This is a genomic window from Pseudomonas sp. NFACC24-1 (assembly GCF_900115235.1).
In the GTDB taxonomy this organism is placed as follows: Bacteria; Pseudomonadota; Gammaproteobacteria; order Pseudomonadales; family Pseudomonadaceae; genus Aquipseudomonas; species Aquipseudomonas fluorescens_AA.
On record NZ_FOVS01000029.1, the window covers coordinates 1 to 57,671 of the forward strand.

The 57,671-nt window shown below is 61.1% G+C and carries 39 protein-coding genes and 1 rRNA gene (1 of these 40 running past the window's edge); 28 read left to right on the top strand and 12 right to left on the bottom strand.

Annotation, left to right across the window (positions count from 1 at the left end; genetic code table 11):
- The first annotated feature begins 205 nt into the window (after nucleotides 1–205).
- The 7 genes from rrf to BM317_RS22900 all read left to right on the top strand — a co-directional run bounded on the left by rrf (nucleotide 206) and on the right by BM317_RS22900 (nucleotide 12,194).
- Nucleotides 206–321, top strand: a 5S ribosomal RNA gene (rrf, locus tag BM317_RS22870).
- A 155-nt stretch (nucleotides 322–476) separates the two neighbouring features.
- On the top strand, nucleotides 477–3,929 hold the full coding sequence (recC, locus tag BM317_RS22875) for an exodeoxyribonuclease V subunit gamma (RefSeq protein WP_092173863.1): 3,453 nt from the start codon (nucleotides 477–479) through the stop codon (nucleotides 3,927–3,929).
- Nucleotides 3,926–7,615 (top strand): exodeoxyribonuclease V subunit beta, encoded by a 3,690-nt coding sequence (recB, locus tag BM317_RS22880; protein ID WP_092476374.1) that lies wholly within the window; start codon nucleotides 3,926–3,928, stop codon nucleotides 7,613–7,615. The genes recC and recB overlap by 4 nt, the downstream gene beginning before the upstream one ends.
- Complete coding sequence (gene recD, locus BM317_RS22885; protein ID WP_092476376.1) at nucleotides 7,612–9,708, top strand: exodeoxyribonuclease V subunit alpha; 2,097 nt, start codon at nucleotides 7,612–7,614, stop codon at nucleotides 9,706–9,708. Before recB ends, recD begins: the two co-directional genes overlap by 4 nt.
- Before the next feature lie 138 nt (nucleotides 9,709–9,846).
- A complete protein-coding gene (locus BM317_RS22890) occupies nucleotides 9,847–10,422 on the top strand; it encodes a regulatory sequestration protein YfiR (RefSeq protein WP_092476378.1) in 576 nt (191 codons plus the stop codon).
- Entirely contained in the window at nucleotides 10,419–11,687 is a 1,269-nt protein-coding gene (locus tag BM317_RS22895) for a diguanylate cyclase DgcN/YfiN (protein ID WP_092173846.1), read from the top strand. The genes BM317_RS22890 and BM317_RS22895 overlap by 4 nt, the downstream gene beginning before the upstream one ends.
- Nucleotides 11,688–11,690: 3 nt before the next feature.
- Nucleotides 11,691–12,194 (top strand): outer membrane lipoprotein YfiB, encoded by a 504-nt coding sequence (locus tag BM317_RS22900; RefSeq protein ID WP_092173841.1) that lies wholly within the window; start codon nucleotides 11,691–11,693, stop codon nucleotides 12,192–12,194.
- On the opposite strand, the gene BM317_RS22905 is transcribed toward BM317_RS22900, so the two are convergent.
- Nucleotides 12,191–13,138 (bottom strand): LysR family transcriptional regulator, encoded by a 948-nt coding sequence (locus tag BM317_RS22905; protein ID WP_060739294.1) that lies wholly within the window; start codon nucleotides 13,136–13,138, stop codon nucleotides 12,191–12,193. The genes BM317_RS22900 and BM317_RS22905 overlap by 4 nt on opposite strands.
- A 139-nt stretch (nucleotides 13,139–13,277) precedes the next feature.
- Here BM317_RS22905 and BM317_RS22910 point away from each other — a divergent pair, with 139 nt between their 5' ends.
- From BM317_RS22910 to gntB, 8 genes are all read left to right on the top strand, one after another.
- Entirely contained in the window at nucleotides 13,278–14,804 is a 1,527-nt protein-coding gene (locus BM317_RS22910) for a CoA-acylating methylmalonate-semialdehyde dehydrogenase (protein WP_092173837.1), read from the top strand.
- 10 nt (nucleotides 14,805–14,814) lie between these two features.
- Nucleotides 14,815–15,702, top strand: coding sequence for a 3-hydroxyisobutyrate dehydrogenase (gene mmsB, locus BM317_RS22915; protein WP_092476379.1), 888 nt, complete (start codon nucleotides 14,815–14,817; stop codon nucleotides 15,700–15,702).
- Nucleotides 15,703–15,976: 274 nt separating this feature from the next.
- On the top strand, nucleotides 15,977–16,939 hold the full coding sequence (locus tag BM317_RS22920) for a proline dehydrogenase family protein (RefSeq protein ID WP_092476381.1): 963 nt from the start codon (nucleotides 15,977–15,979) through the stop codon (nucleotides 16,937–16,939).
- Between the two features lie 11 nt (nucleotides 16,940–16,950).
- Nucleotides 16,951–18,012, top strand: a complete 1,062-nt coding sequence (locus tag BM317_RS22925) for a threonine aldolase family protein (RefSeq protein ID WP_092173830.1) — start codon at nucleotides 16,951–16,953, stop codon at nucleotides 18,010–18,012.
- Nucleotides 18,009–19,313 (top strand): hypothetical protein, encoded by a 1,305-nt coding sequence (locus BM317_RS22930; protein WP_092173826.1) that lies wholly within the window; start codon nucleotides 18,009–18,011, stop codon nucleotides 19,311–19,313. The genes BM317_RS22925 and BM317_RS22930 overlap by 4 nt, the downstream gene beginning before the upstream one ends.
- Complete coding sequence (locus BM317_RS22935; RefSeq protein ID WP_092476382.1) at nucleotides 19,310–20,518, top strand: MFS transporter; 1,209 nt, start codon at nucleotides 19,310–19,312, stop codon at nucleotides 20,516–20,518. Before BM317_RS22930 ends, BM317_RS22935 begins: the two co-directional genes overlap by 4 nt.
- 3 nt (nucleotides 20,519–20,521) lie before the next feature.
- A complete protein-coding gene (locus BM317_RS22940; protein ID WP_139236059.1) occupies nucleotides 20,522–21,637 on the top strand; it encodes an aminotransferase class V-fold PLP-dependent enzyme in 1,116 nt (371 codons plus the stop codon).
- 201 nt (nucleotides 21,638–21,838) lie between these two features.
- A complete protein-coding gene (gntB, locus tag BM317_RS22945) occupies nucleotides 21,839–22,825 on the top strand; it encodes a guanitoxin biosynthesis L-arginine gamma (S) hydroxylase (RefSeq protein WP_092173814.1) in 987 nt (328 codons plus the stop codon).
- 67 nt (nucleotides 22,826–22,892) lie between these two features.
- Here the strand turns inward: gntB and BM317_RS22950 are convergent, their stop codons facing one another.
- Nucleotides 22,893–23,237 carry a cupin domain-containing protein gene (locus tag BM317_RS22950; RefSeq protein ID WP_060739285.1) on the bottom strand — a complete coding sequence of 115 codons (345 nt, stop codon included), beginning with the start codon at nucleotides 23,235–23,237 and terminating at the stop codon, nucleotides 22,893–22,895.
- A 96-nt stretch (nucleotides 23,238–23,333) separates the two neighbouring features.
- A complete protein-coding gene (locus tag BM317_RS22955) occupies nucleotides 23,334–24,215 on the bottom strand; it encodes a LysR substrate-binding domain-containing protein (RefSeq protein ID WP_092476385.1) in 882 nt (293 codons plus the stop codon).
- A gap of 217 nt (nucleotides 24,216–24,432) precedes the next feature.
- Between BM317_RS22955 and BM317_RS22960 the strand changes: the two genes are divergently transcribed.
- Nucleotides 24,433–25,197, top strand: coding sequence for a sulfite exporter TauE/SafE family protein (locus tag BM317_RS22960; RefSeq protein WP_092476387.1), 765 nt, complete (start codon nucleotides 24,433–24,435; stop codon nucleotides 25,195–25,197).
- Here BM317_RS22960 and BM317_RS22965 read toward each other — a convergent pair.
- Complete coding sequence (locus BM317_RS22965; protein ID WP_092173801.1) at nucleotides 25,187–25,501, bottom strand: putative quinol monooxygenase; 315 nt, start codon at nucleotides 25,499–25,501, stop codon at nucleotides 25,187–25,189. The genes BM317_RS22960 and BM317_RS22965 overlap by 11 nt on opposite strands.
- A 201-nt stretch (nucleotides 25,502–25,702) precedes the next feature.
- On the opposite strand from BM317_RS22965, the gene BM317_RS22970 reads away from it, so the two are divergent.
- From BM317_RS22970 to BM317_RS22980, 3 genes are all read left to right on the top strand, one after another.
- On the top strand, nucleotides 25,703–26,293 hold the full coding sequence (locus BM317_RS22970; protein WP_092201997.1) for an NADPH:quinone oxidoreductase MdaB: 591 nt from the start codon (nucleotides 25,703–25,705) through the stop codon (nucleotides 26,291–26,293).
- A gap of 208 nt (nucleotides 26,294–26,501) precedes the next feature.
- A complete protein-coding gene (locus tag BM317_RS22975) occupies nucleotides 26,502–27,413 on the top strand; it encodes a LysR family transcriptional regulator (protein WP_092476389.1) in 912 nt (303 codons plus the stop codon).
- Between the two features lie 102 nt (nucleotides 27,414–27,515).
- Nucleotides 27,516–28,409 (top strand): NAD-dependent epimerase/dehydratase family protein, encoded by an 894-nt coding sequence (locus tag BM317_RS22980; protein ID WP_092476390.1) that lies wholly within the window; start codon nucleotides 27,516–27,518, stop codon nucleotides 28,407–28,409.
- A 148-nt stretch (nucleotides 28,410–28,557) separates the two neighbouring features.
- Here the strand turns inward: BM317_RS22980 and BM317_RS22990 are convergent, their stop codons facing one another.
- The gene (locus tag BM317_RS22990; RefSeq protein ID WP_092476394.1) at nucleotides 28,558–30,003 is read right to left on the bottom strand and encodes a SulP family inorganic anion transporter; all 1,446 of its coding nucleotides are present in this window, start codon (nucleotides 30,001–30,003) and stop codon (nucleotides 28,558–28,560) included.
- A 409-nt stretch (nucleotides 30,004–30,412) separates the two neighbouring features.
- On the opposite strand from BM317_RS22990, the gene BM317_RS22995 reads away from it, so the two are divergent.
- The 4 genes from BM317_RS22995 to BM317_RS23010 all read left to right on the top strand — a co-directional run bounded on the left by BM317_RS22995 (nucleotide 30,413) and on the right by BM317_RS23010 (nucleotide 34,616).
- A complete protein-coding gene (locus BM317_RS22995) occupies nucleotides 30,413–31,762 on the top strand; it encodes a GntT/GntP/DsdX family permease (protein WP_092476396.1) in 1,350 nt (449 codons plus the stop codon).
- Nucleotides 31,763–31,789: 27 nt separating this feature from the next.
- Nucleotides 31,790–32,650: a MurR/RpiR family transcriptional regulator gene (locus BM317_RS23000; protein WP_092476398.1), complete on the top strand. Its 861-nt coding sequence runs from the start codon at nucleotides 31,790–31,792 to the stop codon at nucleotides 32,648–32,650.
- A gap of 1 nt (nucleotide 32,651) precedes the next feature.
- Nucleotides 32,652–34,124 carry an N-acyl-D-amino-acid deacylase family protein gene (locus BM317_RS23005; RefSeq protein ID WP_092476400.1) on the top strand — a complete coding sequence of 491 codons (1,473 nt, stop codon included), beginning with the start codon at nucleotides 32,652–32,654 and terminating at the stop codon, nucleotides 34,122–34,124.
- Between the two features lie 123 nt (nucleotides 34,125–34,247).
- Nucleotides 34,248–34,616 carry a glyoxalase superfamily protein gene (locus tag BM317_RS23010; protein WP_092173777.1) on the top strand — a complete coding sequence of 123 codons (369 nt, stop codon included), beginning with the start codon at nucleotides 34,248–34,250 and terminating at the stop codon, nucleotides 34,614–34,616.
- A gap of 67 nt (nucleotides 34,617–34,683) precedes the next feature.
- On the opposite strand, the gene BM317_RS23015 is transcribed toward BM317_RS23010, so the two are convergent.
- Genes BM317_RS23015 through BM317_RS23030 form a run of 4 tightly spaced genes read right to left on the bottom strand, consistent with a single transcriptional unit; the run spans nucleotide 34,684 to nucleotide 49,117 of the window.
- Entirely contained in the window at nucleotides 34,684–37,482 is a 2,799-nt protein-coding gene (locus BM317_RS23015; RefSeq protein WP_092476402.1) for an RHS repeat-associated core domain-containing protein, read from the bottom strand.
- Nucleotides 37,479–41,966 (bottom strand): SpvB/TcaC N-terminal domain-containing protein, encoded by a 4,488-nt coding sequence (locus BM317_RS23020; protein WP_092476405.1) that lies wholly within the window; start codon nucleotides 41,964–41,966, stop codon nucleotides 37,479–37,481. The genes BM317_RS23015 and BM317_RS23020 overlap by 4 nt, the downstream gene beginning before the upstream one ends.
- A complete protein-coding gene (locus BM317_RS23025) occupies nucleotides 41,963–46,537 on the bottom strand; it encodes a Tc toxin subunit A-related protein (RefSeq protein ID WP_092476408.1) in 4,575 nt (1,524 codons plus the stop codon). Before BM317_RS23025 ends, BM317_RS23020 begins: the two co-directional genes overlap by 4 nt.
- Nucleotides 46,538–46,567: 30 nt before the next feature.
- Nucleotides 46,568–49,117 (bottom strand): Tc toxin subunit A, encoded by a 2,550-nt coding sequence (locus BM317_RS23030; protein WP_092476409.1) that lies wholly within the window; start codon nucleotides 49,115–49,117, stop codon nucleotides 46,568–46,570.
- 224 nt (nucleotides 49,118–49,341) lie between these two features.
- Here BM317_RS23030 and BM317_RS23035 point away from each other — a divergent pair, with 224 nt between their 5' ends.
- Both BM317_RS23035 and BM317_RS23040 read left to right on the top strand, forming a co-directional pair.
- Entirely contained in the window at nucleotides 49,342–49,587 is a 246-nt protein-coding gene (locus BM317_RS23035) for a FitA-like ribbon-helix-helix domain-containing protein (protein WP_092173759.1), read from the top strand.
- Nucleotides 49,584–50,003, top strand: coding sequence for a type II toxin-antitoxin system VapC family toxin (locus BM317_RS23040; RefSeq protein ID WP_092476411.1), 420 nt, complete (start codon nucleotides 49,584–49,586; stop codon nucleotides 50,001–50,003). Before BM317_RS23035 ends, BM317_RS23040 begins: the two co-directional genes overlap by 4 nt.
- A 53-nt stretch (nucleotides 50,004–50,056) precedes the next feature.
- Here BM317_RS23040 and BM317_RS23045 read toward each other — a convergent pair whose 3' ends face one another.
- Nucleotides 50,057–51,976, bottom strand: coding sequence for a HAMP domain-containing methyl-accepting chemotaxis protein (locus BM317_RS23045; protein WP_092173751.1), 1,920 nt, complete (start codon nucleotides 51,974–51,976; stop codon nucleotides 50,057–50,059).
- Nucleotides 51,977–52,188: 212 nt separating this feature from the next.
- On the opposite strand from BM317_RS23045, the gene BM317_RS23050 reads away from it, so the two are divergent.
- Together BM317_RS23050 and BM317_RS23055 are read left to right on the top strand one after the other, a co-directional pair.
- A complete protein-coding gene (locus tag BM317_RS23050) occupies nucleotides 52,189–52,860 on the top strand; it encodes a lipopolysaccharide core heptose(II)-phosphate phosphatase PmrG (protein ID WP_092476426.1) in 672 nt (223 codons plus the stop codon).
- Between the two features lie 24 nt (nucleotides 52,861–52,884).
- Entirely contained in the window at nucleotides 52,885–53,745 is an 861-nt protein-coding gene (locus BM317_RS23055) for a phosphatase PAP2 family protein (RefSeq protein ID WP_092173748.1), read from the top strand.
- Between the two features lie 97 nt (nucleotides 53,746–53,842).
- Here BM317_RS23055 and katG read toward each other — a convergent pair whose 3' ends face one another.
- The gene (katG, locus tag BM317_RS23060; RefSeq protein WP_092476413.1) at nucleotides 53,843–56,107 is read right to left on the bottom strand and encodes a catalase/peroxidase HPI; all 2,265 of its coding nucleotides are present in this window, start codon (nucleotides 56,105–56,107) and stop codon (nucleotides 53,843–53,845) included.
- Between the two features lie 359 nt (nucleotides 56,108–56,466).
- On the opposite strand from katG, the gene BM317_RS23065 reads away from it, so the two are divergent.
- Nucleotides 56,467–57,057 carry a hypothetical protein gene (locus BM317_RS23065; protein WP_092476414.1) on the top strand — a complete coding sequence of 197 codons (591 nt, stop codon included), beginning with the start codon at nucleotides 56,467–56,469 and terminating at the stop codon, nucleotides 57,055–57,057.
- 50 nt (nucleotides 57,058–57,107) lie between these two features.
- On the opposite strand, the gene BM317_RS23070 is transcribed toward BM317_RS23065, so the two are convergent.
- On the bottom strand, nucleotides 57,108–57,671 hold the final stretch of the coding sequence (locus tag BM317_RS23070) for an ABC transporter substrate-binding protein (RefSeq protein ID WP_092173737.1). The gene runs 951 nt beyond the window's last position; only the last 564 of its 1,515 coding nucleotides appear in the window; its start codon lies off the right edge, out of view; its stop codon occupies nucleotides 57,108–57,110.

Here is a 57,671-nt window from a genome sequence, read left to right on the forward strand (position 1 = left end):
CTAACCTGTACTAATTGCCCGTGAGGCTTGACCATATAACACCCAAGCAATTTGAATGCTCCAGGCCCCAGGGCGAAAGAGACCAGATTGCGGTGTGTGAAGACGAAACGAACCGAAAGTTCGCGACGCTCAACCGCAACACACAAACTATCGCATACCCATTCGCTGAAACGTGACCGCAAGGCACGCGCTGGCTACCGAATTTCTTGACGACCATAGAGCATTGGAACCACCTGATCCCATCCCGAACTCAGAAGTGAAACGATGCATCGCCGATGGTAGTGTGGGGTTTCCCCATGTGAGAGTAGGTCATCGTCAAGATTAAATTCCGAAACCCCTATCTGCTGATGCAGGTAGGGGTTTTGTTTTGCCCGCCGGAAAGTTCTTACAACAAGCGCGGACAGCTTCCGGCTGTCACAACCCCCCGACAGTGCTAAGGTTCTGCCCTAGCTTTTGCATTTTCAAGGATGCCTTTCATGCCGGACGCAACGTCCCTTAGCCCAGCTTTCATGGTGGTTCACGGGAATCGCCTTGATGAATTGCGCAGCCTGGTGATCAGCTTGATGCGGCGCTACCCGCTGGCTCCCCTTGAAAATGAAATCGCCTTGGTACAGAGCAACGGTATTGCCCAATGGCTCAAGCTCGCACTGGCTGAAGACCCGGAAGATGATGACTCCGGCGGCTGCGGTATTGCGGCGGCCATTGATGTGCAATTGCCGGGCAGTTTCATGTGGCAGCTGTATCGAACAGTCCTGGGGCGGGACGAGATTCCGGCCAAGTCCCTATTGGACAAGGCTCCGCTGACCTGGCGCCTGATGCGCCTGCTGCCGCAGTTGATCGAGCAGCCTCATTTCGAACCTTTGCGACGATTCCTCACCCACGACACCGACCTGCGCAAGCGCTATCAACTGTCCGAGCGCCTTGCCGATCTGTTCGACCAGTACCAGGTGTATCGGGCCGACTGGCTCGAGGATTGGGCTGAAGGTCGACACCAGACACGAAATGTCCGAGGCGAAATCAAGCCGCTCGCACCGGCGAATTGCTGGCAAGCGGAACTGTGGCGTGCTCTGTTGCTGGATGTGGGTGAACAAGGCATGGCGCAAAGCCGTGCCGGCGTCCACCAGCGCTACATCGAGCGTATCAACAACCTGGAAGTCGCTCCGAAAGGCTTGCCGGCGCGGGTCATCGTATTCGGTATTTCTTCGTTGCCTGCCCAAGTCCTCGAGGCGCTTGCCGGTCTTTCCCGGTTCAGCCAGGTTCTGCTCTGCGTGCATAACCCGTGTCGTCATCATTGGGCGGACATCGTCGCCGACAAGGATCTGCTGCGCCACCAATACAAGCGTCAGGCCCGCAAGACCGGCATGCCCGCCGTCCTCGATCCGCAAACCCTGCATCAACATGCCCATCCGTTATTGGCTGCCTGGGGCAAACAGGGGCGCGACTATATCAACCTGCTCGACAGCTACGACGACCCCAACAGCTACCGCGCGGTATTTCGCGATGGGCGAATCGACCTGTTTACGGATGGGACCCCCACGACCCTGCTCAGTCAGTTGCAGGATGACATCCTGGAGCTGCGCCCCCTGAACGAAACCCGGGAGCACTGGCCTGTCGTCGATACGGAGCGAGACGGCTCGATCCGCTTTCATGTGGCCCACGGCGCCCAGCGTGAAGTCGAGATACTCCATGACCAGTTGCTGGCCCACTTCAGTGCGGATCCGACCCTGCGCCCACGGGATATCATCGTCATGGTCCCGGACATCGACAGTTATGCGCCGCACATTCGCGCAGTGTTCGGCCAGCTCGACCGGAGCGACCCTCGTTTCATTCCATTCACGCTGACTGACCAGGGCCAGCGTGGACGTGATCCATTGCTGATCGCCGTCGAGCATTTGCTCAAGCTGCCGGACAGTCGTTTCCCGGTCAGCGAAATCCTCGATCTGCTGGATGTCCCGGCGTTGCGCGAACGGTTTGGCATCGATGAGGCCGACCTGCCGACATTGCACCGCTGGATCGAAGGGGCGGGGATCCGCTGGGGGATGAGCGCCGAACACCGTGCCGGGTTGGGCTTGCCCGCGGAGCTTGAGCAGAACAGCTGGCGTTTCGGCTTGCGTCGCATGTTGCTGGGGTACGCTGTCGGCAGCTCGCAGGCCTATGACGGCATCGAGCCCTATGACGAGATCGGCGGCCTGGATGCGGCATTGATCGGTCCGCTGGTTGCGTTGCTGGATGCCCTGGAAGTCGCTCATCAGGAACTCACCCAGCCGGCATCGCCGCAGCAATGGGGGGCGCGCCTGCACGACCTGATGCAGCTGTTTTTCCTGGCGAGCAACGAGCATGACGACTATTTGCTGGCCCAACTCGAAGACTTGCGTGAAACCTGGCTGGAAACCTGTGAGTCGGTGGGGCTGCAAGATGAATTGCCGCTGACCGTGGTACGTGAAGCGTGGTTGGCCGGGCTGGATCAGGGGCGACTGTCCCAACGCTTCCTGGCCGGAGCCGTCAACTTCTGTACCTTGATGCCAATGCGCGCGATCCCCTTCAAGCTGGTGTGCCTGCTGGGGATGAATGATGGTGATTACCCGCGAGCCCAGCCACCCTTGGACTTCGATCTGATGGGCGGCGATTATCGCCCTGGCGATCGTTCCCGTCGTGAGGATGACCGTTACCTGTTGTTGGAAGCGCTGCTTTCGGCCCGGGAAAAGCTGTACGTCAGTTGGGTGGGGCGCAGCATCCGCGACAACAGTGAACGACCGGCATCGGTGTTGATCGGCCAACTGCGCGATCATCTCGCCAGCGGCTGGCGGTTGGCCGATGACAGCGAGAGTCTTCTCGATGCCCTGACCCAGGAGCATCCGCTGCAACCATTCAGTGCGCGTTATTTCCATCAAGGTGACGAACTGTTCAGTTATGCCAGCGAATGGCGAATGCTCCACGACACCTCCGATGACACTGACAAAATCCAGGTGCTGGCACCTTACGTCCAGGAAGAACCCTTGGGCCTCGGTCAGTTGCAGGACTTCCTGCGCAATCCCGTCCGCCATTTCTTCAGCCAACGGCTGAAAGTATTCTTTGAAGCCATCGAGGCGCCTCTGGCCGATGACGAACCTTTCGTGCTCGATGCGCTGCAACGCTACATCCTGAGTGACAGCCTGCTCGAGGCTGCGCTGGTACGCCTGGACCAGTCGGATCTGGCCCTGACCGCCCACGCCCAGAGACTCCAGAACAGCGGCCTGTTACCGATGGCCGGGTTCGGAGAGTGTATGCAGCGTGAGTTGATCGAGCCCCTGCCGGATCTGCTCCAGCGTTACCAACAGCTTCTGGCGTTATGGCCCACACCGCTGACCAGTGCCGTGCCTGTCAGCCTGCACTTGCAGGGCGTGAGTGTCGAAGGATGGCTCAGTGGCCTGCACCAGCGCGCCGACGGTGCGGTCCTCGCCATCACGGCTATACCCAATAGCATCGGTTCCACCAAGACCCGCAAGTGGCATCGCCTGATACGGCCCTGGGTCAACCATCTCGTGGCCTGCGCTAACGGCTTGTCGTTGACGACAGCGCTGGTGGCCAGTGATGACAGCTTGCTGCTGGCACCTTTCGAAGAGCCTGTCGCACGAAGGTTGTTGGGCGACATGCTGCAGGCTTGGCAGACGGGTATGCGCCAGCCGCTGCCGATCGCAGTGAAGACGGCTTTCGCCTGGCTCGGCCAGAATGATCCACTCAAGGCCGAAGCCGCGGCGCGCAAAGCCTATGAGGGCGATGGACAGACGTTTGAAGGCGAACGGCGGGAAAACCCGGCCTTGGCGCGACAGTTTCCGGATTTCGCGGCCTTGATGGCTGACGAAACATTCCCCGACTGGTGCGATGCGCTTTATCGGCCATTGCTCGAAGCCCCATGGCGTTCATCGGCCGGCGAGGAGGCCCGTTCATGAGTCGGCAGACACCATTGGCCCTGGCTTTTCCGCTACGAGGCAGTCAACTGATCGAGGCCAGCGCCGGTACCGGCAAGACCTTCACCATTTCGGCGCTGTACCTGCGTCTGGTGCTGGGGCATGGCGGTTCGGTGTCCGGTTTTGGCCGCGAACTGCTTCCGCCGCAAATCCTGGTGGTGACCTTTACGGACGCTGCCACCAAGGAGCTGCGTGAACGAATTCGCACCCGTCTGGCCGAAGCCGCACGTTTCTTTCGCGAAGAGATTCCAGCCCCGGATTCACTGATCGCTGCATTGCGCGATGAATTCAGTGCCGAGCAATGGCCCGGCTGCGCGAACCGGCTGGACATCGCCGCGCAGTGGATGGACGAAGCGGCCGTCTCGACCATCCATGGCTGGTGCCAGCGCATGTTGCGTGAGCATGCCTTCGACAGCGGCAGCCTGTTTACCCAGACCCTGGAAACCGACCACAGCGAATTGCTGGGGGAGGTATTGCGCGATTACTGGCGGCTGTTCTGCTATTCGATGCAAGGCGAGGCGCTGAATTGGGTGCGTACCCATTGGGGAGGGCCGGCTGCGCTGTTGCCACGGGTGAGGGGGTTGTTTTCCAGCGAGCGTGGCGACGCTGACGGGCTTGAGCCTGCCGAACTCATCGCTGCCTCCCTGCAGGAGCGCAGTGCTGCCTTGCTCGATCTCAAGGCGCCATGGCGACAGTGGGCCGTGGAGCTGCTGGAGATCTGCCAGCAAGGCGTCGCCAGCAAGTCTGTCGATGGGCGCAAGATGCAGGCGCGTTACTTCGAACCGTGGTTTCAGAAAATCACCGCCTGGGTCGATGACGAAAGTCTTGAGTTGTTGGACATCGGCACCGGGTTCACGCGCCTGACCCCCGAAGGCATGGCCGAAGCCTGGAAAGGTGAAGTGCCCAACCACCCCGGGCTGGACGCCATGGCCGGTCTCAAGGCCAGCCTGGATGCGTTGCCCACGCCAGACGCCGCCGTGTTGCAGCATGCCGCGCAATGGGTCGGGGCGCGTTTCGAAGCCGAGAAACGCCGCCGCGCCGAAATGGGCTTCGACGACATGCTGCTGCGTCTCGACGCGGCGCTGCAGGCCGAGGGGGGCGAGCGTCTGGCGAGCCTGATCCGCGAGCAGTTTCCGGTGGCGCTGATCGATGAGTTCCAGGACACCGACCCGGTTCAATACCGGATCTTCGAAAGCATCTACCGTATCGAAGACAACGACGCTGAGACCGGACTTTTCCTGATCGGCGATCCGAAGCAGGCGATCTACGCTTTTCGCGGTGCCGACATCTACACCTACCTGCGTGCGCGCCAGGCCACGGTCGGCAGGTTACATACCCTGGGCACGAATTTCCGCTCCAGTCATGCCATGGTGGGTGCGGTAAACCATATTTTCCAGAAGGCCGAGTCCCGTCCGAAGGGGCACGGTGCCTTTCTGTTCCGTGAACCTTCGGGTGAGAACCCGGTGCCGTTCCTGTCCGTTGAGTCCCAGGGGCGCAAGGAGTCCTTGCAGGTGGCAGGACAGGCCGTTGCGGCGCTGAATATCTGGCACCTGCCGTCGGAGCAGCCGCTTTCCGGTGCGGTGTACCGGCAATCCATGGCGGCCGCCTGCGCCAGCGAGATCACGGCATTGCTCAACGGTGGCCAGTCAGGCCGCGACGGGTTCACGGTCGATGGCGAAACGCTGCGCGGGTTGCGCCCGGCGGATATCGCCATCCTGGTGCGCGACGGTAAAGAAGCGCAGGCCGTGCGCGCCGAGCTGTCCGCGCGGGGCGTGCGCAGTGTCTATCTGTCCGACAAGGATTCGGTCTTCGCTTCGCAAGAGGCGCGGGATTTGCTGACCTGGCTCAGGGCCTGCGCCGAGCCGGATGTGGAGCGACCGCTACGGGCAGCGCTGGCCAGCATCACGTTGAACCTGCCGCTGACGGAGCTGGAGCGTCTCAATCAGGATGAGTTGGCCTGGGAAGCCCGGGTCATGCAGTTTCGTGGTTATCGCTCGGTCTGGCGCAGCCAGGGCGTGCTGCCGATGTTGCGACGCTTGCTGCATGATTTCGAACTGCCCCAGGCCTTGATGGCGCGCAGCGATGGCGAGCGGGTGCTGACCAACTTGCTGCACCTTTGCGAACTGTTGCAGCAGGCCGCCGGTGAACTGGATGGCGAACAAGCCTTGATCCGCCATTTGTCCGAGCACCTGGCTTTGTCCGGGCAGGCGGGGGAAGAGCAGATCCTGCGCCTGGAAAGCGATGAGCAGTTGGTCAAGGTGGTCACGATCCACAAGTCCAAGGGGCTTGAGTATCCGTTGGTTTTCTTGCCCTTCATCTGTTCGACGAAACCGGTGGATGGCAGTCGATTGCCGTTGCATTACCACGATGAGGCCAACAAGGCGCAGATCAGCCTCAAGCCTACCGCCGAACTGATCGCCAAGGCCGATGATGAGCGTCTGGCCGAGGACCTGCGGCTGCTCTACGTGGCACTGACCCGTGCGCAACATGCCTGCTGGCTGGGGGTGGCGGATCTCAAGCGGGGCAACAACAACAGTTCGATCCTGCATGTGTCCGCGCTGGGTTATCTGTTGGGCGGCGGTGTGCCGTTGGCCGAGTCGGTGGAGCTGATGCGTTGGCTGGAAGACCTGCAACAAGGCAGTGTCGCGGTGAGTTGCCAGCCAGTGCCCGAAGCCACCGACGAGCGCTACCGGCCGCCGCGCAACGACGCTGTGTTGCTCGAACCCTTGGTGCCTTTGCGAAAAGCCAGCGAAAATTGGTGGATCGCGTCTTACAGCGCCCTGCGCATCGGCGAAAGCCTGAGCGAAGGCAGCGATACCGCGCCAGAGAATCCGCAAGCCCAGAAGTTGTTCGACGATGAGCGACTGGACCCGGACGCTCCCAGGGAGACCATCGCCCTCGGTGGCGATATCCACCGTTTTCCCCGTGGCCCCGGCCCCGGCACTTTCCTCCATGGCCTCTTGGAGTGGGCCGCGGGGGAAGGTTTTTCATCTGCGCCGGCGGATATCGAAGATGCCATTGCCCGCCGCTGCAATCGCCGAGGCTGGAAAGGTTGGATCGCCACATTGAGCGACTGGCTGCAGCACCTGATCAAAATGCCCATGCCCGTCGGCGACGACCAGGCGCCGGTGGTGCTCGAACAACTGACCCGCTTCCAGGTCGAGATGGAGTTCTGGTTCGCCAGCCACAAGGTCGATGTGCAAAAGCTTGATCAACTGGTTTGCCGCTTCACCCATGGCGGTGTGGCCCGCGTCGCGGCGGAACCGGTGCTGCTCAACGGCATGTTCAAGGGCTTCATCGATTTGACGTTCGAACACGACGGTCGATATTACGTGGCCGACTACAAATCCAACTGGCTGGGTGTCGATGACATGGCCTACACCGTACAGGCCATGGAACAGTCGATCCTGGACCATCGCTACGACCTGCAATACGTGCTGTACCTGTTGGCCCTGCATCGCCAGCTCAAGGCGCGGCTTCCTGGTTACGACTACGACCGGCATGTCGGCGGCGCGCTCTACCTGTTCCTTCGCGGCACCCGCTCGACCAGCCAGGGCGTGTATTTCACCAAGCCGCCACGGGCCTTGATCGAACAACTGGATCGGCTGTTCCAGGGCGCGCCCGAACCCAAGGCCGAGCCGGCGTGGGTACAGGGAGAGCTGCTATGAGTCGTTCCTTTGCCGATCTGCTGCCCAAGGCGTCCGACGACGAGAGCCCGGTTGACCTGGCCCCCTTGAGCCGTGCCCAGGACCTGCTGTTGTTACTGACGCGCTGGGTCGAGCGCGGCTGGTTGCGCGCCCTGGACAAGGCATTCGTGGCGTTCCTCCATGAACTGGCGCCGGACGATGATCCCTTGGTCCTGCTCGCCGCTGCGCTGACCAGTCATCAACTGGGCCACGGGCATGTTTGCCTGGATGTGTTCGAGACCCTCAAGGAGCCGGACTTCGCCCTGTCGCTGCCCCCCGAGGGCGACCTGCAGCCAGGCGTGATGCTGTTGCCCTCGCAAATATTGCAGACACTGGACGGCGCCCATTGGTGCAAGGCCCTGGCGTCCAGTCGTCTGGTGGCCCTGGCTGCGGATGAGAGCGAAGAGGCGCAGCAACGTCCGTTGGTACTGTCTGGCAAGCGTCTTTATCTGCGCCGCTACTGGGGTTATGAACGACGGATCGACGAGGCGTTGCGCCAACGGCTGATTGACCATGAAGCGGCGCCTGGTGACCTGCGCGAGCGTTTGGACGGGCTGTTCGGGCCGGCCAATGCCAACGTCCCGATCGATTGGCAGAAGCTGGCTTGCGCGCTGGCGACTCGCGGGGCCTTCAGTATCGTGACCGGCGGCCCGGGGACCGGCAAGACCACCACCGTTGTGCGCCTGCTGGCGTTGTTGCAGGCTCCGGCCGTCGAGGTCGGGAAGCCGCTGCGCATTCGCCTGGCTGCGCCCACCGGCAAGGCGGCGGCGCGCCTGACCGAGTCCATCAGCCAGCAGGTCCGGACCCTGGACGTGGATGAGGCTGTGCGCGAACGCATTCCGTGCGACGTCACGACGGTCCATCGTTTGCTGGGCAGCCGTCCCGGCACCCGGCATTTTCGTCACCATGCCGGCAATCGCTTGCCGCTGGACGTGTTGGTGGTCGATGAGGCGTCGATGATCGACCTGGAGATGATGGCCAATCTGCTGGATGCGCTGCCGACCCATGCCCGGTTGGTGTTGCTGGGGGACAAGGACCAGTTGGCTTCTGTAGAGGCCGGTGCGGTGCTGGGGGACTTGTGTCGAGACGCCGAGGACGGTTGGTACAGCCCCCGGACCCGGGCCTGGCTTGAGTCGGTCAGTGGTGAGAACCTGGCGGCCAGTGACCTGCGGCAAGACCTCGACGGCACTCATCCCCTGGCACAGCAAGTGGTGATGCTCAGGCATTCCCGACGCTTCGGCGAAGGCAGTGGGATCGGCCAACTGGCTCGCTGGGTCAACCAGCAACAGCCTGAAAAAGCCCGTCAGTTGCTGGAGCAAGGGCAATATGCCGATCTGTCCTCCCTGAAGTTGACGAGTGAGCACGACACCAAGCTGGAAAAGCTGTTGCTCGACGGCAAGCCAGAAGGGCCCCAGGGGTATCGGCATTACCTGAGCCTGCTGCGGCAGCGTCGCCCGGCCATTTCTCGTCCATTGGAAGACGGTTGTTGGGCCGAGTGGGCTCGGGAGGTACTGGCGGCCTTCGACGAATTCCAATTGCTTTGCGCGGTGCGTAAAGGCCCGTGGGGCGTTGAAGGGTTGAACCAACGGATCACCGCGGCATTGCTCAAGGCTCGCCTTATCGATAGCGATCATCAGTGGTACGAGGGACGCCCGGTGCTGATGACCCGTAACGACTATGGGCTGGGGTTGATGAATGGCGATATCGGCATTGCCCTCAAGCTGCCCGAGCGTGACGGGCCCGATGCCGGCAAACAGGTCCTGCGGGTCGCGTTCCCGCGTAATGACGGCCAGGGCGGGGTGCGTTTCGTCCTGCCCAGCCGACTCAATGACGTGGAAACCGTGTATGCCATGACGGTGCACAAATCCCAGGGTTCGGAATTCACCCATACCGCGTTGATCCTTCCGGATGCGCTCAACCCGGTCTTGACCAAGGAACTGGTGTACACCGCCATTACCCGGGGCAAGCAATGGTTCAGCCTGATCGAACCGCGAGTGGGCATCTTCGAGGAGGCGGTCCGGCGCAAGGTCAAGCGCTTGAGCGGGTTGATGCTGGAGTTGGAGCCGGCTGACTGAATCGTCAGCTTTTAATGGTTCATGCCCCACGGCAATTTTGCCTGTTTCGCTCCGAAGTCTACGTAACACGCGGCCTCGCTGGCTTTTGGGCACTGTGCTATCGTTCCGGCACTTATCGTCTGGATCAAGAGATTCTCCATGAAAGTGCCTGTACGGGAGGCAGTGCGCAGCAAGGGGCGGGGGCATTTTCTGCTGGCCGGCCTTTTGTGTCTGCTGCTGCCTGTCGCGATGGCCCAGGAGCAAGTCACCACGACTCAGGCCGAGCAGCGGGCCGAAGCGGTGACCCAGGTGGTATTGGGCATTCTCAGCTACGCCCGTTGGCCCGTGGAGCCTACCCAACTGCAGCTGTGCATCGTCGGGCCTACCCAATACACCGACGATCTGGTCAAGGGCACCACCCAGGCCACGGGGCGGCCCGTGACGGTGCAACGGCTGCTGGCCGATCATCCTGATATCGCCACTGCCTGCAACGCGGTCTACGTCGGCAGGCTGACCAATGATGAGCACACCCGTTTGTTTGCGTCCTTGATCGGCAAGCCAGTGCTGAGCATCAGCGAAGGCGGCGACCAGTGCACCGTGGGGAGCCTGTTCTGTCTGCGGGTCGGCGATGAACAAGTGTCTTTCGAGGTCAACCTCGACTCTGTGGCGCGCAGTGGTGTGCGCATCCATCCAAGTGTGCTGCAGCTTTCCCGTCGCAGGCCGGCGACGCCATGAAACAGCGCAAACCAAGGGTCCGTCCCACCCTGGGCTCGGTCATCGGTCGTGGCCATCTGATCGTCGCGCTGGTGGCCATCACCATGGCCAGTGTTTCCCTGACCCTGCTCGGCCTGCTGGCGTTGCGGGTCTACGCCGATCACAACCTGCACCTGATCGCCCGTTCGATCAACTACACCGTGGAGGCCGCCGTGGTCTTCGATGATTCGGCGGCGGCTACCGAAGCACTGGCCTTGATCGCCTCCACCGAGGAAGTCGCCGATGCCCAGGTGTTGAATGAACATGGCCGTCTGTTGGCGCGCTGGCAGCGACCGCAAACCGGCCTGTTGTCGGAACTGGAAGTACACATTGCCAAGGCATTCCTGGAAAAGCCCATCAGCCTGCCGATCGTTCATCAAGGGCAGAACATCGGCCGTATCGTGTTGGCGGGGCATGGCGGTAGCCTGCTGCGCTTTTTGCTCAGCGGCCTGGCGGGGATCATCCTGTGCACGGCGGTCAGTGCCTGGGTGGCACTTTATCTGGCGCGGCGCCAGTTGCGTGCGATCACCGGGCCGCTGCGCAGCCTGGCCGAGGTGGCCCACGCCGCACGCAGCGAACGAGCCCTGGACCGACGCGTGCCACCGGCCGCCATTGCTGAACTGGATAACCTGGCCAATGACTTCAACGCATTGCTCGATGAACTGGAGTCCTGGCAGACCCACCTGCAAAGCGAAAACGAAACCCTGGCGCACCAGGCCAGCCACGACAGTTTGACCGGCTTGCCGAACCGGGCGTTTTTCGAAGGCCGACTGATTCGCGCCTTGCGCAATGCCGGCAAGCTCAACGAGCAAGTGGCCGTGCTGTACCTGGACAGCGATCGGTTCAAGGGTATCAATGACAACTTTGGCCACGCCGCCGGCGACGCGGTGCTGACGGCCGTGGCGACCCGGGTCCGGGCCCAGTTGCGCGAGGATGACCTGGTCGCGCGCCTGGGAGGCGATGAATTCGCCGTGCTGCTGGCGCCCCTGCACAAGGCCGAGGATGCCGAGCGGATCGCTGAAAAAATCATCGCCAGCATGGAAATGCCGATTCAATTGCCCGGCAACGCCTCCGTGCTGACCTCCCTCAGTATCGGCATTGCCGTCTACCCGGATCATGGTGACACACCGGGCACCCTGCTCCATGCCGCCGACGCGGCAATGTACCAAGCCAAACGCCTCGCTCGAGGCGGTCAACATACGGCGGGGTCGGATCACTCCGTCGCTGATTTTCAAACCAGGAGCTGACTCGTGCGTTCATACCCTCAATTTTCCCTGCGCTGGTTCGCGGCGCTGTTCTTGCTTGCCATCCTGGCCCTGAGCGGTTGCCAGACGGCCCCGCCGAAAGGCCTGACCCCGGCGCAAATTGCCGTACTCAAGCAACAAGGCTTCGAATTGACCGAGGATGGCTGGGCCTTCGGTTTGTCGGGCAAGGTGCTGTTCGGCAGCGATGTGGAAAATCTCAACCCGGCCAGTACCGAAATCGTCGAGCGCATCGGCAAGGCGTTGCTGGAGGCGGGCATCGAGCGGGTACGCGTCGATGGTCATACCGACGCATCGGGTTCCCAGACCTACAACGAACAACTGTCGATGCGCCGGGCCGCCAGCGTGGGCAAGGTGCTGACAAGCGTTGGCATGCGCGAAGAGAACGTCCAGTTGCGCGGCCTGGGCAGCAGCAAACCGGTCGCCTCCAACGACACCGCCAGCGGCCGCACCGAAAACCGCCGCGTCGCCATCGTGGTCATCGCCGACTAGTCGGCGAACACCATCTCCCGGCTGTCTCCCATCAGCAGGGGCTGATTCTGTTCAGTCACCTCGCGGATGTAATCCCACAACAGCGTAATCCGCTTGAGCTTGCGCAGGTCTTCCCGGCAGTACATCCAGAACTGCCGGGTGACGGTGATTTCCTCCGGCAGCACCGGCAATAGCCGTGGGTCCTGGGCAGCGAGGAAGCAGGGCAGGATCGCCAGTGAGCGCCCTTGCTGCGCGGCCACGAATTGCGCAATCACGCTGGTGCTGCGCAGGTGGGCGTTGGCGCCGGGCAGGACGTTGGCCAGGTAGAGCAATTCGGAACTGAACGCCAGGTCATCCACGTAGCTGATGAACGAATGCTTGCCCAGGTCGGCCGGGCGCTGGATCGGTGGGTGATTGTCCAGGTAGGGCTGGGTGGCATAGAGCTGCAGCCGGTAGTCGCACAATTTGCAGCACACATAGGGGCCATGTTCGGGGCGTTCGAGGGCGATGACGATGTCGGCTTCGCGCTTGGAGAGGCTGATGAAGTGCGGCAGCGGCAGGATGTCCACCGAAATGGCCGGGTAGGCGTCGACGAAATGGCTCAGTTGCGGGGTGATGAAGAAGCTGCCGAAGCCTTCGGTGCAGCCCATGCGTACATGGCCGGACAGCGCCACGCCAGAGCCTGAGACCTGTTCGCAGGCCATGTGCAGGGTGCTTTCGATCGATTCGGCGTAACCCAGCAGGCGCTGGCCTTCGGCCGTCAGGACAAAACCGTTGGTCCGGGATTTTTCGAACAGCAGCGTGCCCAGCGAGGCTTCCAGCGAGCTGATGCGTCGTGACACCGTGGTGTAGTCGACGGCCAGGCGCTTGGCGGCCGTGCTGGCCTTGCGGGTGCGGGCCACTTCGAGGAAAAACTTGAGGTCGTCCCAATTCAGCGACCCCAGGGAGGTGATGTTTTTTTGCATGATGGACCGGCTTTTATGTGCATTCTTATTAGAAGTTTGCACATCTATACTCCAAAAACCGTCTCATCACCATGCGTGCTCATGCACCTTGGTCTTTGCTGAACCAGCGCTCTCTATAAGAACAATCCCGGAGGCCAGCATGAACGTTTCCCTTACGCCCAGCGACACCACCCTGCAAACCGTCAGACTGTTGATCGATGGCGAGTGGGTTGAATCCCAATCCAGCGAATGGCACGACATCGTCAACCCGGCGACCCAGCAGGTGTTGGCGAAGGTTCCATTCGCGACGGCGTCGGAAGTCGATGCCGCCATCGCCGCTGCCCAGCGTGCGTTCCAGACCTGGAAACTGACGCCCATCGGTGCGCGGATGCGCATCATGCTCAAGCTCCAGGCTTTGATCCGCGAGCATTCCAAGCGCATCGCCGCGGTGCTCAGCGCCGAACAGGGCAAGACTATCGCTGACGCCGAGGGCGATATTTTCCGCGGCCTGGAAGTGGTCGAGCACGCCTGTTCCATCGGCACCCTGCAGATGGGCGAGTTCGCCGAGAACGTTGCCGGTGGCGTGGACACTTATACGCTGCGCCAACCGATCGGGGTGTGCGCGGGCATCACACCGTTCAACTTCCCGGCGATGATTCCGCTGTGGATGTTCCCGATGGCCATCGCCTGCGGCAACACCTTTGTGCTCAAGCCGTCGGAGCAGGATCCGCTGTCGACCATGCTGCTGGTGGAACTGGCCATCGAGGCCGGCGTACCGGCGGGCGTGCTCAACGTGGTGCACGGTGGCAAGGACGTGGTGGATGCGCTCTGCACCCACAAGGACATCAAGGCGGTTTCCTTCGTCGGTTCGACGGCGGTCGGTACCCACGTGTATGACCTGGCGGGCCGTCATGGCAAGCGCGTGCAGTCGATGATGGGCGCCAAGAACCACGCGGTGGTGTTGCCCGATGCCAATCGTGAGCAGGCCCTCAACGCCTTGGTCGGTGCCGGTTTTGGCGCGGCCGGCCAGCGTTGCATGGCCACCTCCGTGGTGGTGCTGGTGGGCGCGGCCAAACAATGGTTGCCGGAGCTCAAGGCCCTGGCGCAGAAGCTCAAGGTCAACGCCGGCAGTGAGCCGGGCACCGACGTTGGTCCGGTGATTTCCAAGCGGGCCAAGGCGCGGATTCTCGAGTTGATCGAGAGCGGCGTGAAGGAAGGCGCGAAGCTGGAACTCGATGGCCGTGGCATCAGCGTGCCGGGCTTCGAACAGGGCAACTTTGTCGGCCCGACCCTGTTTTCCGGCGTGACCACCGAGATGCGCATCTACACCGAGGAAATCTTCGGCCCAGTGCTGGTGGTGCTGGAAGTCGACACCCTGGATCAGGCGATTGCCCTGGTCAACGCCAACCCATTCGGTAACGGCACCGGCCTGTTCACCCAGAGCGGTGCAGCGGCGCGCAAATTCCAGAGCGAAATCGACGTTGGCCAAGTGGGCATCAACATCCCGATCCCGGTACCGGTGCCGTTCTTCAGCTTCACCGGTTCCCGTGGTTCGAAACTCGGTGACCTCGGCCCGTACGGCAAACAAGTGGTGCAGTTCTACACTCAGACCAAGACCGTGACCGCGCGCTGGTTCGATGATGACAGCGTCAATGACGGTGTGAACACCACCATCAATTTGCGTTAAGGAGCCGGACATGAACATCGCATTTATCGGCCTGGGCAACATGGGCGCCCCCATGGCGCGCAACCTGCTCAAGGCCGGCCATTCGCTGAACCTGTTCGACCTGAACCAGACGGTGCTGGCCGAGCTGGCGGCATTGGGCGGCACCGTCAGCGCCTCGCCTCGCGAGGCGGCCCAGGGCGCCGGGCTGGTGATCACCATGCTGCCGGCCGCCGCCCATGTGCGTAGCGTCTGGCTGGGTGAGGACGGTGTGCTGGCCGGTATCGCCGCTGGCACGCCAGCAGTGGATTGCAGCACCATCGATCCACAGACCGCTCGCGACGTGGCGGCTGCCGCTGCGAAACAAGGAGTGGCGATGGCCGATGCGCCCGTCTCTGGCGGCACCGGCGGTGCGGCGGCGGGCACGTTGACCTTCATGGTCGGCGCCACGGCTGAGTTGTTTGCCACCTTGCAACCGGTGTTGGCGCAGATGGGCCGTAACATCGTGCACTGTGGCGAAGTCGGCACCGGGCAGATCGCCAAGATCTGCAACAACCTGCTGCTGGGCATTTCCATGGTGGGCGTCAGCGAGGCCATGGCGCTGGGCGATGCCTTGGGGATCGACACCCAGGTGCTGGCCGGGATCATCAACAGCTCGACGGGGCGTTGCTGGAGTTCGGACACCTATAACCCGTGGCCGGGCGTGATCGAAACGGCGCCGGCGTCCCGTGGCTACACGGGTGGCTTTGGCGCCGACCTGATGCTCAAGGACCTTGGCCTGGCGACCGAAGCCGCGCGGCAGGCCCATCAGCCGGTGGTGCTGGGGGCGGTGGCGCAGCAGTTGTACCAGGCGATGAGCCAGCGGGGCGAGGGCGGCAAGGATTTTTCGGCGATTGTTAACAGCTATCGCAAGCCGCAATAAGCGTGCACTGGGCGAGGGAGCGAGCTTCCTCGCCACAGCGTCTCATGTTCAAGGTCGCCCCGCTGGCTGGGAAATAAGCTGACTGGGCGATATTTGCCGTGAAGCTGTAATAAACGATATTTACTATGACATTGTCTTGAGTGTCCTTAGTTTCATATATATGAAACGTTGCGAGTGATAACGAGTTGTTATAGTTGTGGAGCCTTGACAGACAAAAAACGTTGCACAATACTCGGCGCTCAGGACGAGCAATCATTATCAAGGAGCGATACCCATGCCTTCGCAGGATACGTGCGTACTTATATCTGCTGCCCTAAAAAAGTTGGCGCTCAATCAAGAATGTCGTGACGCCTTCAGCAAAGACTCGCTGTTCTTCAAGTTATTCGAGCAAGCGGCCCACCGCTATATCGTCTCTTCCGATCGAGAAGAGCTCGCTGGAAAACTCCAATTACTCCACGACAAAGGCTATCGACTCGGCGTTGAGTATGTCGGCGAGGAGAACCATGATCCGCGCGTGGTGCAGGCCTTCGTCGATGAATATCTGAAGTCTATCCAGACGTTCGCCAAGGCCGGACTAACACCGCAATTGGGGTTTGATCTAAGTGCCGTGGGCATGCTCATTTCCCAGGAAACGGCCTATCGCAACGCCGCCACTATCCTGTCTGCTGCCGCAGAACATAATATTTCCGTGATGATTAGCATGGAGCATTCTTCGGCGGTCGATAAGATCCTCGAAGTATATTCCCAGTTGGCGCCCGATCATTCCAATATTGGTCTAACAGTACAGGCACACTTGCATAGAACGCTTGATGATTTACCCGCAATCATTGGGTATGGTCGTAAGATTCGATTGGTTAAAGGTGTATATAACGAAGCGCGTGAAATAGCCCTCCCCCGTGGCACAGAACTGGATCAGCGCTATTTGTCGTTACTCGCCGAACTTCTCGAGGCCAACATCGCGGTCAGTTGCGCGACGCAGGACCCCAACCTGATCAAGCGCATTTTCGAGCAGGGTTACCACTCGCAGATCCAGGAACTGGAAATGCTCCACGGTGTGCAACCCGAGACGTTGCGTAAAGCCAAGGAGGCAGGGCTGGCCTGTCGTATCGCGGCGGTTTATGGCGACAGCTGGTACCTGCATTTTCTGCATCGACTCGCCGAGTCGCCTGAAAACGTCCTGGAGTCCCTCGCTGACTTCTACGATCCCTCTCGCATCGTCTTTGGCGCAGGTTACTAACGGAGCAATTTATGTTTATCGATCTGAGAAGCGACACGGTAACCAAGCCAACGGAAGGCATGCGCAAGGCGATTTATCAAGCTGAAGTGGGTGATGACTGTTTCGGTGAAGACCCGACAGTTCGTGCGCTGGAGGAGTACTGCGCCAATTACTTCCAGAAGGAAGCGGCGCTGTTCACCTCTGGTGGTACGTTGAGCAATCAGTTGGCGATCAAGGCACTGACGAATCCGGGCGACGAGATATTCCTGGACGCTTCGTACCACATCAATTTCTATGAGTCGGCCTCGACCTCGGCTTTTTCAGGGGTCAATTTTTCGCTGACCAACCACGACAACGGCCTGTTCGATGTCGGTGACCTGGAAAAACTCCACGCCTCCAAATGCCGCTGGAGCCAGAACTATGCCTTGCCGCGGGTGGTGGTGATTGAAAACACCCTCGGCTGCAAGGGCGGGGACATCTTTCCGCTGCAACAAATGAACAATGTCTTCGCTTATGCCAAGGATATCGGTGCCTATCGTTATCTCGATGGCGCGCGCATTCTCCACGCGTCGATTGCCTCCGGCATCGATGTGACTTCATACACCGACAATGCTGATCTGTTGTCCATGTGCCTGTCGAAGGGATTGGGTGCGCCGATCGGTTCGATCATGGTGGGTTCGCAAGAACTGATCCTGCGCGCCAAAAAATACCGCAAATGGTTCGGGGGGGATTTGCACCAGGCCGGCATGATGGCGGCGGCCGGGCTTTATGCGATGCAAAACCACATCGAGCGGTTGGCCGACGACCATGAGCACGCAGCCTTGCTGCACCAGTTGCTCAATGACATCGACGAGGCGCCTGCGCGCTACAAGGGCACGAACATGGTCACCCTGGACATTGCCGCACTGGGTATCGCGCCGGTGCAGTTCGCCGCTCTTCTGCGTCAGAAAGGGGTAGGGGGCTTGCCTTATAACGCCAGGGAAATGCGCTTCATGCCGCATCTCAACATCAGCCGCGACGATATTCATAAAGCCGCCGGGATTATCAAGGCTACCGTCCGCGAGCTCAGCCGTGCGCCGGAGACGATCAAGTGATCTATAAGAAAAACATTGTGCTGATCGTGGATGCCTATTCGATTGGCAGCCTCATCGCGCCCGCTTTTATTTCCCGTGGATTCGAATGCGTGCACGTGCGATCCACCGCCAATGTCAACGCCTTCTACAAGCCCTGGTTCCGTCCGGCCGACTTTATCCAGGACGTTCTCTACCACTCTGACGCCGAGCTGCAGCAGGCATTGTCCGATTATTCGGTGCAGTTCGTGCTGGCCGGCTGCGAGTTTGGCGTGGAGCTGGCCGCGCACCTGGCGGGCCTGTTCGATATCCCTCGCCGCAATGATCCGGCGCATGCCGTTCGCTGGCGCGACAAGTTCGAAATGCATGAAGCCTTGCAGAGGGCGGGTGTGCGCTCGATCAAGCATTTCAAGTCGGATTCGCTGGCAGCGATTCTGGAGTGGGTAAAAGAACAACGCATCCTGCCGGTGGTGTTGAAGCCGATCAAAAGTGCCGGATCCGACAACATTCATATCTGTACGCAGGAAAGCGAAGTCGAACAGGCCTTCGAGGTTATCAAGTCGAGCCAGAACCTGTTCCTTGAAAGCAACGAGGAAATCCTGGTCCAGCAGTATCTGGACAATTCGGATTTCAACTCGGAGTTGTCGGCGAGCAAATCCACGGACGTGGACATCGAATACTGCGTCAATACCGTGAGTGTCGACGGCCAGCACTATGTCAGCGAAATCATCCGGGTGTACCGCACTCGGATTGGCGATTCGCCCGTGCACGACTACAACCAGCTGATGTGCCCGGTGGACAATGCCGACGTCTACCGTCGCCTGTCGCAATACATTTTTTCCGTGCTCGATGCTCTGGGTATCCAGCAGGGCGTCGGTCACAGCGAACTGATGATTGTCGACGACGAACCGGTGTTGCTTGAAACCGCGGCACGCATGCCGGGCGGTATCGACCTGTCGGCCTATACCCGGGCCTTGGGGCATAACCAGTTGAGCCTGTGGATCGATTCGTTGATCAACCCCCAGGCTTTTCTCGATTACCGGCAACGCCCGAGAAACAAGCTCTATTTCCATTCCAGCTGTGTGTTCCTGATCGCTCGACAGGCCGGGGCAATCAAGCGCGCGCCAGACCTCGCCCGGTGGAAAGCGATCCCCGGCGTACACAGCATCAAGATCCAGGACGAAGGGGCGCTCAAGGAAACCGTTTCCCTGGAAAACTGCCCGGGGCACGTGTTCATTCTCGACCGCGACCGTGCAGCCATCCAGAAGAGCATCGAGTTGCTGCGCGAGGACGAACCCGGCGTGTACAGGGAAATGTTGTCATGAAAGACGTGTCGGGAGAGCTGGCGGTGCAGGGCGGATTCAAGGTGTATACCCGGCCCGTGGTTCTGCTGCTGTCGGCGACGTTCATCCTGACCGTTGCCCGGGCCCTGGCCTTGCCTTATCTGGTGGTTTATTTCTCCCAAGCCTTTGGCCTGGGGGTTACCGATATCGGTCTTGTGGTGGGCGGCGCGTTGATCGTCAGCTCCATCCTGGGTGTCTACGGCGGTTTTCTGGTGGACCGGTTTTCCAACTACCGGATCCTGCTCGGTGCCGCCACGCTGTTTGCCCTGGCGTTTGCCGTGGCTTATCAGGTGGCCAGCCTGGTGCCGTTCATCATCGCTATCGTGGTGGTCAACCTCGCCTATGCGGTGATCGACATCGCGGTGAAATCAGGCATAGGTCTCCTGGTGACGGTGGACAAGCGGGCGAGCGTGTTTTCCATGAAGTACACGCTGACCAACGTCGGTTACGCCATCGGTCCTTTCCTGGGTGTGCTGTGCGCGAAAATCAGTCCCGGCCTGCCGTTTGCGGTCTCGGCCTTGATCGGGGTGGCTTTTGTCGTGTTGTACAGCGGGATGGGGGCGCGGCTTCCTCGTGGAGAAGGCTTAGAGCGGCCAAATCATGATTTTGCCCGCGTGCTGGTCCATTTGGTGCGTAACTACAAGCTGGTGTGTTTTACGATCGGGGGCGTTCTCAGTGCTGTCGTGTTCGGTCAGTTCACGGCCTATTTGTCGCAATACCTGATCGTGACCAGCACGCCGGAGAACACCTACAAGATCATCAACTACCTGGTCACCACCAATGCTTGCGTGGTGATTGGTTTGCAATACCTGGTCGGCTCCAGGATCAACCAGAACAATCTGTTCCGGATGCTGATGCTGGGCATGTTGTTTTTCGTGGTTGGCCTGATGGGGTTTTGTTACGCACAGACTCCGCTGGCCTGGGTATTGGCCATGATCGTTTTTACCGTGGGTGAAATCATCATTATCCCGGTGGAATACCTGTTCATCGATTACATCGCCCCGGAGGATATGCGCGGCGTGTACTACGGTGCGCAAAACCTGTCCAACCTGGGGGCCGCGCTGGGGCCGGTGCTATGCGGAGTTGCCCTGTCGCTCTTTGCACCTTGGGCGGTGTTCTACCTGTTATCCATGTGCGTGGTCGTGGCCAGTCTGTTTTATTTCCTGGGTTCAAGGCGTGAGAGGTGATTGATGATTCACTTCAATACGGCGGGTTCGGGGCTTATGTCTGCCGAGACGCTGAAGCTGATGCAACGTTATCTGCAGGACGAGTTCGAGGCGGGGGCTTATGAAACCGAACTGAATTACGCTCCTGTGCTGGACGTTGAGGTCTATGAAAACATTGCCCGGCTGCTGGGCACCGATGCGCGTAACGTGGCGCTTTTCGATGGGGCGACCAAGGCGTGGGTGACCGCGCTGGAGGCATTGACCTGGTCTGAAGGCGCACGTGTTCTGGTCACTCCCTACGAATACGCGGGCAACTTGATCGCACTTGCAACATTGCAGCGCCTGCATGGGGTGGTGGTTGAAGTGATGCCGCTGCTGGCCGATGGCAACCTCGACCTGCAATGGCTGGCCCGGCACATGAGCGCCGAGGTCAAGTTGGTCTCGATCGTCCATGTCCCTTCGTGCTGCGGCATCGTGAATGACATCGAGGCGGTGGGCGATATCCTGCGCGACCACTCGGCCTGGTACTTTGTCGATGCCTGTCAATCGGCGGGCATGCTGGCGCTGGACGTGCGCGCCGCCGGCTGCGATGTGTTGACGGCTGCCGGTAGAAAGTTCCTGTGTGGGCCAAGGGGAACAGGGTTTGCCTACCTGTCCGAGCGCTTCCTGGCCACCGCGCAGCCTCGTTTCACTGACCTGGGCCGGGCCACGGTCGATGTCCGCGGCGCCGTCACGCGAGGGCTGGGAGATGCCCGCTGTTTTGAATATGCCGAGCGCAACAACGCAGCCGTAGTGGGCTTGAACCAGGCGATCAAAGAGCGCTTGTCGAGCGCCTACGGGGCGGAGTCCGAGCTCTATCACGAATTGCTCCGGCGTCTGGCAGAGACCCCCGGTGTCAACTTGATTGCTCCGGGCACTCACCGTCAGGGCATCATCGCTTTCACCCATGAGCGTTGTTCGGCGACAGAACTCGTCAGTTATCTGCGCGCCCGAGGTATCAACGCTTGGCCGGGATATGCATCCCATACGCCGTACTTCATGTTGGCGCAGGGGCATGAGCGTTTTGTGCGCGTTTCCATCAATGGGAGGAACAACGCTCAAGACGTGGATGAGTTCATCGCGTTGCTGTCCGAGTTGTAAATGATCAATGAGGCAACCAATAGCCTGTAAATAAAAAGTCTATGTCGTGCGGTTTGTCGCAATGGAATGTGCGTGGTGTGCCTGACAAGTGACCGTCTGCGGCAGTGGAACTGCACTAATTGTTTTGACTGGGGAACCATTAAGGCTGCGCAGGCGTTTCGCGCCTGTATTCATCACTTCGAGTTACGAAAGGGAATTCCGATGAACGATGTGAACAGGTTCAATCCTTCTGCTGCACTCAGGCTGCGTCTGCGGCCTTTGTACAAAAAAGACAATTGGCACTGGCTGATTGCCTTGGGTGCGGATCTTCTGGTCATTGCCTCGGCGATATTTCTAGCCAATCGCTATAACGTGCTTTATCCGCTGGCACTGTTGTTCATTGGCTCTCGGCAGCGGGCACTTGCCTCGCTTTTGCACGAAGCGGCGCATATGACGTTGGCTCAAAGCAAGGCGCTTAACAAATGGGTCGGTGAGTATTTGTTGGCCTACCCCATCTTCCAGGACTATGAAGCCTATCGTCGATCCCATGTGCAGATGCACCATCACCATCTGGGCGACAAGCTGAAGGATCCCGACCATCGTTTCTATATCGAGTCGGGTTTGTACGAGGCTCAGGACCGTCTGGACTTCCTGTTCCGTCATTTGTTCAGGAGCGTGACGCTGGTCAACACCTACAAGTACTTCCTTTATCTGGTCAAGAACCGGGCGGGGGACATCCTGGCCAATCCGTTACAGGGCTTGAAGCTTCTGGCGGTTCATGGCGCCATGTTGTTGCTCTTCAATTACTTTGTCGGCCCGTGGGCTTATGTCCTGTTCTGGTTGGTTCCTTACTTCACGGTGTTCCAGGTGATTGGCTGGCTCTCCGAGATTTCCGAGCACTTCGGCATGTTCGGGGTGTACAAGGATGAGGTGCAGTTGACGCGCAATCGTTTTCCCACGCCGGTCGAGCGGTTGTTTATCGGCATGCATGGTGATAACTATCATCTGACGCACCACCTGTTTGCCGGCGTGCCGTTCTGGAACCTGAAGCAGGCGCACCAGATATTGATGGAGGATGAAAGTTATGCAGCGGCCAATAGGGGGTGTGGCGGCATTTTCACTGCGAAAGGCGATGCCCGATCGAGCCTGCATCAGATATTCGAGGCGTATCGCAGCGGTAAAATCAGCACCGTCGACGTGACGGCATAACGGGCGATCATGCTGCGCTGTGCTCCAGGCGCGCCTTTGAGCACAGCGTATCGGTCAAGCGCGTTCGTCAGGCGAAGACGAAATATTTGCGCACGGTCTCGACCACTTCCCACGTGCCTTTCATGCCTGGCTCGATGACGAAGATGTCACCGGCGCGCAGATGGATCGGCTCCAGGCCCTCAGGGGTGATGATGCAGTAGCCTTCCTGGAAATGGCAGTACTCCCACTTCACGTATTCCACATACCACTTGCCGGGTGTGCAGATCCAGGTGCCCATGATCTTGCTGCCGTCTTCGCTGGTGTAGGCGTTGAGGTTGACGGTGTGCGGGTCGCCTTCGAGTTTTTCCCATTTGCAGGCATCGAGTACGGGCAGCGGATGGGTGTCGCGCAGGACGGTGATGGGGGCGGTCATGTGAACTCCGAAAGGGCGGAAGAGAACAGGCACCCTAACGCGTGGCCTGGGCGGATAGATGCCTGTGGTCGACATCGAGCTATCCAGAAGCGCGCATCAATCGGCCAGATGTCGAGCCAGGGCGCTGGCGTAGGCCGGCAAACCGTCGAAGTTGCGGGCGCACAGCAGCAGCGTCCGGTGGGTCCAGGCCTCTTGCAGCGGGACGCAGTGATACGAAGGCTCGGGTGGGCGCCGATCGATGGCCGCCTTCGGCACGATGGCAATGCCTGCACCATGGGCCACCATGCGAATCATGCCGTCGAAACCATCGGCGCGAATGCGGATTAGCATGCGCGAGCCGATGTGCAGGGCCTGTTCTTCCAAGTGAATCGCCAGGGCACTGGAGGCGTTCAGGCCGACATAGTCGTGGCTGAGGGTCTCGCTGAAACGCACGGCTCGGCCGTCAGCCAGTGGGTGCCCGGTCGGTAGGATCAAGACCAGTGGGTCGTCGCGAAATGGCCAGGCCTGAAGGCCGTGGGTGTCCACCGTGTCGGAAACGATCCCCAGGTCCGCCGCGCCCTGGCGCAGCGCATGGGTGATCCGTGAGCTGGGTAATTCCTGCAGGTCGATGTCGAGGTTGGGATGGGTCTTGAGAAAACCGGCCAGCAGTTCGGGCAGGTACTCGGTCATGGCGCTGGTGTTGCACAACAATCGCACCCGGCCTTTGACGCCCTTGGCGTATTCGGCCAGGTCCTGTTGCAGGCGTTCGGCCTGTTGCAACAGGACTCGGGCGTGCTCGGCCAGGGCCCTGCCAGCCGGCGTTGGGGTTACGCCACGCCGTCCGCGCTCAAGCAGGTCGATGCCCAGGGAAGCTTCCATGGCCCGGACCCGCGCACTGGCCGCGGCCAGGGACAAATGGCTGCGGGCCGCACCGGCGGTGATGTTGCCGGTGTCGAGGATGTTCAGGTAGAGGCGCAGGTCGGTGAGGTCGAAGTGCATGGGCAGGTGATCCCTGTGCCGGGTTTGTCTGGTGTCTGGTACATCGTCATCGCGAGCAAGCTCGCTCCCACAGTTTGAAATGCAATCCCCCTGTGGGAGCGAGCTTGCTCGCGATGGCGTCGGCAGCATCAGCAAATTTACAGCCTCTTGCCAAAAGAGAGGCACCCTCAGTATATGGCAGATTTTCAAGCCAAGTCCCGGGGCGCACGATATCCCCATGAACACACTCATCGCTTTCTATCAAAATCTCGGCCTGGCCCTTTCCCTGCTGGTCATCGCCACCTTTCTGCTGGCCGGCACCATCAAGGGTGTGATCGGCCTGGGGCTGCCGACCATCTCCATGGGTTTGCTCGGGCTGGCTATGGCTCCGGCGCAGGCTGCGGCGTTGCTGATTATCCCGGCGACCTTGACCAATCTCTGGCAGTTGGCGTTCGGCGGTCATCTGCAAGCCTTGATCCGGCGCCTGTGGCCGCTGCTGCTGGCGATTTTCATGGGCACCGGGCTCGGTACGCTGTGGCTCGGTATGACGGGCGGGGCTTGGGTCGTGCGGGCCTTGGGCGGGGCGTTGTTGCTGTATGCGTTGAGCGGGCTGTTGCTGCCAACGCTGCGGGTTGGTTCCGATGCTGAATCGTGGATCGCTCCGCTTTGTGGGCTGCTGACCGGCCTCATCACCTCCGCCACCGGTGTGTTCGTCATTCCGGCGGTGCCCTATCTGCAAGCGCTGGGCTTGAGCAGGGATGAACTGGTGCAAGCCCTGGGCCTGTCATTCACCGTTTCTACTCTGGCCCTGGCCGCCGGCCTGTTGTGGCGCGGCGAACTGGGCGGCGGCGAATTGAGCGCTTCGTTACTGGCGCTGGTACCGGCGCTGCTGGGGATGTGGCTGGGGCAATGGTTGCGCCAGCGGATCAGCGCCGTGTTGTTCAAACGGGCATTTTTCACCGGCCACGGCGTGCTCGGCGGCCATCTGCTGATCAGCGGCTAGCCGAGGACGGGCTGAGCATGTCGACGCGGCGGATGTCGAAGTCGCGCTCCAGATACTCCATGCGTTGCTCGAAGAATTGCCGCATGTGCGGCAGGTTCGAGTGCACCTCCAGGTGCGCCTGGGAGGCCCAGATCTCATAGAAGATAAACAGCGTTGGATCCTGCTGGTCCCGCAGCATGTGGTATTCGATGCAGCCGGGCTCGGCACGGCTTGGCTCGACGTAGGCGCGAAACAGCGCTTCGAAGGCTTCGGCTTTTTCCGGGCGGGTCTTGGCATGCAGGATGAAACCGTGCAGTTCGCTCATCGAGATGGCTCCTGAAGTAAAAGAGGTGTCGGAGCTTACGGCAACAATCGGACTTCCATTCTTGCGTATAGGTCAAATCAGTTTTGCCGTTGCGGTGCTTATTCCGCGCGAAGCTCGTCGGTACTCTGCCGCCATCATTTTCAACCTTTCCATGCAGCGGCCCTCCAACGGCCCACGCCGTGGAACCCGATGAGGCTCCCCATGAAAAAAGTCCTGTTGCTCAACGGCGGCAAACAATTCGCCCACTCCGACGGTCGCTACAACGCCACCCTCCACGACACGGCGCTCAGCGTGTTGGACCGTGGCGGTTTCGATGTGAAAACCACCTTCATCGACGGTGGCTACGACGTCCAGGAGGAAGTCGCCAAGTTCCTCTGGGCCGACGTGATCATTTACCAGATGCCAGGCTGGTGGATGGGCGCACCGTGGACCGTGAAGAAATACATCGATGAAGTCTTCACCGAAGGCCACGGCAGCCTCTATGCCAGCGACGGTCGGACCCGTTCCGATGCCTCGCAGAAATATGGCAGCGGCGGCCTGATCCAAGGCAAGCAGTACATGCTGTCCCTGACCTGGAACGCCCCGCAGCAAGCCTTCGACGACCCGACCGACTTCTTCGAAGCCAAGGGCGTGGACGCGGTGTACTTCCCGTTCCACAAGGCCAATCAGTTCCTCGGCATGACCGGCCTGCCGACCTTCCTGTGCGTGGACGTGATGAAGCGCCCGAACATCGAAGAGGATGTGGCGCGGTATGAGCGGCATTTGATCGAGGTGTTCGGCCTCAAGGCGTGACCTTTTTGCGACGTACCCCGTTACTATCTGTAGGGTCCGGGGCATGGTGGATCTGTGGCGAGGGGATTTATCCCCGCTCGTCTGCGAAGCAGACGCCGAGGCATGACGACACGATTGCTCAGGTACATCGCGTCGTTGGCTAAGGTCCGCTTCGCAGCCCAGCGGGGATAAATCCCCTCGCCACAAAGATCAATCGACAGGGGGATACGTGAAAGCCAGATCCGACGAGTTGCAGATTTTCGTCTGCGTGATCGAGTGCGGATCGATCTCCGCCGCCGCCGAACAGGTCGGGCAGACGCCATCGGCGGTCAGCCGCACGCTGTCGCGGTTGGAGGCCAAGCTCGACATCACGCTGATCAACCGCACCACGCGGCGCATGGACCTGACCGAGGAGGGCAAGTATTTCTTCGAACAGGCCAAAGGCATCCTCGACCAGATGGATGAACTGGAAGAGCGCCTGTCGTCCCGCCAGAAAAATCCCGCGGGACGCTTGCGGATCAACGCGGCCTCGCCGTTCATGCTGCACGCCATCGTCCCGCACATTGACGAGTTCCGCAGGCTTTACCCGGACATCCAGCTCGAGCTCAACAGCAACGACCTGATCATCGACCTGCTGGAGCAAAGCACCGACATCGCCATCCGCATCGGCACCCTCACCGACTCGACGCTCCACGCCCGCGCCCTGGGCTGCAGCCCGTTGCACATCCTCGCCAGCCCGGCCTATCTGAAGCGGCACGGCACACCCACAAGTGTCGCCGAACTGGCGGAGCACGCGTTGCTGGGGTTTGCCCAGAACGAGGGCCTCAATCAATGGCCGCTGCGCCACCGGCACGGTGATCGCTGGCCGATCCAGGCCGCCATCAGCGCGTCCAGCGGCGAGACCGTGCGGCACCTGGCGCTGCAAGGGCAGGGCATTGCCTGCCTGTCAGACTTCATGACCCGCGAAGACATCCAGGCCGGTCGGCTGAAGGTGCTGCTGGCCGATGCCAACAGCGGATACCGCCAGCCGATCAATGCGGTGTACTACCGCAACTCGCAACTGGCCCTGCGGATCCAGTGCTTCCTGGACTTCATCCAGGGCAAGCTCGCCGACTACGCCGCGCGGGATTTCAAGGGCTGATTCGTGACTTCAAGGCAAGAGTGATTTGGGCAGTGTGGACTGTTTCGGCAAGGACCAGTCCTCGATACTCGTCCCATCACTCAGGTTGCCAAGGAGTTTCCCATGAACGTATTCATCACCGGCGCTGCCGGTTTTATCGGCGGTTCCATCGCTTCCGGCCTGGTACGCGCCGGGCATCAGGTTCGCGGTCTGGTGCGCAGTGCCGAACAGGCGAGCGAACTCACTGCGCTGGGCATCGAGCCGGTCATCGGCACCCTTGAGGACAGCGCGCTGCTCACCGAACAGGCCCGTGCCGCCGACGCTGTGATCAACGCCGCCAGCAGCGATCATCGGGGTGCGGTCGAAGCCCTGATCAAGGGGCTCGAAGGCTCGAACAAAGTGCTGCTGCACACCAGCGGTTCGAGCATTGTCGGCGATGCTTCCGGTGGTCGTCACAGCGATGACATCTACCGGGAAGGTCATCTGCCGCCACCCACTGTCGACAAAGCGGCCCGTGTCGCCATCGACAATCTTGTCCTGGACGCCGCCCAGCAAGGCGTGAACTCGGCGGTGATCTGCAACACCTTGATCTACGGCCACAGCCTGGGGGTCAAGCGTGACAGCGTGCAGTTGCCTCGCCTGCTCAAGCAGGCGCGTAAAAGTGGGGTGGTGCGGCATGTGGGACCGGGGCAGAACATCTGGTCCAATGTGCACATCGAAGACGTGGTCGAGCTGTACAAACTGGCCCTGACCCGTAACGTGCCCGGCACGTTCTATTTCGTTGAGAGCGGCGAGGCCTCGTTCATCGACATGACCACTGCCATGGCCCGAGCGCTGAAGCTGGGCGAGCCGCAAGATTGGCCGCTGGCCGAAGCCGAGGCCGAATGGGGCTACGAAATGGCCAACTATGGCTTGGGTTCCAACAGCCGTGTGCGAGGCACGAACGCCCGTGAACTGCTGGGCTGGATGCCGAAGAGGACGTCGGTGGTGGAGTGGATTCTTGATGAGATGGTGTGAGTACCCTCAAAGCCATCCGTAAAACATAGGACCTGTGGGAGCGGGCTTGCTCGCGAAGGCGGTGTGTCAGTCGATAAAAAGGCTACCTGACACGCCGCTTTCGCGAGCAAGCCCGCTCCCACAAGGTCCCATGCGGGCCTGATACTTTTCAGTCGTGCTGCACGCCTGCGCGCTTGAGCATTTGTTTGCAATGCTCGGACAGGTGAAACACCCGCAGGTGCTTGCCCGCTTTGCTGTAGCGCTCGCGCAGGGTCTTGAGTGCGGCGACGGCCGAGTAGTCGACGAAGCGCAAGTGACGGCAATCGAGGGTCACCAGGGCCGGGTCGTTGGCCGGGTCGAACTGGTTGAGGAACGGCGTCGACGAGGCGAAGAACAGCGTGCCGTGCAAGCGATAAAGCTTGCTGCCGTCGGCCTCCTCGTGGGTGTCGGCGTACAGCTCCCGGGCTTGTTGCCAGGCGAAGTTGAGCGCCGCGATGATGATCCCGCAGAGCACGGCCACGGCCAGGTCGGTGAACACCGTGATCACCGTCACCGCGATGATGACCAGCACATCGTTGGCCGGCACTTTGTTGACCACCCGCAACGAGGCCCAGGCGAATGTCTGCTGGGACACCACGAACATCACCCCCACCAGTGCCGCCAGCGGGATGCGCTCGATCAGCGGCGACAGGAACAACACGAACAGCAACACCATCACTCCGGCCACCACGCCCGATAACCGTCCGCGTCCGCCCGAGCTGAGGTTGATCATCGTCTGGCCGATCATGGCGCAACCGCCCATGCCGCCGAGCAAGCCGGAGGCCATGTTGGCCGCGCCCAACGCCACGCACTCACGGTCCGGATAACCGCGGCTCTCGGTGATTTCATCGGTCAGGTTCAGCGTCAGCAAGGTTTCCAGCAAACCGACCATCGCCATGATCACCGCATAGGGTACGACGATTTGCAGGGTCTGCAGGTTCCAGGGAATGTCCGGCAGGGCAAAGGTCGGCAAGCCGCCAGCGATGTGAGCCATGTCGCCCAGCGTTCGGGTCGGCAGGCCGAGCAGGTCCACCGCCAGGCCAACACCGAGGATGGCCACCAGCGCCGGCGGCACGCTGCGGGTCAGGCGCGGCAGCAGGTAGACGATGGCCATGGTCAGCGCCACCAAGCCGGCCATCAGGTACAGCGGCGGGCCGCTCAGCCAAGCCTCGCCATTCTTGAAGTGTTCCAGTTGGGCCAGGGCAATGACGATCGCCAGGCCGTTGACGAAGCCGAGCATCACCGGGTGCGGCACCATGCGCACCAGTTTGCCCAGGCGCAACAACCCGAACGCCGTCATGATCAGCCCGCCCAGCAGCACGGTCGCCAACAGGTACTGCACGCCGTGCTGCACCACCAGCGCGATGATCACCACCGCCATGGACCCCGCCGCCCCCGACACCATCCCGGGGCGACCGCCGAACAACGCGGTCAGCGTGCAGAGGATGAACGCACCGTACAACCCCATCAGCGGGTTGAGGTGGGCCACCAGGGCGAAGGCGATGCACTCGGGGAGCAAGGCGAAAGAGGTGGTGAGGCCGGCGAGGGTGTCGGCGCGAAGACGGGCTGATTTCATGATTTACCTGACTGGGCGCCGTTGGAGCGTCGGCTGCCGGGGAGTGGTGCAAAAACAGGTGCGGATGGTACGGAATTGAGTGTGGGGCGGCCAGCCGTCTGTGGTGAGGGGATAAATCCCCTCGGGCTGCACCGTAGCCCTAAGGCATTAGGCTCAATCTTGCTGGCACACTGAGTTGCCTGGTTTGGGGCTGCTGCGCAGCCCAACGGGGATAAATCCCCTCGCCACAAGAGAATGGTGGTGCATGAAAGTCCGGCGCGGGATTTTCATAGCGGCTGCATCGCGATGTCCGTCAGCGACATTTCTTGCCTGTGGGCGAAAATTACTTTCAGTGGGTTTGAAGATTCCTCGTCGAAATGATTTATGAGTTTCACAACACATCGACGTGACCCCATTCGAGGAGTAACGCATGGCCCCTGCTTTCGGTTATTGGCTACTGGTCTACGCGGCCATCGCCATCATTGCGCTGATCGTCCTGATCGCCCGCTACCGGCTCAATCCGTTCATCGTGATTACTCTGGTCTCCATTGGCCTGGCGTTGCTGGCCGGGATGCCGCCGTCGGGTGTGGTGGGGGCGTACGAGGCGGGTGTCGGCAAGACGCTGGGGCACATTGCGCTGGTGGTGGCCTTGGGCACGATGCTCGGCAAGATGATGGCCGAGTCCGGCGGGGCGGAGCGGATGGCGCAGACCCTGATCGAACGCTTCGGCGAGCGCAACGCTCACTGGGCGATGGTGTGCATTGCCTTCCTGGTGGGCTTGCCGTTGTTCTTCGAAGTCGGCTTTGTGCTGTTGGTGCCCATCGCCTTCACCATCGCCCGGCGGGTGGGCGTGTCGATCCTGATGGTGGGGCTGCCGATGGTCGCCGGGCTTTCGGTGGTCCATGCCCTGGTGCCGCCCCATCCGGCAGCGATGCTGGCAGTGCAGGCGTTCCAGGCCTCGGTGGGCCAGACCTTGCTGTACGCGATCCTGATCGGCATTCCCACCGCGATCATCGCCGGCCCGCTGTACGCCAAATTTATCGTGCCGCGCATCGAACTACCGGCCGAGAACCCGCTGGAGCGACAATTCCTCGACCGCGAGCCGCGCGCCAGGCTGCCGGGTTTCGGCGTGACCCTGGGGACCATTCTGCTGCCGGTGATCCTGATGTTGATCGGCGGCTGGGCCAACCTGATCTCCACGCCGGGCAGCGGTTTCAACCAGTTCCTGCTGTTCATCGGCAACTCGGTGATCGCCTTGTTGCTGGCGACCATCCTGAGCTTCTGGACCCTCGGCCTGGCCCAGGGCTTCAACCGTGAATCGATCCTCAAGTTCACCAACGAATGCCTGGCACCGACCGCCAGCATCACCTTGCTGGTGGGTGCCGGCGGTGGTTTGAACCGGATCCTGGTGGACGCCGGGGTCACGCAACAGATTGTCGGCCTGGCCCAGGAGTTCCAGTTGTCACCGCTGGTGATGGGTTGGCTGTTCGCCGCACTGATGCGCGTTGCCACCGGATCGGCCACGGTGGCGATGACCACGGCCTCGGGCATCGTCGCGCCCGTGGCGATTGGCCTGGGTTATCCCCATCCCGAGCTGCTGGTGCTGGCGACTGGGGCCGGGTCGGTTATCTTTTCCCACGTCAACGACGGCGGTTTCTGGCTGATCAAGGAATACTTCAATATGACCGTCACGCAAACCTTCAAGACCTGGACGGTGCTCGAAACACTGATTTCCGTGGTCGCGTTCGCCTTGACCCTCGGGCTTTCGCGCTTGCTTTGAGCGCAACGCACCCTAACAGGAGCCGCCATGGACATTCTCTACCAGATCCGTTCCCGCCAGGACTCCTTCAGCGCCGGCGAAGGAAGAGTCGCCCGGCTGATGCTCGAAGACGTCGGCTTCGCCGCCTCCGCCAGCCTCGATGAACTGGCCCAACGGGCGGAAGTCAGCAGCGCTACCTTGTCGCGTTTCGCCCGTACCGTCGGTTGCCGCGACCTGCGGGACTTGCGCCTGCAACTGGCCCAGGCCAGCGGTGTCGGCAGCCGTTTCCTCGACCCCGCCGGGGCGCCGGAGCAATCGGCATTTTATGGACAGATCGTCGGCGATATCGAAGCGACTCTGCGCCAGCATCTGTCGGCGTTCGAAGAGTCGCGGTTCGGCGATGCCGTGCGGATGATCGGCAAGGCACGGATGATCCATGCGTTCGGCCTCGGTGGCTGGTCGGCACTGTGCGGCGAGGAGTTGCAGGTGCGGCTGGTGCGTTTCGGCTACCCGATTGCCGCCTGTCGCGACCCGGTGATGATGCGCATCACTGCCACTTCGCTGAGCGACCAGCATCTGGTCATCGCCTGTTCACTGACCGGTATCACGCCGGAGCTGTTGAGTGCCGTTGAATTGGCCCGCAGCTACGGCGCGGCGATCCTGGCCGTCACCCGCGCCGACTCGCCACTGGCTCAACTGGCCGACTGCGTGCTGCCCCTGCAAGGCGCCGAAACCTCGTTCATCTACAAACCCACGGCGGCGCGCTACGGCATGCTGCTGGCCATCGACGTGCTCGCCACCGAGCTGGCGCTGGCCCATCCCGAAGACAATCAAGAGCGCCTGCGGCGAGTCAAACTCGCCCTGGACGATTACCGCGGCGGCGACGATCACTTGCCGCTGGGAGACTGACATGCTGTACGACACGCTTATCCGCAATGCGCTGGTCATCGACGGCAGCGACAGCCCCGGTTACCACGCCGACGTCGGCATTCGCGCCGGGCGCATCGAACGCATCGGCGACCTGAGCGATGCCCGGACGCTTGAAGACATCGACGCCGCCGGCCGTGTGCTGGCGCCGGGGTTCATCGATGTGCACACCCACGACGACACGGTGGTGATTCGCCAACCGCAGATGCTGCCCAAGCTCAGCCAGGGCGTGACCACGGTGATCGTCGGCAACTGTGGTATCAGCGCTTCGCCGGTGAGCCTGCGGGGCGATCCGCCGGACCCGATGAACCTGCTCGGCACGGCCCAGGCCTTCGCCTACCCACGCTTCGGGGATTATCGGGGGGCGGTAGAGGCGGCGAAACCGGCGGTCAATGTGGCCGCGTTGGTCGGGCATACGGCGTTGCGCAGCAATCACATGGATGATTTGTTGCGCACTGCCTCGCTGGGAGAAATCACTGCCATGCGTCGGCAATTGCGTGAAAGCCTGGAGGCCGGTGCACTGGGTTTGTCCACCGGCCTGGCCTATGCCAACGCATTTTCGGCGTCCACCGACGAAGTCATGCAATTGACCGAAGAGTTGAAGGCCTTTGGCGCGGTCTACACCACCCACCTGCGCAGCGAGTTCGAGCCGGTGCTCGAGGCCATGGACGAGGCGTTCCAGATCGGCCGTCATGCGCAGAGCCCGGTGATCATTTCCCACCTCAAGTGTGCCGGGGCCGGTAACTGGGGACGCAGCCCGCAGGTACTCGCGGCCTTGGAGAACGCGGCGAAAACCCATCCGGTCGGTTGCGACTGCTATCCCTACGCGGCCAGTTCCTCGACCCTGGATCTCAAGCAAGTGACCGATGCCCATCGCATCACCATCACCTGGTCGACACCCCACCCGTCAATGGGCGGGCGCGAGCTGACCGACATCGCCAGCGACTGGGAGGTGTCGCTGTTGGAGGCGGCGCGGCGCCTGCAACCGGCCGGTGCGGTGTACTACGGCATGGATGAGGGCGACGTCCGCCGAATCCTCGCCCATCCGCTGTCCATGGTCGGCTCCGACGGATTGCCCGAAGACCCGTTTCCCCATCCGCGCTTGTGGGGCGCATTCCCACGAGTGCTGGGCCATTTCAGTCGTGACGTCGGGCTGTTTGCGTTGCACACCGCCGTGCACAAGATGACCGGTCTGTCGGCGGCGCGCTTCGGCTTGAAGGACCGTGGTGAAATCCGTGAAGGCCATTGGGCGGACCTGGTGCTGTTCAACCCACACACCATTCGCGACGTAGCCGATTTCAACCAGCCGCAACGGGCTGCCGAAGGGATTGATGGCGTTTGGGTCAATGGTGTCTTGAGCTACCACGAAGGGCAGGCAAACGGGCGCCGGGAAGGGCGATTCCTGGCGCGGGAGGGCGATCTGCGCCAGGGGTTTGGTCCAGCGAATGGCGTGTAAGCGGCTGATGTTGGGTAAATTGGCGTCACAATAATGGCACTGCGACACTAAAGAAGCCGGACCCAAGGCCGAAGCATTGGGGTCAACCCACTAAACTGGGTCTTTTCAGCCAGGGAGCAACCCATGAGCTTCGGTAAAACCACCCCGATCCTGCGGATCTTCGATGAAACCAAGGCGTTGGCGTTTTATGTCGACTTCCTGGGCTTTACCGTCGACTGGCAACATCGCTTCGGTGATAACTTCCCGTTGTACTTGCAGGTCTCCCGTGGCGACTGCGTGTTGCACCTGAGCGAGCACCATGGCGATTGCACGCCGGGCTCGGCCCTGCGGATCGAGACCGATGAGCTGGAAGCGTTCCAACAGCAATTGCAGGACAAGGCGCATCGCTACGCCCACCCCCAGATCCAGGCCATGCCCTGGGGGAGCCAGGACATGACGGTGGTCGATCCGTTTGGGAACCGGTTGGTGTTTACCAATGCGATCACTGTCTGAGAGGCGCCCCCGCTCGGATCCCCCAGGCCTGGCAGGATCCGAGCGGGTTTGAGTTGGCCAGGTGCAATCAGGAACTGAGACCAGGGCGCGGAGCACGATTGATACCCAAGACATGCTCGTTGTATTTCGCATAGTCCATAGCGTGGCGCCCCGTCTGGATACTGACGCTTTCCGGGATAATGCCGCTGCAATTGAAACAGGCAATGAAAGGTTTCGGTTCGTCCACGCCGGTTATCTTGTGGGTGAACAGTTGCGTGTTCGACAGCTTCATTTCAGCTTGACCCGGGTAGAGCGCAACGACCGAGTTGATCAGGCGGACTTCTCCATGAGCCCCTGGCCCCCCGGTGCGTATGGGAATGATGTTGCCGGATTTCTCGATGTGCGTGGCGATGAGGTTCTGGGTGTATGGCTGCAGTTCATGGACGTCCTCGACGGTCCTGCTCAGCGTCGGCTCGCTCTTTAACTCGTCAAGATCCAGTTCGATTTTATGGATCGGATCGTTTTTCGTCGCGCTGTATCGTTCGGCCAGGTCGGCCAGGTAATCGTGGGTATTGCCGATCCTGTAGCTTCCGAAGTTCAGGTAGAAACTTTCGCTTTGGGCGGTACCGTCATAGGCCTTGTCTACGCCGCGGTATTCCTCCGGGCCGGATTTGGGCCCGGTGAGGTTGTAGAACTCGTTGAGGCCCACACCCAAGCCCTCGACTAAGCCATGGGAGTGAACGACCAGCTCCTTGCGTTTGGTTTTGCTGAAACTGGGGCTGGCGTCGGGGTCTGGAGGGCCGTCCTGATGAGTCCCGGCACGTTTTTTAGCCTGTTTCGTCGGTGGCGGCTGCATCATTTTCAGGGAACGGGCGTGGCCATCCTCTTTCATCCATTGGATGAAATCCTCCTTCATCCACCCTTGGCGGTCGACAAACCTGAGGGGGTTGTTTCCCACCATGCCATATAGGTTCAAGCCATCGACCGCCCCTGCCGGGTCGGGACTGATCCAGCGTTGCAGCCACGGCGCGTAGTACCGCTGCCCGTAGTAATACAGGCCACTGGCATCGCGTTCCTTGCCGGAGTAGCGAAGGGTCCGGTAGTCGGCTTCCACGGCCGAGCGGGAGGCCTGCCAAGCGGTTGCGCCGTAGGGCAGGTAGCTTTCCTGGCTGATCAGGCCGCCCTGGTCGTCGAGTTCCAGTGAGCTGGAGCCCAGGTGGTCACCAAGGCCATAGCGAATCTGGTTGGCGGCGATACCGGACGGTCGGCCTTCGGTCCAGTGCAGGTAGCGCACGTTGTAGCGACCGGCTTGCAGGGTGATGACTTCCAGGCGTTCATTATCGCGCGTGCGAATTTCGAGGCCCGGGAGATAACGGACTTCCCGAGTGTGAACCCGTGTTGCGCCCAGGGTTGTCTGGAGCTTGCGTACCCGTTGGCCGCCGCTGTCGTAGCGATAGCGCTCGATGTCATCGGCAGCGTTTTCACGCCGCACCAACACCACGCCGTCGAGCTGGTTGCGCAGGTTCCATGTCAGCGCCTGGCCCGGGGCAAGCGTTTGCTGGTTGCCGTTGGCATCGAAGTCCACTGCCACGTCGGGCGTCGATTGGCCTTTGTTCCAGGCGCGCAGGCGATTGCTCGCGGCGGCCACGTTCAGGGTCCGGGTGTAGTGGTTGCCGTCGCGACGATGGCGCAACTCAATCAGATTGCCGCCGGCGTCGTACTCGTAATGTTCGGTGAAGTTGAACAGCTGACTGGGGTCGATGGGTGTTTTGCCGAGGGCTGGAAGGTCCGGGGGGCTGGTCAATCCGGCGGCCTCGCGGCCCGTCGCACTGATCAATTGGTAAAGGCTGTCGTAGGCGAACGTGCTGGCGGCTTCGACCCGCTGGTTATTGCCGAACTGCACCGGTTGGGCCTTGTCCTCGAGGTGCGTCACGTTGCCCACCGGGTCGTAGGTGTAGCGCAGGTCCTGCAAGGTGCTGGCCGCCCGCGACGTGAGCAGTTTGGTCAGTCTACCGTTGGCCGGATCGTACACGGCGCGACTGACGACCCCGTTGCCGGCCGTCTGGGACTCGATCTGGCCGGACGCGTTATAGACCAGATCGCTCATGATGACTTTTTCGGTCGCCGTGTTGCTTATCTGCAGGCCCACGGACTTGAGCTGACCGGCGACATCGAACGAGTAGCGCTGCTGGTGCTGGGCGGCATCGGTCTGCTGGATGAGTTCGGCGAGGGCGTCGTAGCGCCAGCTCGTGGTGTAGCCGTTCCCCTGTTCCAGCAAGCGATCGCGGTCTATCTCCTGCGCTGGCCAGTCCAGGCGTTCGGCGGTGGCCAGCAGGTGCCGGGTCTGGCTGAGAGGTTTGGCGCAAAGCCCATAGCCGTGGATCAGTAGGGTGCCGGCGCTGTCATCGTGACGGGTCAGCGCACCGCAGCGGTTATGCACCGCGGACTCCGGCGAACTGTCGCCGTAGTGCCGGCATTCGACCCTGCGCGACACGTCGCCTGCCGCTTGCTCATGGACAGCCGTCATGCGCAGTTGCGTGTCGTAGGTGGTTCGCCAATAGGTGCCTCGCTGATCCCAGCAGTGCGATAGCTGCCCGGCATCGCCAGGCAGGTACACGCGCCACCCGGCATCGATACTGTCGAGCAACAGTGTCTTGCCGGACAAACTGAAGACCGTCCGCAGGTTTGCCCCGCCGGTGGCCATGGCAAACAGTCGAGGATCACGCTGCGCCACCGCTCGTCCCGCCGCGTCATAGTCTTGCTGGGCAATGCGCGCCTGGGAGGGGGCCTGGGCGTCGCGGCGGTAGTAAGCGATTTGCCGCACGGGCAGGCCACGGCCGTCGAGAGCGTTGATCGTGGGCGTCTTGTGATGAAGGCGTGGGTTCATGCGCCACCTCCGGCCGTGGTGGCGTGTTCGGACAGGACTTCCTGCAGCGTGTCATTCTCGTCCTCGTCCACGGTGTACCAGGGATGGCGTGTATGCCGGCGCAGATAGGCGAGGCCATTTTGCCTGGCGAGCAACACGTGGCTGGGGCGTCCGAGTGGGTCGTAGAAGTGTTGGTCGAAATGCCCGGACTGGCGCAAGGACGCATCGTTGATGTGGCTGTGCCGGTCGGCGAAATATGGGCGGTAGATACGCACCGCCAGGCCCTTGCTGTTGTATTCCACCCGTTCGCTGACACGCCAGCGCCTGGCTGCGATCTGCTCCTTGGGCTTTTTGTCCGTCAGCGTCAGGTCGCCCTTGGCGTCGACGACGTAAGCCTGGCCCGGTTCGACGAGTTGCTTGCTTTGCAGGGGGCGCCCGAAACCATCGAAGCCACTGACGGCGATGCGGATTTGTCTTCGGGGGTCATCCGGGTAGCGGTCGGCCACCAGCGTGGCGATGTGTATCGGTTCACGGGGCGCGGCTTCGATTTCGTTTTTCAGCTTGAGATCGTCGGCGGAGTAGGTCTGAAGCTCCGCCAGGCGGGCTCGGGCCGATGCGCGGATATGGCCGCTGGGCAGCAGGTCGCCGTTACCCACGCAACGTGCCAGCCAGTCGCTGTCCGCCCGGGCAACCTTCGATACACGCCCCATCCAACTGAAGGGCGCGTAATAGAGGGTCATGGCGGCGTCTTGCAGAGCGTCCCCACTTTGGCTGATGGCGGCCGCGGGGCTGCTGAACGGTGGCCGTTTGAACTGTGCGAGCGGCTTGAAACCCACGGGTGTGTGATGCTCGTCACCATGGAAAGAGGTCGCCGATACTTGGCCGAACGCATCGAACAGGCCTTCTTGTACGTTACCGTTGGGGTCGATGATGCGCAGGGGCTGGAGTGAACGGTAATCGTAGAACGCCTGGGTGGTGCAGCCGTCGGGCAGTTTGAAGGTGGTGACAACACAAGCGTATGGGTCATGGCCTATCTCGTACACGCCTTGGCTTTCGCTCGGTTGTACGCTTCTGGTTTTGTAGAAACCCGCCAATGGCGCGTAGGTGGTGAAAGCGCTTTTGACGGACCAGAGTTTTTTCTCCGGCGAGGTGTCGAGAAGAAAATCGCTCATTCGGTGATAACCCATTCGCTCCAATAGTTTTCCTTTGGGGCGGCTGTCCTGTGGTAGTAATTGGAAGGCGCCCAGGGCGTTTTCATCCAGTTCGGCGCTTTCCAGATGGTCGACCAGGGCCTGAAAATCCGCGACGCCGTCCGGCAGGGTCGCTGCGCTCGACGCGTGTCTGTAGCGCTGCACGGATAAGCTGGTCAGCACGCCTTGGGTTTTCCAGGCGGTTTGTTTCGTGAGTTCGCTGAGCGTTTCGAACGACAGGTCCCGTGGGCTCAACCCCTCGTCTTCAGGGCGCTTGGGCCGTTGCAACGCTTGGGTGCGCTGGCGATAAGGCAGGCCGAGTCGCCATTGCTGGGGCGCCTGCAAGTGGATGAATTCGGCACGGGTTTCGTTCAGGTAGTAGAGCTGCTGCGCCGGGTCATGCGCATCGCGCCACCACTGTTGCGGGTCGGCGTCGCTGAACGGTGGTGTATCGCTGGCGGTTTTTCGTCGGGCGTAGTGGATGTCCACGCTGTGGGTCAGTGCGCCGTACCGGTCGTGTTGCAGGTTCAGGGTGTGCCGGCATTGCGGGTCATCGACAATGCCTTCGTACTGGTAGCGGATGGACTCCAGCAGCAGGGGCAACATTCGGGCCTGCCGGCGAACGCTGTCAGGCGCTTGCAGCAGGCGCAGCCCATAACGGTTTTCCTCCACCGAATACAGACGGGTGGTTTTCAACGGTCTGTCGATGCCGAAGACCTCGCTGCGCAATACCCGGCCACACAGGGCGCGGGACATTTCCAGTTCAGTCGCCGCATCTGGCGAGGCAATGATGCGATCCTGCAACGACTCTGGTGGCCGGTGGCACAGCAAGGTCTTGCCCAGTGGCACGGCTTGCTTGTCTGCGCGGCTGTAGCCATTGCGTGGCAGGTTCACCCTTCGCCCGGTATGAAACCAGGTCTTTTTCAGGCATGTGGCGGTGAAGGCCTGGACGTCTGTGTCGCCGGGGCTCGCTTCAGTGTCGGTTTGCAGCAACAGGCCAAAGCCCCGAAACTCACGTTCGATGCCGTCGTAGTAACCCTGGCGATAGGAGAATGCCTGGGTCAGTCGATTGCCGGTTATTTCATCCACTTGGGTCTGAGCGCAAACCAGGTGCAGGGCCAAGGGCAAGCGACAGGTGAGGGGCTTGCCGTCCGTCATCCGCTGCAGTTTTTCATCCAGCCATTCCTGGGCCGAGCTGCGGTAGTGGATGCGCTGGTCGGCGCCCATGTTGTTGTGGATGCCGGTGAGCAGGTACGGTTTGGCGCTGACGAAGTCGTAGCGCCAATGCCGCGGTGTCATGTGCGGTGCGCTCAGGATCAGGCTGGAACAACCGAGCCCTTGCAGGTCGGCGATGCTGACCTGGCACAGAGGATCGTAGCGCAGGCCTTCCGGCCAGGGCAGGGCGACCGCGGGGCTGAAACCATGGCCGCAGCGGTTCATGAAAATCAGGGCCTGGTCCGCTTGCAGATAGATCAGGTCCACAGCGCCGGAGCCATCCAGGTCCGCCAGGCGGATACGCGCGGCGTCGAAGCTGTCGTAGGCCAGCCCGGGGAAGTCCAGCACCCTGGCGTTGCCGAAACGCCCACGGCCGAGGTTGGGCCAGCACTTCACTTCGTTGTGACGAATGCGCACCAGGTGCTGCTGGCCGCTGCCCAGTACATCGCTGAAGGCCACCAGTTCACCGGCTGAGGCGCTGAATAAGGGCAGGGCGTCTTCGTTTTCCTCGCGAGGGACTTCCACGGGAGGCGAAAAGCCGTGCTTCCGCTGGTTGGCGTACAGGCGAACACTGCGCGGGCCGATCACAGCCAGGTCGCCGAGCCCGGCACCCATCAGGTCGGCCAACTGCCCTTGGGGGCTGAAAAACTCTGGCGCAAGTGCATTGAACGTGGCGAAGCCCGACCAGCTTCGTTCGGCATCGAGGGCGAAAAAGCCGCTCACTTGCGGCTGGGCGACGAGCCAATCCAAACGACCATCACCCGTGAGGTCGCTCAGGGCCTGGTGCACCGGTGTGGCCGTGTCGGTCGCCGGGATGTGGGGCAGCGTTCGCCAGGGCCCGTAGGTCACGTCGTTGCCTTTGGTATTGGCCCGCACGGGCTCGCGGTAATGCCAGCCGTTGTCGGTTCGATGGAGCACCCCCGGCAGGCCTTCGCCGTACAGGTCCACCAGTTGATAGGCATGGCCGTCGTTGAGCCCTGGCATGTCCTGGAAGCGCCGCCAGGCGCGGGGTTCAGGCGCAAGCTGGAAGGCGCTGTAGCTGAATTCGAGAGGCGGTCGGCTTTCGGCCGCTTCACCTTCGCCGAACGCTTGGTCATGGGCGGCGCTCAAGTGTTGGTAACCCAGGGGTGTCTGGCGGTAATCCAATAGCAGGCGCCGCACGAGGATGGGGGCCGTGCCCAACTCCTCGGGGAAACGGTGATACATCAGGACCTGGCGACACAGCCGTTCGGTGCGCAACTCAAAACCGTAGGCGAAACTGGAAAAAGCATCGCTTCGGGCTTGCCACTGCTGCCCCTCATACGAGGGTTTTTCTGTGTAGGCGGTGGTTCGTTCGCCGTAGTCGAACACCAATTCGAAGTGCCATTGCACGTTCGCGAGCCGATCCGCTGTCCACCCGTATAGGTGTGGGTCAGCCTTGAAATTGCCATAGCTGACCTGGCTCAGATAGCGTTGGGCCGTGGTGTCTGTCTTGTATTGGTAGAGGATGTGCTCACCGTGGGCGTTCAGGCTCTCCTCCAGCAGCCATTCGCCGATACGGCTCGTGTCCTGGGGATCGGCGCGCCGTGCTGACGGGTGCTTGCCAAACAGGTGGAGGCTGCCGTCGGCACTGTGTACCAGCCAGAAACCGGCTTTATCGTCTTGCGAGGACCAATGCTCGATTCGGTCGAAGTGGCTTTCGACCCTGGGAAAGTATTGAGTGACGGTATAGCGCGTGCCCAGGTCCAGATCGTTGTAGTGGTCGATGTGGGTGGTGGCGATGACGTCTTGTGGATCACGCTCGGGTAGCCATGCCACCCCGCTGGGGCCGACGATCTCGTCATCCTCGGTGTACGCCGGTACACCCTTGCTGGTGCGTCGCGTCACGCTGGGCAATGACAGCCCCCAGCCGATGCCGAACACCCCGTTGCCGAGCGAGCTGAGATAGCTCAGGGTCAAGGGCGGCGCAAAGCCACGCCCTGGCGAAATGGGCAGGGCAATCTCATAGGAGGCCGTACCGTGGGCGCCGACGGGGCTCGATCCTTTGCCGATGCTTTGAATGGTACCGCCCCCCTTGGGCAGGGACGGTGCAGTGACAGGCAGCGGGGCGTGTTCATTCATTGCACACCTCCACCGACCCTGGCGGTATAGCTCACGTGCACGATGACGTCGGTCAGCGACGCCAACAGGTCTTTTTGGGCCTCGGGGTTCGGGAAGGTCAACTGCCACTTGGAAATCGCACCGGTGTATTCGAACGGCAGGTAGCGATCATCGTTGAAGTTCAGGGTGAACAGACCGTTGTCATCGACACCCGTCGAAAGGGCGATCTGCTGGTTGGCGCGCCAGCTTTCCATGGCCCGGCCTTGATCGTCCGGCGACAGGAACACCGTGCTGGCGGTCTGGGTCAGCGTGGCTCGAATGTTTTCATAAGGCCCGACCACGGTGGGCAAGGTCACGCTGATGGTTTTGATGCGTCGTAGGTAATGTCGCTGGTCCTTGTAGTCGTCTTCGAACAATTGATGGGTCAGCTCGAATTCGCATCCGCCCTGTTTCAGGTCGGCGTGCAATTGCGCCCAGTCCTTGTTGAGAGAGCTGGCAGCGGTTTTGCCCTTGAGTTGTCGCAACGATATTGTCTTGCGGATCTCCAGCTCCCGCTCGTGACGTTGCAGGTACCCGGCGTGCATTTTCAGCAGGTTGAGCTTCAGCAGTTCGCCCGCCCCAAGCCCGCGATAGGTCGCATGCCAGGCGCCAGGTTGAATGAAGCGCGTATCGAAGTCGGCGATCTCATACTGCCAACAGGCTTCGGCCGCCAGGCACAGGCTCAATGTCGCGTCGTAGGCCTGGCGATACAGCGCGGCCAACTGGCTGTTGAGCCATTGATACAGTTGCGCCTTGGTAAAGCGTTTACTGAGGAAGTCGTAGTGGGCCTTGGCTTGGCCCTGGGTCGATTCGGCCAGCCGCAGTTGCAGGCGAGTGGCGGTTTGCTGCTCGGTGAATTGCGCCAGTTGTGCGTCGATCTGGGCCAGTTCCAGTTGTGACTGATCGTACGCCTGGATCCATTCCTGTCTACGTCGATTGAACGATGCCAGGCGGTCGTACTGGTCCGCCGCGGTGCGGCTGATGATAGCGGCGCTATGGGCCGCGGCGGAGGCCGCGAGCATTGGTCCTTCCCACCGGCTGCCACCGTTGCTGAAGCCAAAGACGTTGGGCAGCGTCATCAGTCCGCCTGCCGCGATCTGACAGGTCATTGCCGCGAGCTCTGAAGCTGCGCTGGCTACGTAGAGGGAACCTGCATTTTTCTCGGAGTCACTCAGGTTGTCCTCCAGCAGTTTTTTGTAATGGCTGGCACGGCCCTGGACAATAGCCTTGCTGGCCAGCAGCGCCTGGCGGCTTTGGCGCTCGATATTCAAGGCCTGGCGCTGCAGGTCGACGGAAATTTTCGCCAGGTTCCAGGCTTGCTGTTGTTGCAGCTCTTGCAACTGGGCCTGTTCCTTGCGCTCGATCAGCGACAGCAGCAGGGTGCCGAATTGGCTGAGGCTCTCCACGGCGTTCTGGGCATGGCGGTGCATGACGGTGAAACGATAGTGGGGGATGGTGACGCTCGGCAGGCCTGTCGACGGGCTGTCAGAGAGACTCAGGGCATTGGCGCTAGAGAGGGTGCGCGGGTCCAGTGGCGCCGCGATGATCGGCAAGTGCAGCGGCTTGCCGGCCATGTCGAGGTTATGTCGCAGGTTGTACAGGCGACTTTCAGCCAGGTCCCAGCACCTGAGCAGTTGCGGATTGAACGGCAAATGCAAGTACGGGCTGTCGATCGCCGGCAGGGTCAGCCGCGAGCTGCCTTCGCGAAGGGCCAGTGTGTGATTGTCGGTCAAGCCGGTCACGGCGTATTCGAAGGTGCGCAGACTGTCATCGGCGGTGTCGCTCAGCGCTTTCAAGCTGATGGCAGTCCAGGGATCGGCCGGTTGGACGACCGGGCGTGGCCCCAGCAGGTCCAGCACCCGCACGTACCACAGCTTTGCCTCGCTGAGCCCGTCAGGGGTCATCTCGCGGTACGCGGCATCGCCTCGGTTGATCAGGATGTCGAGGTACAGGAAGTACAGGGCCTTGCGAAAGTGCACGGGATGACTGCGGGCAATCTGATGGGGATCGTGGGGGGCCTGGTGGGAATACGAAGGCATGTCACCGTCGAGCAAAGGGACGCTTCTCCAGCATTCGGTCTTCTTGCGACCCGGGTCGAAGACATAGTTGAGCCAGTGTTCAGCTTCCTCATACCGATGCTCGGCGTTCAAGCGATGGGCGACCAGCCAGGGTAGATAGAGGAACAACTCGGTGAAGTAACGACCATAGGCGCCATGGAAATCCATGACGCTGGTCAAGTCACTGGGCATCGAGGGTTCCTGCAGGTGTTGTGCCGTCCAGTCGAACAGTTCATCCAGACTGTTTTCAGTGCGGCGGATCAGTTCGGCGGCGAATGCGGTGTTCAACCGGATGGGCGGGCGCAATCGGTTTTTGCCGTCACTGTTCTTGATAGCGGACTTGGCGAAGTCGATGAATTGGGTGGTTCCCAGGCCGGATGTCGTGACGTGGGTAATGGTCGGAGGTTGCTGAGGCTTTAAAGGGAGTTTCAGCGTAATAGCCTTGAGGACGGAATAGAGCTTCGTTGCCGGTTCGAGGGGATGGACGAACGCTACCCCGAGAAGAAGGGTGGTGCCGTCGTGACCGGGATCGTTACCGGGCCACTCGAAATCGAAGGACTGCGCCAGGTGCTCCGCGGGTATGGACTCGGCCACGACGGTCAGGTCGTCGTAGGTCAGGGGCCGGTCCGCTAAGGTGGGTGGTTGCCGGAAGACGACATATTGCTTGTTCAGCGGTTCATCGCGGAGAACGGCGAGGGGCCCCACGTCAAAAGGTTTGGCGTGCGCCGCTTGCAGGGTAATGGTTTCCGATGCGGTGGTGGAGGAGCTTGTATTCTCACGCCGGCTCGCCTCGAGCATTCGCCTTACGGCATCCGTGGAAATGAATTTACCTTCAAGGTTGGTCTCGCGGGATAGCGTGACGGTGGGCGAGCGTTCACTGTCTCTCAGTGCGTCAAGCGTGTGCCTGAAGGACAGCGTGAAGCTTCGGTCGAGAGGGACCGGGGGGTTGATGAGATAAAATCTCGAACCTCCATTGAGCCTCATGTAGGGGGTTTGCGGCAGGCTTTGAGCAGGGAATACCAAAGTGAAATGAAGGTGAGGTACAGCGGTGGAGGTGTTATGCACCCTCAACTGCATTGTGTTACGCGGCAGGTGACTTATGAATCCTACGCCGGTAATGCCGATGTTTGCCGTCATGTGCAGTGTGAGCCTGGATCCGTGCCTGGTGTAGCGCAGCTTGATCCGATCGCGATAGGCGCTTTCGAAATCCGACATGCCAGAGGCCATGTCGCTGGGCGGGGCGGCTTCTGCGAGTTCGAGGTCTGTGGAGGTTTTGGCTTGGATGCGTTGGACGGCAGCGTCCAAGAATGCTTTCTCGGTGGCAGAGTCCGCTGAGCGAACCGGTTCAAGGCTGAGGTGCTTGTCGATGCAAGTCGTTCTGCTGAAGACGAGGTTGTTGTCGCTGGTGACGCCCGACGCAGGCCGGGATTCATAACCATACAGGGCCAGAAACAGGACGTCTTGCGAACCATTGCTGTGCTGTACCGCAACGGTGCGTATCAATGCCTTGATCGCGTTCACGTCCTTGCTGCCAAGCACCTCATCCTCGCAATAGCCTTGCAACGCCACCCGCGGAGTGCTCCAGTTGCCGTCCTGTTTCTTGAAGCAATAGCTCAAGCGCAAGAGTGGGTGAATCTTGCCCGATGGTGTGGTGTTGGCCTGCGAAGGGGCGTTGCTTGAAGCGGAGGGATCCTGGTGGATGCATTCGGCCCAGGTCACGAACAGCCGATTGTTGAACCAGACCGGCCGAATCGAGTGCTCGGCCGCATTTTCCGGAATGGGTACATCGGCTTTTTCCCAGTCCGACCAGGCGAACGGATCCGGCTGGTCCCGCTTGGGCGCGATGGCCGGTGGTGGCGGTGGCGTGCTGTCGAGTGGTCGCTGGGCCATGTTCAACGAGCGCCAGAAGTAGCTGTTTTCGGAGCGGGATTTGGCGATGAAGTAATAGGTACTGTTGGCAAAGTCCGAGCCGTCGATGTAGCCGTTGAGAATGTTCAGGTTGGCGACTTCTTCGAAGCGGGTCAGGTAGGCCATGACCGCCGTTTGAACGGCATCGGGTTGAATCTGGTTCTGGCTGAGCTCGTTTTCCAGTTGACGGAAATTCTCGCTTTTATCAGCCCTCAGGGCGGGGTCGAGATAAGTCGCGGGGAAGTACAGCAATTTTTGATGGGCGGCCCAGGTGGGGTACTGGTGCATCTCATCGCGCCATGTTTTCTGACGCTCGGCGCCGATACTGGCCGGGTCGTAACCGGGCTCCAGGTTCATCAGGATGCGGTTGATGTACTGCTGCAGGCTGGCAATGGCGCAGGCCACGGGCGTGGTGGGCACGTCCTGGCTTACCAGTACGTCGAGCAGCCAGTATTCGTAGAGGTCCCGGGCTGTCTTGAACTGGCGTGTTTTCGTCGTGGCCTGGTCGGGCGCGACCTTGTTCAGGTAAAGCGCCAGCAGGGCATCGCGCAGGCTTTCATCGAGCTGCTTTTTCAGGGCAACGGTCATATTCGATCCTTGAATATTGAAGTAGGGTGGTCAATGGCGGGCCGCGATCAGCGCTTCGCCGACGGTTTTCCAATCCGAAACAGGGCTGTGGGTATTCAGTGCGGTTGCCTTGAGCAGTTGCTCTGCCGACAACCCTGTGCTGACGCAGCACGCCTGGCAGCGGATGACCCAGTCCAGCGCTTCCATTGACGTCGCGCGTCGTGGTTCCAATTGCGCCGTGAGGCGTTGCACTTCTTCGCTGTTCCAGTTCAGGAGGCCGGCCAGCAGGCTGTTGGCTTCTTTTTCCGCCTGTTGGTCGTCCTGGTTGGCGACGTGCAGGTAGTGCAGCAGGTTTTCTTCGGACTGCGCCTGGTGACGGGCGCAATGACTGAAACGCTCGAGCAGATACAGCGTCTGCGGCGTGAGGGCTCTGGAAGCGTTCGAGGCCAGCCATGTCGGGTTTTCCATCAAGGCGTTCAGCGTGCTGCTGCTCAGGTGCAGGTGTTGGCAAGCCTCGGCGGTACGAAGTACCTTTGCCAGCGCCTGCGGCATGATGCCCGGGGCAGCCTTGATGGCCGCGACAAGCGCCTCGGCATCGGTACCGGCCATTTGCATCACCTGGGGAACGAGCTCGCTGGAAAGGTCGGCCATGTCATGCAGGAGGGTTTCAACCAGGTGCTGAGGGACGTGCTCGGTGTCCTCTCGAAGTCTCGCCAGGCGTTGTTCCTGGTTCTGGTTCAGTGGCAAGCCCGCTTCTGGTTCAGCGAACAGACGACACCACTGCAGCACATCGAGCCCGTTTTGCCTGAGCCAGTCGACGGCCCAATCCAAGGCCATCAGCACGTCGAGAATGTCGGGTGCCGAGGATGCCGGGGGAGACAGTCGCCCGGTCACCAGCGCCTTGCCGTAATCGTCCCCTCCCAGTAGCCGGGCCAGCTCGGTGCACTCCAGCGGCGATAGGCCCAGCATCCGGGCGATGCGGGCCTGGCGGTAGAGGGATGAAACCGTAGGCAGGTCGTGTTCCAGTCCCGGCAGGTATTGCTCGCTTCGTTGCGCAAGCAGCAGCAACGCGTCCTGGGTCATGGGCAATCCGAGGCCGGCACTCAAGTAGCTGAAGGTTTGCTGGTCGGTGACGGCCAGTGGCTTCTTGGGGTATTGCCACACGGGGTTTTCAAGCAAGCGAGTGCGATTGAACACCTGATCGAACAACGGGACTCGTTCCCCGCAGGCTTCAACCGGCATGTCGTGCAGCAAAGAAGCAAACTCTTCAGGTGCGATGCCATGACGTTGGTTCAGGTACCGGTAGACGCCAAGGGTGCGCAACGTGTTGGCGCTGAGTGTGTCGCTTCCCTCGGATCGCAGGGCGTTGATGATCAGTGTGTCCAGTTCGGCCACGGGGATACCGGTCCAGCGATGCAGGCGGATCATGCGCTGGAGACGATCGAAACGTTCATCGGAATAGTGCAGGAAGACGCGCGACGCCCCTTGGGTTTCGATGCGCAGGGCGTCCGCCCGCTCCGACCCGTTGATATAGCTGGCGCCATAAACGCTCTGCGTGGCGTCCGGGCTGTTGATCGAGCTGCGAGGGCTGTAGCGGCCTTGCGCCAGGAGTTGTTCCACCTGGTCCGTCGTCAGCCCGGTGCGTTCCTGGAAAAAATCGAGCTGACCCAGGCGTGTGATGTCCTGGGTGCCATAGCTTTTCTTCAGCGCGTCAGGCCTGGCGCTTGAAGCGCTTGGCGCGAGCAGCAGGTTCTGTTGTTCCGGGCTGAGACCGGACAACAGCTTTTGGGCATCGACATGAGACGTCGTGACGCGCCCGTACGCCGAAGGGCCTCGTGAAAATGGCAATTGCAGGCTGATCCGATAGTTCAGCTCGCCCAGCGCGGGTTTGCCTGCGCCCAAGCCAAGCAGACATTGGTGGTGATGCAGGTCATAGGGCAGCGAGAAGGGGTAGTGTTCGCTGGCCAGCACCTGCTGGACGGTCTCGTCCCTGCCGGTACTGGCCAGGTGCGCCGCGATGTTGCTGCGCAGGGTGTCGTTGATGATGTCGAGCATCGGGCGCGTGGCGAAGGCGCTCTGTCGATCGAGCATCAGCTTGCCGAGGTCCGGGCGCCGCTCCTCCAGGGTGATCCTGGCCGCTTGTGCAGGGGCTGGTAGCTGCTCCAATTGCCGGGCGAACAGGTACAGGGCGCGCAGATACGCCACCGGTGAGTCGATGGCGGCGATGTCGCCTTCGTCACAGAACTGATCCCAGTTTTCTTCGAAGAGTGCCTGATAACCGGCGGACGCTGACGTTGAATCCGAATCCAGGCTGTGCCGGAAACTTGGCTGGGTGTCCTTCTTGGGGGATACGCGGTGCTCCTGATACAGGCGGCTGATTTGTCCGGCATAACTCACAGCGCTGTCGTACACCCGTCCTGCATCCACGTCGCTGTGTTGGGCGAGTTCGAGGGTGAACTGCGTTTTGTCCATGCGCACGATGTCGAACACCGACGTCACACCCATGCGCTGCAGAGCTGTTCTGAATTTGGTTTTTGCAGTGTACTTGCCGGCAGGGAAGGCGACGAGCCTGTGTAGCAGCGAGTCGTTGCTAACGTCCATGTGGGGTCTATCTCCTGTTCGAACGGAATGTGCGTTTCGGGAGAAAACCGTACAGGAGCGCGCAAAAAAAAACGGTAGGACGTCAGGGGAAGATGTGTACGAAAGGGCGATGCGTGGGGCGGTTTTTAATTACGGTGGCCCCGGGGGCGGGTGAGTGGCCGCTGGACAAGTTGAGCGCTTTAAACTAGCTTGCAATCAATGATTTCATTGATTGCAGGTGTTTTATGGCCAGCCTCACTATTCGAAACCTGGACGATCAGATAAAGGAACAACTGCGTATCGCGGCAGCCCATAACGGCCACTCCATGGAGGAAGAGGCCCGGCTGATTTTAGGGCGTGCCTTGGCAAGAGTGAGCCCTGAAGGTGGATTGGGGAGTCGTATCCGAAACAGATTCAGTGCCCTGGGCGGTGTGGAGCTGGATCTGCCTGCGCGTGACGAAAGGGCCAATGCGGCGGATTTATCTGAATGATAGTGCTCGATACCAACGTGATTTCAGAGTTCATGCGTGCAGAGCCGAACGCCAGTGTCCTGGCCTGGGTTGATTTGCAGCCTGCAATGGAACTGGTCATTTGCGCTGTCACCGTGGCGGAAATTCTTCATGGTGTCGCCCGGCTGCCTTCCGGCAAGCGCAAGCAAAAGCTTGAAGCCCATGCAATGGCAATGTTCGAAGAGGATTTTGCTGGCAGGATCCTGCCTTTCGATGCCCATGCGGCGGTTGAGTACGCGACCCTCGTTGCGTCATGCGAGGCGAAGGGGAGGACGGCCGGCATGGCTGATGCACAGATTGCCGCTATTTGCCGTACTCATGGGGCGCTGATTGCAACTCGCAATACCCGAGACTTTGAGTGCTCAGGGGTTGAAGTCATCAACCCCTGGAACACTTGAAGGGGCTTCATCCATAACGCCCGTATCCCATCGGAACCGGGCGTTGTCCATGATCAAACCCTGAAGTGGCTCACCATCATCTGCAATTGACTACCCAGCCGCGCCAGTTCCACGCTGGAAGCGGCGGTTTCTTCGCTGGCGGCGGCGGTCTGTTCGGAGACGTCGCGCACGTTGATGATGCTGCGGCTGATCTCCTCGGCCACGGCGCTTTGCTGCTCGGCAGCGGCGGCGATCTGCTGGTTCATCGACTGGATGTTCGACACCGTGCGGGTGATGTTTCCCAGGGACTCCCCAGCCTTGCGTGTCAGGGCCACGCTGCTGTCGGTGAGGCTGCGGCTGTTGTTCATCACGGCGGCCACTTGCTGGGTACCGTTCTGCAGGCCGGCCACCAGGCCTTCGATTTCCTCGGTGGATTTCTGTGTGCGCTGGGCCAGGCCACGGACTTCGTCGGCCACCACGGCGAAACCACGCCCGGCTTCACCGGCGCGGGCCGCTTCGATGGCGGCGTTGAGGGCCAACAGGTTGGTCTGCTCGGCCACGGCCTTGATCACGTCCATGACGCTGCCGATCTTGTCGCTTTCCTGTTGCAGCACAGTCATGGCGTCGGTGGAACGCACCACCTCGCTGGCCAGGCGTTCGATCTGGGCGATGGCTTCGCTGACCACCTGGTCGCCGGCGCGGGCCTCGCCATCCGCGGCGGCGGCTGCCTGGGAGGCCTCTTCGGCGTTGCGCGCGACCTCCTGGACCGTGGCGGTCATCTCGTGCATGGCAGTGGCGACCTGGTCGGTCTCGACTTTCTGGCTGTTGACCCCGGCGCTGGTCTGCTCGGTCACGGCGGACAATTCTTCGGCGGCGCTGGCGATCTGGGTCACGCCATCGCGGATGCCGCTGATCAGGTCGCGCAGGGTCACGCCCATGCGTGCGATGCCTTGTTGCAGCACGCCCAGTTCGTCACGGCGGGTGACGATGACATTCTGCGACAGGTCGCCACTGGCAATGCGTTCGACCACGGCCAGGGTTTCGCGCAGCGGGCCGGTGATCTGGCGCGTGATGATCACGGCGGCAATGACGCCCATCAGCAACGCCAGCAAGGTGCTGATCAGTTGCAGGGTGCGGGCCTCGGCGCTTTCAGCGTCGCGGCGGTCGAGTTGGATCTGGTACAGCTGCTCGCTCAAGGCCACGATGGTCGCGCCCTGGTCGGTCATTTCCTTGCGGGCCTGGACCACATCGGCGGTGGCCAGCTTGAAGGCCTGCACGGCGCTGCGGTACTGGGTCAGGGCGTTTTCCAGCTGGCGCAGTTCATCCTGGCGGCTGCTGGAGAAATGTTCATTCAAGGGCTTGAGCGACGCGATGGCGGCGTCCAGTTGGGCGATGGCCTTGCGTTCGGTGTCGGCGTTGCTGTTGGCGGTGTAGCCGCGCACTTCATAGCGGGCCAGCATGAAGGCCTGTTTGGCCTCGGTGATGGCCTGGAACTGGGTGAAACGTTCATCGCTGAGGGCCATTTGCCGCACGTCGGCGTCGAGGTCCTCGATCAGTTTGTAGGCGACGTCGGCGTTCGCGCCCATGACATCGCGGGCGCTGTTCCCGGCGCGATAGGCGCTGCGCATTTTGTTCAGGGACACCTGATAGGCACCGATGACCGCGCTCTGCTCCTTGAGCAGCTTGACGTTTGCCGGGCTCTTGAAACTGCTGAGCAGGGCGTTTTGTTGTGCCACGAAACCATCGAGGGTGGTCTGCACATTTTGTGCGGCGGTTTCGTCGCCATTGGTCAGCATGTATTGCAGGCGGCTGACGCGCAGTTTGGTCAGGCTGGCGTTGAGCTGAGTGATGTCGCTCATCCAGTTGCTGCGCTGGATCAGACCGCCCAGGCTGGTCCAACTGGTCAGGGCCAGCAGGCAGGTCAGGACCAGCACCAGGCCGAAGCCCAGGCCCAATTTCATGTTGACGCTAATGTTGCCAAACCAGCTATTCATCAAATTCCTCCAGGAACGTTGTGCTGCTTGATCATCGATTGGCTGGAAGATTGTTGTTTTTAAGAGCCAGCAAGAGCATGTAGCAGGGCTGTATCGGCGGGGGGGCCTGGATCTGAAGCTTTTTTTCACATCGGTTTCACTGCCTGCCTACGTCGGCCTCTCTACTGTCGCGCCTTCGAATGACTGGGTGGATGCCGTCGGGGCGGCTTGATGTGGAACTGAGACTGAGCCTTTTCGGCCTGACGCGCTCGATCGATACGCGCTGGTTTGCCCGTTACCAAAATACCCTGGTCGTGCTGGCTTCGGCGCTGCTGGTGATCCCGTTGACCTTCTGGCTGCTGAGCCCGGCAGCGGTGCCGGACCTGGCCCATGGCAATATCGCCGGTGCCCGTGGCTTGGCCGATGGCTGGGCCAAGGGCGAGATGATCGTGCTGGTGCGCCATGTCGAGCGCTGCGACCACTCCAAGGCCGCGTGCCTGAATGACCGCGAGGGCATCACGGACCGCGCCCGTGCCGTTGCGGTGGGCCTCGGTGCCCGGTTCGAGCAACTGGGCCTGGACAACGTCGACCTCTACAACAGCCCGCTGGTGCGTGCGGCCCAGACGGCGGGGTACATGTTCAACAAGGTGGGCACCGGTGACGATTGGCTGATCAATTGCCGGCATGACCTGCTGCGTAATGCCCTGGCCCACAAGGTGGTGGGGCGCAACCTGATTCTGGTCACCCATAGCGAATGCATGCAGGCCATGGAAACCGCGCTCCAGCGCCCGACTTCGGCGTTCGGCTATGGCGCTTCGCTGTTCGTTTCCACCGCCCAGCCCCAAGCGCCACGCTTGCTTGGGTTTATCGAGGCCTCTGACTGGCACTCGGTGGCGTTTCAGTAACTTTTCCCACGATTAGGACCGCTCATGCTGACGTCTGCTCGCGCCCGTTTCTACGGCCTCAACCTCGGAGTTCCTCTGGTCTGTGCCGCTGTGGTGTTCCTGCTGTTCGACCTGACCCGCATCGACATCGCCATCAGCGATCTTTTCTACGATCCGCTGCATCAGGTCTTTCCGTTAGAGCACGTGCGGCTGTTCGAGCAAATCACCCACAAGTGGGCGAGGGTCATCCCGAACTGGACCGGCGAGGCGGCCATAGTAGGGGCGTTGTTGGCGTTTTTCTGGCCGATCTTCAAACCGGAAAAACACCCTGGGCTGCTTCGCCTGCTGGATAAGACCCGACTGAGCAAGCCACTGCGTTTTGCCCACAAGCACCGTCGCGACTTTCTCTACGTGGTCTTCGCCTTTTCCCTCAGCACCGGGGTGATCCATTACCTCAAGGGCCACACCAGCGTGTACTGCCCAGTGGAAACCACCCAGTACGCCGGCAAGATCGAGCACAAGGAATGGTTCCAGAATTTCGACCTGCTGAACGTCGCCGGTGACGGTCGTTGCTGGCCCGGCGGCCATGCGTCCGGCGGCTTCACGATGCTGGCGCTGTATTTCGTCGCCCGCCGCTATCGCTGGCGTCATTCGAAAGCCTTGATGTATGGGGCGCTGGCCCTGGGGTTTGTCTACGGCACGACCCGGGTCCTGCAGGGGTGGCACTACATGTCCCACACGTTCTGGGCGGGGATTTTCGTCTGGTTGAGTTGTTGGCTGATGGCGTTGCTGTTTTATGGGCGAGCGGCCTTGGAGCAGCCTGCGTTGGGCAACGCGCTTCGTCAGCCTGAACGCCAGGCAAAAAAAAGCCCGCTGGGAGCGCGGGCTAAAACCTTAGTTTCTTGAATGAGCGAGGGGACTTTACCCAATCACAGGCAGGCGTGGGGTGAAGAAAAGTTCATGAGGTCGCTTCCCTGCACGACCTCATGGGTTTGGACGCCTCTCACCGCAGATCGAACCGATCCAGGTTCATCACCTTGACCCACGCCGCGATGAAGTCCTTGACGAACTGCTCCTGGGCATCCGGGCTGGCATAGACTTCGGCCAGGGCCCGCAGCTGCGCGTTGGAGCCGAAGACCAGGTCAACGCGAGTGCCGGTCCATTTGACCTGGCCGGTCTTGCGGTCGCGAGCTTCGAAGGTTTCCTGGGTGTCGGAAAGGGCTTTCCATTCCACGCCCATGTCGAGCAGGTTGACGAAAAAGTCGTTGCTCAACGTCCCTGGCCGTTGGGTAAAGACACCGTGGGCAGTGTGGCCGACGTTGGTATCCAGCACTCGCAGGCCGCCAATCAGTGCCGTCATTTGCGGGGCAGTGAGGGTCAGCAGTTGTGCCTTGTCGATCAGCAGCGCCTCGGCGGACACGCGGTACCGGCCCTTGAGGTAGTTGCGGAAACCATCGGCAATGGGTTCGAGAAAACCGAACGACTCGACGTCGGTCTGCTCCTGGCTCGCGTCCATGCGTCCTGGCGTGAAGGGTACCGTCACGCTGAGCCCGGCATTTTTCGCGGCCTGTTCAATACCGGCGCTGCCGGCCAGCACGATCAGGTCCGCCAGGGAGATTTTCTTGCCGTCGGCTTGGGCGGCGTTGAACTCGCTCCGAACCCTTTCCAGGGTCGCCAGCACTTGGGCCAGTTGTTCTGGCTGGTTGGCTGGCCAATCCTTCTGCGGGGCCAGGCGCAGGCGGCCACCGTTGGCACCGCCGCGTTTGTCGGAACCACGGAAGGTGGAAGCCGCGGCCCACGCCGTGGACACCAGTTGTGAAACCGTGAGGCCCGAGGCCAGCAGCTTGGCTTTGAGGGTGGCGATGTCGCTGTCGTTGACCAGCGGATGGTCGACCGCCGGGATAGGGTCCTGCCACAACAGTTCTTCGTTGGGCAGTTCCGGGCCGAGGTAGCGTGAGAGCGGGCCCATGTCGCGGTGGATCAGCTTGAACCAGGCACGGGCAAAGGCGTCGGACAACTGCTCCGGGTTTTCCAGGAAACGCCGGGAGATTTTTTCGTAGATCGGGTCGAAGCGCAGGGCCAGGTCGGTGGTCAGCATCGTTGGATTACGCCGTTTGGCCGGGTCATGGGCATCGGGGATGATGCCCGCGCCGGCGCCGTTTTTCGGTGTCCATTGATGCGCGCCTGCCGGGCTCTTGGTCAGTTCCCATTCGAAGCCGAACAGGTTTTCCAGGTAATTGTTGCTCCAGCGAGTGGGCGTGGTGGTCCAGGTGACTTCCAGGCCACTGGTGATGGTATCGGGCCCCTTGCCGGTGCCGAAGGTGCTCTTCCAGCCCAGGCCTTGCAGCTCCAGGCCAGCGGCTTCGGGCTCGGCGCCGACATTGTCCGCAGGCCCGGCGCCGTGGGTCTTGCCGAAGGCGTGGCCGCCGGCAATCAGTGCCACGGTTTCTTCGTCGTCCATCGCCATGCGGGCGAAGGTTTCGCGAATATCCAGCCCGGCGGCGACCGGGTCCGGCTGGCCCTCGGGGCCTTCCGGGTTGACGTAGATCAGCCCCATCTGCACGGCGGCCAGTGGGTTCTCCAGGTTACGTCCTTCGTCAGTGCGGCTTTCTTCGTTGCCAGGTTCGGCCACCAATTGGCCTTCGCCGGGATCCTGCATGGCGGCTTTGTCGGGCTTGCCGTAGCGAACATCGCCCCCCAGCCATTTGTTTTCGGAACCCCAGTAGACGTCTTCATCCGGTTCCCAGACATCGGCGCGACCACCGGAAAAGCCGAAGGTCTTGAAGCCCATGGACTCCAGCGCGACGTTGCCGGTAAGGACGATCAGGTCGGCCCAGGAGATGTTGCGACCATACTTCTGCTTGATCGGCCACAGCAGCCGACGCGCCTTGTCGAGGCTGACGTTGTCGGGCCAACTGTTGAGCGGTGCAAACCGCTGCTGGCCGGAACCCGCCCCACCGCGCCCATCACCGGTGCGGTAGGTGCCTGCACTGTGCCAGGCCATGCGGACAAAGAGCGGCCCATAGTGGCCGAAGTCCGCCGGCCACCAGTCTTGCGAGTCGGTCATCAGCGCATTCAGGTCTTGTTTCAAGGCCTGGAAGTCCAGGCGCTTGAACGCTTCGGCATAGTTGAAGTCCTCGCCCATTGGGTCGGACAGCGAGGAGTGCTGGTGCAGGATCTTCAGATTCAGTTGGTTCGGCCACCAGTCGCGGTTCGTCGTGCCACCGCCAGCGGCGTGATTGAACGGGCATTTCGATTCGTTTGCCATGAGAAGCTACCTTTGGTCGTATTCATCCAGCTATCCAGCCCGGCGGGCTTCGAATAGCGACAGGCGAAATAAATGACACAGGGCGCAGGGCTCACAGTTCGCTCAACTGATCATGTTTGGCTACGCGGCAACATCTAATTGCCAGTACGGTGGCCCACGGCAAGCCCAGTACGTTTCTGAACGCTTCGTATCTCTTGTCAGGTTTCACGGGCCGGATTGCACCAGCCTGAATTCAGGCTAGTCCTCCTTTGGCAGATAGCTAATAGGCGCAGTATTAACGGTCGATAGGGACAATCTTTTATCGGCGCCCGAGGGGGAGGCAGATGATATGAACGGCGCCTGCCGTGACGGACCCCATCATGAACAAATGCCCGCGCAGCACGGCCTTCCACGAAGCGGGTCATGCCCTGGCCTTTTGGTGGAATGGCCTACCGATAAAGCGCATCACCGTGCGTACCAAGGTCGAAGCCTGGGCGGGGCCGCTGTTCGACCTGCACGGCAACCCGCAATACGCAGAAGGGTTGGTCGAAGCCGACTACCTTGTTTCGCGCCCGGCCTTCGACGCGCCGGGGATCGCTGAATACCTGCCCTCGATGATCGATGCCATCGAGCGTGACCTGCTCCATTGCTTCGCCGGGCCTGTGGCCGAAGCGGTCTACCGGCACCGCAGGTCCGACCGGCTGTTCAGGGGCAGCGGCCGGGGTGACCTGGACCGGGGGCAGGAGCTGATCAGCCTGCTGCCACCGCGCAAGCTGCTCGACGCCCAAGCCCAGGCCATCGCTCGTTGCAGTTGCCTGGTGCACCGTTACTGGCCGGCGGTCAGCGCCGTGGCGGGCTTTCTGCAAGACCATGGCACGGTTGAAGGGAACGCCGTCACAGCGCTGCTGTGTGAGGTGACCGGGGAGCGGCCGATGTTGCTCGGCCATCAAGTGGCAAGCCTCGATTCGTGATCAAGGCGTTGCCACGGACCCTATCCGACTCGGATGAAAGCCACTACTCGCTAGCGCTTCACTGTTTCCTCAAGAGAGAAGCGTCCCAGTGGGTTTTGTTGGAAGTGCTCGATGTTCTTGCGCGAAATATTGATGTACGGGCTGTAGTAGAGATCGATCCAGTTGACGTCCTGCTTGGCGATTGCCTGAAGGTCGGTATACATCTGCTTGCGCTTGGTCGGGTCCACTTCTACCCGCGCGGCCGCGACCAGATCCTTGACCTTGTCGTTCTTGTAGCGGGTCATGTAATTCATGTTGGTGTCATGTCCCAGCACGAAGGTGGTCTTCTGGTCCGGGTCGAGGATGTCGTTGGTCCAGTACATCACGGACAGATCGTAGTCGCCGTCGATCAGCATCTGCCAACTCTGGGTTGGGTCGACTTTCTGCAAGGTGGCTGTCACGCCGACTGCTGCGAGCTGTTGCTGGACCAGCACGGCGATCTGCTCGTCAGCTTCATTGCCCGCATTGACCACATAGTTGAGCTTCAGGCCTGAGGCGCCTGCATCGGCCAGCATTTTTTTGGCTTTTTCCGGGTCGTACGGGCGCTGCAGATTATCGGCATTGTGATAAAGCGC

Bases quoted from the DNA above. Each gene is read 5' to 3' on its own strand.
- katG (WP_092476413.1), bottom strand. From the start codon at position 56,107: ATGGCAAACGAATCGAAATGCCCGTTCAATCACGCCGCTGGCGGTGGC.
- BM317_RS22890 (WP_092476378.1), top strand. From the start codon at position 9,847: ATGAAAGTGCCTGTACGGGAGGCAGTGCGCAGCAAGGGGCGGGGGCAT.
- BM317_RS22960 (WP_092476387.1), top strand. From the start codon at position 24,433: ATGAACACACTCATCGCTTTCTATCAAAATCTCGGCCTGGCCCTTTCC.
- BM317_RS23015 (WP_092476402.1), bottom strand. From the start codon at position 37,482: ATGAACCCACGCCTTCATCACAAGACGCCCACGATCAACGCTCTCGAC.
- mmsB (WP_092476379.1), top strand. From the start codon at position 14,815: ATGAACATCGCATTTATCGGCCTGGGCAACATGGGCGCCCCCATGGCG.
- BM317_RS22910 (WP_092173837.1), top strand. From the start codon at position 13,278: ATGAACGTTTCCCTTACGCCCAGCGACACCACCCTGCAAACCGTCAGA.
- BM317_RS22995 (WP_092476396.1), top strand. From the start codon at position 30,413: ATGGCCCCTGCTTTCGGTTATTGGCTACTGGTCTACGCGGCCATCGCC.
- BM317_RS23005 (WP_092476400.1), top strand. From the start codon at position 32,652: ATGCTGTACGACACGCTTATCCGCAATGCGCTGGTCATCGACGGCAGC.
- BM317_RS22935 (WP_092476382.1), top strand. From the start codon at position 19,310: ATGAAAGACGTGTCGGGAGAGCTGGCGGTGCAGGGCGGATTCAAGGTG.
- recB (WP_092476374.1), top strand. From the start codon at position 3,926: ATGAGTCGGCAGACACCATTGGCCCTGGCTTTTCCGCTACGAGGCAGT.
- BM317_RS23010 (WP_092173777.1), top strand. From the start codon at position 34,248: ATGAGCTTCGGTAAAACCACCCCGATCCTGCGGATCTTCGATGAAACC.
- BM317_RS22970 (WP_092201997.1), top strand. From the start codon at position 25,703: ATGAAAAAAGTCCTGTTGCTCAACGGCGGCAAACAATTCGCCCACTCC.
- BM317_RS23000 (WP_092476398.1), top strand. From the start codon at position 31,790: ATGGACATTCTCTACCAGATCCGTTCCCGCCAGGACTCCTTCAGCGCC.
- BM317_RS22940 (WP_139236059.1), top strand. From the start codon at position 20,522: ATGATTCACTTCAATACGGCGGGTTCGGGGCTTATGTCTGCCGAGACG.
- BM317_RS22955 (WP_092476385.1), bottom strand. From the start codon at position 24,215: ATGCACTTCGACCTCACCGACCTGCGCCTCTACCTGAACATCCTCGAC.
- BM317_RS23045 (WP_092173751.1), bottom strand. From the start codon at position 51,976: ATGAATAGCTGGTTTGGCAACATTAGCGTCAACATGAAATTGGGCCTG.
- BM317_RS23055 (WP_092173748.1), top strand. From the start codon at position 52,885: ATGCTGACGTCTGCTCGCGCCCGTTTCTACGGCCTCAACCTCGGAGTT.
- gntB (WP_092173814.1), top strand. From the start codon at position 21,839: ATGAACGATGTGAACAGGTTCAATCCTTCTGCTGCACTCAGGCTGCGT.
- BM317_RS23030 (WP_092476409.1), bottom strand. From the start codon at position 49,117: ATGGACGTTAGCAACGACTCGCTGCTACACAGGCTCGTCGCCTTCCCT.
- BM317_RS22905 (WP_060739294.1), bottom strand. From the start codon at position 13,138: ATGCAAAAAAACATCACCTCCCTGGGGTCGCTGAATTGGGACGACCTC.
- recD (WP_092476376.1), top strand. From the start codon at position 7,612: ATGAGTCGTTCCTTTGCCGATCTGCTGCCCAAGGCGTCCGACGACGAG.
- BM317_RS23040 (WP_092476411.1), top strand. From the start codon at position 49,584: ATGATAGTGCTCGATACCAACGTGATTTCAGAGTTCATGCGTGCAGAG.
- BM317_RS22980 (WP_092476390.1), top strand. From the start codon at position 27,516: ATGAACGTATTCATCACCGGCGCTGCCGGTTTTATCGGCGGTTCCATC.
- BM317_RS23065 (WP_092476414.1), top strand. From the start codon at position 56,467: ATGAACAAATGCCCGCGCAGCACGGCCTTCCACGAAGCGGGTCATGCC.
- BM317_RS23025 (WP_092476408.1), bottom strand. From the start codon at position 46,537: ATGACCGTTGCCCTGAAAAAGCAGCTCGATGAAAGCCTGCGCGATGCC.
- BM317_RS23020 (WP_092476405.1), bottom strand. From the start codon at position 41,966: ATGAATGAACACGCCCCGCTGCCTGTCACTGCACCGTCCCTGCCCAAG.
- BM317_RS22925 (WP_092173830.1), top strand. From the start codon at position 16,951: ATGTTTATCGATCTGAGAAGCGACACGGTAACCAAGCCAACGGAAGGC.
- BM317_RS22990 (WP_092476394.1), bottom strand. From the start codon at position 30,003: ATGAAATCAGCCCGTCTTCGCGCCGACACCCTCGCCGGCCTCACCACC.
- BM317_RS23035 (WP_092173759.1), top strand. From the start codon at position 49,342: ATGGCCAGCCTCACTATTCGAAACCTGGACGATCAGATAAAGGAACAA.
- BM317_RS22950 (WP_060739285.1), bottom strand. From the start codon at position 23,237: ATGACCGCCCCCATCACCGTCCTGCGCGACACCCATCCGCTGCCCGTA.
- BM317_RS22895 (WP_092173846.1), top strand. From the start codon at position 10,419: ATGAAACAGCGCAAACCAAGGGTCCGTCCCACCCTGGGCTCGGTCATC.
- BM317_RS22965 (WP_092173801.1), bottom strand. From the start codon at position 25,501: ATGAGCGAACTGCACGGTTTCATCCTGCATGCCAAGACCCGCCCGGAA.
- recC (WP_092173863.1), top strand. From the start codon at position 477: ATGCCGGACGCAACGTCCCTTAGCCCAGCTTTCATGGTGGTTCACGGG.
- BM317_RS22920 (WP_092476381.1), top strand. From the start codon at position 15,977: ATGCCTTCGCAGGATACGTGCGTACTTATATCTGCTGCCCTAAAAAAG.